Origin of the sequence: Aliiruegeria sabulilitoris (genome assembly GCF_001558155.1) — a bacterium.
GTDB classification, from domain to species: domain Bacteria; phylum Pseudomonadota; class Alphaproteobacteria; order Rhodobacterales; family Rhodobacteraceae; genus Tropicimonas; species Tropicimonas sabulilitoris.
In genome coordinates this window covers 112,199-168,709 of sequence record NZ_LOAS01000003.1, presented here as the reverse complement: position 1 = coordinate 168,709, position 56,511 = coordinate 112,199, and the positions used below count along the sequence as shown (strand labels likewise).

Genomic DNA, 56,511 nt, shown 5'->3' with positions numbered 1-56,511 from the left:
CAGGCATACCAATCGAGTTGAGCAAAATGACCACCCCATTCTCGCGCCGCGGCGTGATCGCTGGCCTGGCCGCCCTCCCCGTCCTTTCCGCCCCCGCCCTTTTGCGGGCGCAAGGGCTCGGCGCGCTGGACCGTCCCGTGACCGGAGCGCAGCGCAATATCTCCAGCTTCACCACCCGCAACTGGCAGGACCATTTCGACACGCTCGGCGTTGGCGCCATCGTCTGCGACGTGGACAGCCGCGCACTCTCCTATTGGGGACCAGATGGCACCTTCCGGGTCTACCCGACCTCCGTCCCCCTGACCGAAGAGCTGACGCGCCGCGGCTACACCGAGGTCGTGCGCAAGAAGGAAGGCCCCACCTGGACCCCCACCGCCTCGATGCGCGAGCGCGACCCGAGCCTGCCGGATTCGGTACCGCCGGGGCCGGAAAACCCGCTCGGCACCCATGCGATGTATCTCGACTGGCCCGCCTACCTGATCCACGGCACGCATGACACGCGCAAGATAGGCCGGCCCTCCTCCTCGGGCTGTTTCGGCCTCTATAACGAGCAGGTGGCGCAGCTTTACCCGCTGGTCGAGATCGGCACGCAGGTCCGCGTGCTCTGATCGGGCATAGCTGATCGCCGCTTGCGAGCCGGGCGGCGATTGGTTATCCGGGCGCCCTTCCCCGCCCGAGGAGTCCGATCATGTGCGCCCAAACGCTTGCCGTCGATTTCGGCACCTCCAACTCCGCCGCCGCCTATCTGGACAATGGCGAGGTCCGCCGCATCGCGGTCGAACCGGGCGAGGACACGTTGCCAACGGCGGTGTTCTTTCCCACCGAGGGCGGGCAAATGCTGGTCGGCAGCGCCGCCGGAAAGGCGCTGATCGCGGGCGAGGACGGGCGCTACATGCGCGCGCTCAAGAGCATTCTGGGCACTGCGCTCTTTCACGAGGAACGGCCCATCGGCGGCAAGCGCCGCAAGCTGGCCGATATCGTTGCCGCCTTTCTCATCGACATCCGGCAGAAGGCCGAGGCCGAGACCGGCTCGCGGTTCAACCACGTGCTTTCCGGCCGCCCGGTGCGCTTCCACTCGACCGATGACGCGCGCGATGCGCGTGCCGAAGCCGATTTGCGTGCCTGCTATCACGCGGCCGGGTTCGAACGGGTCGATTTCCTGTTCGAGCCCGAGGCGGCGGCGCGAGCCAGTTTCGGCCTGTCAGGCGCGGGTGAGACGGGGCTGATCGTCGATATCGGCGGCGGTACGTCGGATTTCACACTGTTCCGCAATGGCACCGACGGCATCGAGATCCTCGCCAGCCACGGCATCCGCTTGGGCGGCACCGATTTCGACACCGAGGTCTCCATGGCCCATGCGATGCCGCTTCTGGGCCATGGCGGCGAGTTGCGTCGCAGCTTCGGGGACGAACGGCTGCCGGTGCCGAATGCGATTTATCGCGACCTGGCAAGCTGGGCCAAGATCCCGTTTCTCTATGCGCGCAATACCGAGCGGCAGGTGGCGGACATGCTGGCCCACGCGGTCGAGCCGAAAAAGATCGGCCGGCTGGAACAGGTGATCACCGAACGGCTCGGCCATGACCTCGCCTTTGCCGTCGAAGCGGGCAAGATCGCCGCCAATGGCAGCACTGCCCCGGCCCAAATCGACATGAGCCCGATCGAGGCGGGGCTGGCGGCGCGCATCACGCAAGGTTCGCTCAATGCCTGCCTGTCGGGCTTTTCCGACCGGCTGCGCGAGGCGATCATGACCACGCTGATTGCGGCCAACACCCCGCCGAGCGGAGTTCAAACGGCGATTTTTGTCGGCGGTTCCAGCCTGATGTCCCTGGTCAGATCAGGCGTCGAGGCCACCTGCCCCTTTGCCGGAATCCGCCACTCCGACGCCTTCACTGCTATCGTCGACGGGTTGACGCTGGCCACGTCGGAAGAGGCTTTTGCCTGATCCTTCGCAAGGCTGAAACTGCAATTCAGCCTTGCGAAAAAAGGCGCGCGCTTCGCAGGCGAGAACGATCCTGCGGATCGTGCCTCCTGCAGACGTTTTCGGGAAAAATGAACCCGGACCGCAAATTCTATCATCTGTTCAAAAATATCCTGGGGGGAGCGCTCGCGAGAGCGCGGGGGGCAAAGCCCCCCTCAACGCCAAATAACCCCGCGAAACAAGAAACTGCGTAATCCGGAACGGCTTCTCCGCAAACCGGAATTCACACTCAGGCAGGCAAACTCCGCCATGCACCTCGCCGCGATTGCGCCTCGCCCGGACCACCGCTATAGGACGCCCATGTTGGACACCGCCACGAACCGCCCCACCCTGCCGCCTGAGATTGCCCGCCGCCGGACCTTCGCGATCATCTCGCACCCGGACGCCGGCAAGACGACGCTGACGGAAAAATTTCTCCTCTACGGGGGCGCCATCCAGATGGCTGGACAGGTGCGCGCCAAGGGCGAAGCGCGGCGGACGCGCTCGGACTTCATGCAGATGGAGAAGGATCGCGGCATCTCCGTCTCGGCTTCGGCCATGTCCTTCGACTTCCACGAGTTTCGCTTCAACCTGGTGGACACCCCGGGCCACAGCGACTTCTCGGAAGACACCTATCGCACGCTGACGGCGGTGGACGCGGCGGTGATGGTGATCGACGGTGCCAAGGGTGTCGAAAGCCAGACGCAGAAGCTGTTCGAGGTCTGCCGGTTGCGCGACCTGCCGATCCTGACCTTCTGTAACAAGATGGACCGCGAGAGCCGGGACACGTTCGATATCATCGACGAGATCCAGGAGAACCTGGCCATCGACGTGACGCCGGCAAGCTGGCCCATCGGCAAGGGGCAGGATTTCATCGGCTGCTACGACATCCTGCGCGACCGGCTTGAACTGATGGACCGCGCGGACCGAAACAAGGTGGCCGAGAGCGTCTCCATCGAGGGGCTGGACGATCCGAAACTCGCCGAACTGGTGCCCGCCCACCTGCTGGAAACCTTCCTCGAAGAGTTGGAAATGGCGAAGGAGCTGCTGCCGGAACTCGACCCGCAAAGCGTGCTCGAAGGCCATATGACGCCGATCTGGTTCGGTTCGGCGATCAATTCCTTCGGCGTGAAGGAACTGATGGACGGGATCGGCAAATACGGCCCCGAACCGCAGGTTCAAAAGGCCTCCCCGCGCGAAATCGCGCCGGAGGAAACCAAGGTCTCCGGTTTCGTCTTCAAGGTGCAGGCCAACATGGACCCCAAGCACCGCGACCGCGTGGCCTTTGTGCGCATGGCGTCGGGCCATTTCAAACGTGGCATGAAGCTCACCCATGTGCGCTCGAAGAAGCCCATGGCGATCTCCAACCCGGTCCTCTTCCTCGCCTCGGACCGGGAACTGGCCGAGGAGGCCTGGGCCGGCGACATCATCGGCATCCCCAACCACGGCCAGCTGCGCATTGGCGACACGCTGACCGAGGGCGAGGCGCTGAAAGTGACGGGCATTCCGAGCTTCGCGCCGGAACTGCTGCAGACCTGCCGCGCGGGCGACCCGATGAAGGCCAAGCACCTGGAAAAGGCGTTGATGCAATTCGCCGAGGAAGGCGCGGCGAAGGTGTTCAAGCCGATCATCAGTTCCGGCTTCATCGTCGGCGTCGTCGGCCAGCTCCAGTTCGAGGTTCTGGCGAGCCGGATCGAGCTGGAATACGGCTTGCCTGTGCGTTTCGAGCAGACGCAGTTCACCTCCGCCCGCTGGCTCACCGGGCCAAAGGACAAGGTCGACGCCTTCGCCGCCGCCAACAAGGGCCACATGGCGCATGACAATGACGGCGACCTCGTCTACCTGACGCGGCTGCAATGGGATATCGACCGGGTGGAGCGCGACTTCCCCGAGCTGAAGCTCAGCGCAACCAAGGAAATGATGGTCTGAAGCCCGGGCGCGGCCGCAACCGCGCGCCTACCAGCTTCCGATCATGGTCTTGCGCAGCAGGGTGAAACGCCGGGCGAACGGGCTTTCCTCCAGCGCGCCTTCGGCCACGCGGGACGGATCGGCAGCCGCCTTTTCAAGTGTCGCCCGCGCACGCCATCCAGCGCGCAGGGCTGGGATCGCCGGCTTCGGCACCCCGGACGTGCGCGCGTCCTTCAACCGCGCCAGACCCTCGCTCGCCAGCGCTGCAACAACCTCCGGCCGCCCATCGTGGAGCGGCCGCCGTCCGCGCGCTTCCAGTTCGGGAATGGCCCGCAGGAATGCCGCCAGCCCCGCCGCCCAACCGACATCGCGTACAGCTTTCTCCGCTTCCGGGGACGCGCCGAGCGCCAGCGCAGCAACCCACATCATCCCCGCCGCACTCGCCTCGATATAGGCCCGAAACGCGGCCTCATCCTCGAAAGCGTCGCGATATACGTCCCAGCGACGCGCCTCGACAAGCGCCTGCAACGGTTCGACGGGCACGGCCCGCGCCCGCAGCATTTCCGTCAGCGGCTCGGCGACCTCATGCGCCCGCACCGGTTCACCCGCTGCGATCTCTCCCAGCACGTCATGCCACCATTGCAGCCGCATCTCGCAGATCATCGGCTCCTGGCTCACCCAAGGAATGCGCGTGACCTCGACATTGAAGGCATAGAGAGGGAACAGCACCTCCCGCGCTGAAACCGGCGCCGCCATCGTGGCCATGAACCGGTCCGGATCGCCCTTCTCGACGATTGCCGCGCAGTCGGAAATACTCATGCTGGATCCACCACGCAGAGCAAGTAGGCGATGCGATCCGGCGCCGCCCGCCACTGGGCAATTTCCGCCGCGCCTTCGGCCAGCACCGCCTCAAGCGCCTCCGAGACCGGCCCGGCACGAAGCTCGGCAATCCGCGCCTCCATCGGCGCGTAATAGGCTTCCCACGGCGCGCCGATGATCAGCCGCCGATCCAGCATCCGGTATCCCGCCCGTTCGACCCGTTCGACAATGCCCGCCTCCCCGGTAATCGCAGGATACTCTGCCCAGAAATCCCGAACCGCCTGCGGCTCCGAACCGCCCAACAAGACCGGCTCCGAGAACGCGACCTTGCCGGCCCGCGTCAGCGCGCCACGCCATGCCGACAGCGCCTCGGTTACGCCGAGGAAATACATCGCGCCTGCGCACCAGATCAGGTCATATGGCCCGGCCAGATCCGCCATCGACCCGGACCAGGCCTTTACCCGCGGCCCGAACCGCGCACAGCGCGCCGCCGTCGCCTCGGCAAAGGGCGCATGCAGGTCGAGCGCGTCGATCCACGCGTCCGGCAGCAACTCGGCCAGCGTCTCGGTATCGGCGCCCGGCCCGCAGCCCGCATCGCAGATACGCGCCTCGCCATGCGTCCCGGCAAGCTCGACAGCCCATCGCACATCTTCCGGCAGCCCCGGCCCCTCTCGGGGCAGATCCTTGTGAAGCGTGAAAAATGCTGTCAAATCCATGCCTTCCCTATTTCCCTATGGCCGGCGCCCCATCGCGGACCAACTTCCACTGGATCGCGCCCAGCAGCGCCTCGAACGAGGCATCCACGATGTTCGGCGACACGCCAACGGTGGACCAACGCCGCCCGGCGGAATCCTCGCTGTCGATAATGACACGTGTCACGGCCTCGGTGCCACCATTGGTGATACGCACCTTGAAATCGACCAGTTTCATATCGGCGATATAGGGCTGCAAAGGCCCCAGATCCTTGGCCAGCGCGCGCGACAGCGCGTTGACGGGCCCGCGATCCGAGCCGTCCGGGTCCAGCGATTCCGACACGGAAAGCACCTTCTCGCCATTGATGAAGAGCACGACCACGGCCTCGGACAGCGTGATCGTTTCGCCCATCCGGTTCTTGCGCCGTTCCACGATCACCCGGTAGCGGTCGATGGTGAAGAATTGCGGCAGCAGGCCCAACTCGCGCCGCGCCAGCAGCTCGAAACTCGCCTGCGCGGTGTCATAGGTGTAGCCCGCCGATTCCCGCACTTTCACCAGGTCGAGGATCCGCGCCAGCGCCGGATCGCCCTTCTCCACCTTCAACCCGGCATCGCTGAGCCGCTTGCGCAGGTTGGACTGCCCGGCCTGGTTCGACATCGGGATGATCCGCTCGTTGCCCACCACCGACGGGTCGACATGCTCATAGGTCGAGGGATCCTTGAGCATCGCGCTCGCATGCAGCCCCGCCTTGTGGGCAAAGGCCGACGCGCCGACATAGGGGGCCGAGCGCAGGGGCACGCGATTCAGGATGTCGTCCATCATCCGGCTGGCGCGGGTCAGGCTGGCCAGCCCTTCCCGGCTCACACCGGTCTCCAGCGTGCTGGCATAGGGTTCCTTGAGCAGCAGCGTCGGGATCAGCGAGATCAGGTTGGCATTGCCGCAGCGCTCGCCCAGCCCGTTCAGCGTGCCCTGCACCTGCCGTGCCCCGGCATCGACAGCCGCCAGCGTGTTCGCCACCGCGTTCTCGGTGTCGTTATGGGTGTGAATCCCCAACTTGTCGCCGGGGATGCCGCTGGCGATCACCGCCTTGGTGATCTCGTGGACCTCCGCCGGCAGCGTGCCGCCATTGGTATCGCAGAGCACGACCCAACGCGCGCCCGCCTCCAGCGCGGCATGCAGCGAGGCCAGCGCGTAGTCCGGGTTGGCCTTGTAGCCGTCAAAGAAATGCTCGGCATCGAACATCGCCTCGCGCCCCAACCCGACAAGGTGCGAGATCGAATCCGCGATTGCCGCGATATTCTCTTCAAGTTCGACCCCCAACGCCTTGGTAACGTGGAAATCATAGCTCTTGCCGACAAGGCAGACCGCCGGTGTTTCCGCGTTCACCACGCCCGCCAGGACCTCGTCATTGGCCGCCGAACGACCGACCCGCTTGGTCATGCCAAAAGCGAGGAAGGTGGCGTTCTTCAGCTTCGGTGCGCTCTCGAAGAACTCGCTGTCGGTCGGGTTGGCGCCGGGCCAGCCGCCCTCGACATAATCGATGCCCAGCTCGTCCAGCATGAGCGCAATCTCGTGCTTGTCCTCCAGGCTGAACTGCACGCCCTGCGTCTGCTGTCCATCCCGCAGGGTGGTGTCGAACAGGTAAAGCCGTTCCTTGCTCATGCCACGCCCTCTCCCTTTTGCATTCTTTCAGTCCCCCATGTGCCGAACCGTACGGAGGGCAGTGCCCGAACCGCGGGGTGGGCGAGAAGCGCCCGCCCCGGGGGGGCGGTTCGGGCGCTGCCCGGGACGCAGGCGCCCCGGGCAATTCTGTGTTTGCAAAGTCATTCGCTAGAGCCAACGACCTGTTCGACCAGCAACAGGATTGCCGGAACTTCCCATTCGTTTGGCGACCCAAGGGCGATTACAGTCGAGTCTGTCACGCCGTTTTCACGGGCCCACTTCAGCAGTTTTCCGAGATCTCTCTCAACATCTACCCCGCCGGGTTTGTCCATAATGACCATCCCGGCCGCAAACATGGCATCTCTAATTCGGTCGGCTTCGCCATAGTTCTTCTCTGCCTTAGCCGTGGCTCGAGCAGCCAAAAGACGATCTACATAAGCCTCAAACTCAGCGGATGCGGCTCGCTCTTCCGCCCAATCCCCCATCTCGTCGAGCAAAAGCCCCATCAACTGCGCTGACGCCTTCAACTCGGCCAGATCGCCCTCGCCCGCCAGCTTGTGCAGCGCGGCAATCGCGCCCGACGTGTTCAGGTCGTCACTGAGCGCCGAGATCACCTCGGGCGCGGGGCTCGGAGAGGGCTCGATGCCCTCGACGAGCCCTCGCCACTTGCGCAAGGTCGCCTGCGCCTGCCGCGCCTTTTCAGCGGTCCAGTCCATCGGCTTGCCGTAATGGGTCTGCAGATAAACAAACCGGATCACTTCGCCCGGAATCCCCTGCTCCAGCACGTCATGCACGGTGAAGAAATTGCCCAGGGACTTGGACATCTTCTTGCCCTCGACCTGCAGCATCTCGTTATGCATCCAGATCTTCGCAAAATCGCTGCCCGGATGGGCGCAACGGCTCTGGGCGATCTCGTTCTCATGATGAGGGAACATCAGATCATTGCCGCCGCCGTGAATATCAAAGCTGTCGCCGAGCAAGGCCAGCGACATCGCCGAGCATTCGATATGCCAGCCCGGCCGTCCACGCCCCCAGGGGCTGTCCCAGCCCGGCAGGTCGTCGGAGGACGGCTTCCAGAGCACGAAATCCATCGGGTTGCGCTTGTAGGGCGCCACCTCGACTCGGGCGCCGGCGATCATGTCATCGACGGACCGGCCCGACAGCGCGCCGTATTCGGCGTATTTCTCGACCGCGAAGAGCACATGCCCCTCGGCCTCGTAGGCAAAGCCCTTCTCGATCAGCCCCTCGATCATCGCGATCATCTCGCCGATATAGGCCGTCGCGCGTGGCTCAAAGTTCGGCACCATCACGCCCAGCTTGCCCATATCCTCGTGATACCAGCGGATCGTCTCCTCGGTGATGTCGGAAATCGGCCGCCCGCTCTCCTGCGCGCGCTTGTTGATCTTGTCATCAACGTCGGTGAAATTGCGCACATAGGTCACGTGATCGGGCCCGTAGACATGGCGCAGCAGCCGGTAGAGCACGTCGAAGACGATCACCGGGCGCGCGTTGCCCATATGCGCGCGGTCATAGACGGTCGGCCCGCAGACATACATCCGCACGTTGTCAGGGTCGATCGGCTGCAGCGTCTCCTTGCTGCGGGTCCTTGTATTCCAGAGCCTTATCTCGGCCATGATGCCTCCTCGCGTTGCGCGCGCGGCGGGTCTAGCAACTTCGATCTGGAAAGGGAATGAAGGAACCGGCCCGCCTGACGATGTCAGCAGGTAATGCAGATGCAGATAATGATGCTGCGACGGTTCATGGCCCGCTCATACCCTGCCCGCCCGGCCCCGCCAAGCCCTTTCCTGCTCCCTCTTGCCGCGACCGCTCGGCGCAGGCAGAGTGCGGGCATGGATCGCGATAGCATCAACGCCTTCTGCGCGACGCTTCCCGGTGCCGAGGTGAGCGCACCTTTCGGGCCGGGCCATGACATATGGAAAGTCGGCGGCAAGATTTTTGCGGCGCTTGGCGCCGAGAACCGGGGTGTCTCGGTGAAATGCGCCGATGTGGAGACAGCGGAGATGCTGCGCGAGGCCGGCGCTTTCGAGAAAGCACCTTATTTCCATCGCTCCTGGGTTCTTGTGCCTTTCGGTGCCGTGGACACGGACGAAGCGGAACATCGCATCCGGGCCTCCTATAGCCTTATCCGCGCAGCATTGCCGAAAAAGGTTCAAGCCGCTCTTGCACCGCTATGAGTGTCCCCGGAGAGGGGCGTATCTCATGGATCTGAAGGCGCAGCTTCGGGATCTCCTGGACTGTTATGTCGCGGCCTATCGCTCCGGCGATGCCAGTGGAAAGGACGTTGTCGTTCTCTAAGCCGGCATTTCAGGCGATCTGGCCAGGTGCCTGGCCGAATTCCGCGAAGGTGCCGCGACCGATGAGGCACCTCCCTGAACCTGCTCGATCGGCTGAAGGACGGAAACTAGTTGATCCGCCTGTGCAGCCGCAACGAGGCTTTTGCATCGGAAGGTTGAAGCTCCCGCGCTTCAGCCCAGAACAATCCGGGGCGACTCGGTCGTCTCCAGCACCTCTCCCACCACGGAAGCCTGCGCGAAACCGTGGCGCACGAAGACGGCCAGCACCTCGTCCAGCGCCGAGGGCGCGCAGGAGACCAGCAACCCTCCGCTGGTCTGCGGATCGGTCAGCAGCGCCCGGTCGATATCGGAAAACCCTTCCGGCAGAACAACTTCCGCGCCATAGCTCGCCCAGTTGCGCCCCGAGGCCCCGGTGATGTGGCCGCTCTCTGCCATGGCTCGCACCTCCGGCAGAAAGGGCACGCAGGCCCAGTCGAGCCTCGCGATGCAGCCCGACCCGCGCATCATCTCCAGCATGTGTCCGGCAAGGCCGAACCCCGTCACGTCAGTCATCGCGTGCACGCCCGCCAGCGCGGCCAGTTCGGGGCCGGGCGTGTTGAGCTGCGTCGTGACTTCGATCATCCGGGCGTAACCCTCGGCGCTGAGTTGCTCTTTCTTGAGCGCGGCGGAGAACACCCCGGCGCCAATCGGTTTGCCCTGCACCAGAATGTCCCCCGGCCGGGCCGAGGCGTTCTTCTTGACCAGGTCGGGATGCACGATTCCGAGCGCGACAAGGCCATAGATCGCCTCCACCGAGTCGATGGAATGCCCGCCCACGACCGGAATGCCGGCCGCGCGCGCCGCCGCCTGCCCGCCATCGAGGATCCGTCCGATGGTCTTCTGCGACAGCTTGTCGATCGGCATGCCGACCAGCGCCAGCGCCATGATCGGCCGCGCGCCCATCGCGTAGACATCGCTGATCGCATTGGTCGCGGCGATACGGCCGAAATCGAACGGGTCATCGACGATGGGCATGAAGAAATCGGTGGTCGCCACCAGCGCCTGCTCGTCGTTCAGCCGGTACACCGCGGCGTCATCGGCATTCTCGGTGCCGACCAGCAATTCCTCGGGCAATTGCATCGGCGTCGTCTCGCGCAGGATCTCCGACAGCACCGCCGGCGCGATCTTGCAGCCGCAGCCACCACCGTGGGAAAGCGAGGTCAAACGCGGTTCGCGGGTGGCTTGCACATCATGCATCAGAGATCTCCGGGCGATGGGCAGACAGCACGCCGCCTGCACTGGAAAAGGAACACGGGGGGGCCACTATTCCCCGCCCCACGCCAAGTCAATCTTTCCCCTATGGCCGCGAACGCAACCCGGCCTTGCAGGGCCGCGCATGCGCGCCGAAGGCGCGCCACCGCCCAATGCCCGGAGATGCCGCAGGCATCGAGGAGCGCGGGCAAGCCCCCCGCCCGCTGGAGCGAACGGTTGGGGATGGTCCCTTTCGCGACAAGGCTCCAGAACGCGTCGGACCGGGCGAGCCGGGCAGCTGCACCCCGGGTCAAAGCGCGTCGTTCAGGACGGAATGTCGACCGGCTGGCCCGTGCGCGACGATGTCTCGATTGCCTCGATCAGCCGGTGCGACACCAGCGCCTCGCGCCCGGTGACAATCGGTGCACGCCCGTCACGAAGGGCGTCGATGAAATCCTCGATCACGGCTTGATGCCACTCGTGCCGACCGGTCAGGTGTTCACCTTCCGCGGCAGGTTCGGGTTTTGCCTCGACCTGCTTGCGCCCGTCGCGCCAGTTCACTTCAAGCGTATCCTTGTCCATCTGCAACGATCCCTGCTCGAAGTGCAGCGTGATCGTTTCTGTCCGGTGCGGGAACATCGCCGTGCTGGCGACAAAGGATCCCACCGCGCCGCAGGCAAACCGCAAGCCCGCAATGGCGAAATCCTCTGCTTCCATCCGGTGCAAGGGCGTTGTCGCGGTCATCGCCTGAACGCTTGCCACAGGCCCGGTGAGGCTGAGCGCGAGATCGATGGAGTGGATCGCGTTGGTGATCATCACGCCGCCGCCATCGCGGGCATAGGTGCCGCGACCCAATTCGTCGTAATAGGACTGATCGCGCCACAGCGGCACCGCGATTTCGACGAGACCCAGCTTGCCAAGTTCCCCGCTTGCGATCAGTTGCGCTGCCGCGATCGCCGGCGCGCGCAGCCTGTGCTGAAAGAGCACCCCGAGGGTGACCCCCGCACGCTCACAGATTTCGACAACCTCCAGTGCTTCAGCGGTGGTGCGTCCGACAGGCTTTTCAAGAAGGATATGCTTGCCTGCACGGGCCAGCACGTCGATGACCTCGCTGCGCACACTCGGCGGTGTCACAACGATTGCCATCTGGATTGCCGGATCCGCGGCGACGGCAGACAGATCAGAGGTGAATTGCGGTGTCTGGCCGGCATAATACTCCGCGAGATACTGCGCGCGCTCAGGATGACGCGACATGATCGTTTCGAGCTTCGCCACGTCGTGCGCAGCCGACAGCGCAGCCACATGGGTCTTCGCGATCATGCCGGCTCCGATGAGAGCTACCCCAACACGCTGCTGTCCAACCGATTTTGTCATATCTCGTACCCTCGAAATCCTCGTTCGCAACATCTATCCTGCAATTTCGACCGGAAGGCCAGTCAGCCCCCGCAGGCCTCTAGCTGCCACGGACCACAGACACGACACCGAACGCAACGCTCCTGATCGACACGATCAAACCACCGGCGTCCGCCCGTCCAGCACCGTCCGGAAAATACCCGTGTCCACATTGCCCCCCGACAGGATCACGCCCACCTTGCGCCCCGCCATCGCCTCCCGCTCCTGGCAAAGCGCGGCCAGCGCCGCCGCTCCGGCCCCCTCGGTCACGTTATGGGTGGTTTCAAAATAGAGCCGCATCGCGGCGGCCACCTCGTCGTCGCTTACCGCCACGATCCGATCCGCGCCGTGCGCATATATTTCGAAGGCCTCGGCCACCGGCACCCGCACTGCCATCCCGTCGGCAAAGGTTGCCGCCGAGTTGGTCTCGACCAGCTTGCCAGCGGCCACCGAGAGCTGCGCACAGGCGGCCTCGGAAGAGACCACGCCGACAACCCTGGTCGCGAGCCCAAGCGCATCGCGCGCCAGGATCGTGCCGCAGATCCCCGAGCCACAGCCGATGGGCACATAAACCGTATCGAGGTCGCAAAGCGCGTTGAACAACTCCCAGCCATAGGTGCCCACGCCGCGTACAAGCTCCGGGTGGAAAGGCGGCACGAAGGCCAGCCCCTCGGCCTCGGCCACGCGCATCGCTTCTTCCCTGGCGGTGTCGAAATCGCTGCCATGTACGACCAGTTCGGCCCCAAATGCCTCCATCGCGGCGTTTTTCTCGACCGAATTGCCCTCCGGCACATAGACCAGCGCCCGCATCCCCGCCGCACGCGCCGCCAGCGCCTGGCTCTGGCCGTGGTTGCCGCGCGTCGCGGTGCAGATGCCCGGACAGTCCGGCTGGCTCCGCTTGAGCCAGTCGATGAAGGTTATGCCCCCGCGCACCTTGAAGGCTCCGGTGGGCGCATGGTTCTCATGCTTCACCCAGACCTCCGCCCCGACGCGGTTCGACATAAGCGGCCAATGCCTCTGCGGCGTGGGCGGCACAAGGCGGTGAACCAGCCCGGAGGCGGCCTCGAATTCGTCAGCAGTGAAACGCACCATCCTGGTCTCCCGATTTCGCCCGACAAAAGAGCATTCCGGGGCGGCGCCGACAATCCATCGGGCTGCGACCTTTCGTGTCGGCCGGGCACCGATCCTGCGGTTTGACAAACACCCAACTCCCATGCCCGATGCGGCCATGAAAGCCTCCAAACGCCTCTCAACGCTCCTGCCCTACGGCGATGACGGCTGGGACCTCTACCGCAAGGCGCTGGCCCGGCAGAATGCCGGCCTGCCCGTCACGATGCTCACCATCGGCGAGCATGATATCGGAACCGCACCGGCCATTCTCGACGCCATGGACGCCGCCGCCCGAAAAGGCCTGACCGGCTACGCCCCCGTGCCCGGACAAGACGCCCTGCGCGCCTGTGTGGCCAAACGCATCGAACGGCAGACCGGGGCTGCGACATCCGCCGAGAACGTGCTCATCGTGCCGGGCGGACAGGCGGGCCTGTTCGCATCCCATATCGCCACGCTCGATCCGGGAGATATCGCGCTCTTCATCGATCCCTATTACGCCACCTATCCGGGCACGATCCGCGGCGCGGGCGGGCTGCCGCGCGTCATTGTCACCGGGCCGGAGACCCGCTTTCTCCCCAGCCGGGATGCACTGGCCGAAGCCGCGCCCGGCGCGCGGACGCTGCTGATCAACACGCCCAACAACCCGACCGGGCAGATCTATGACCGCGCCACGTTGGAGGGCATCGCCGAGACCTGCATGACCCACGACCTCTGGCTGATCTGTGACGAAGTCTATGACACGCAGGTCTGGAGCGGCACTCATCTCAGCCCGCGCGCGTTGCCCGGCATGGCCGAGCGGACGCTGGTTGTCGGCTCCATGTCCAAGAGCCACGCCATGACCGGCAGCCGCATCGGCTGGGTCGTCGGCCCGGCGGAGATCATCGCCCATATGGCGGACCTCGCCACGCACACCACTTACGGCGTGCCCGGTTTCGTACAGGCCGCGGCCCTTTGGGCGCTGGAACAGGGCCCGGGGCTGGAAGAGGACGTCTCCGCCCCCTTCCGCCGCCGCCGCGCGCTGGCCGAAATCGCACTGGCCGGTAACAACCGGATACGCGCCCTGCCCTCGGATGCCACCATGTATCTCCTGCTCGACATCCGCCCGACCGGCATGAGCGGCACCGCATTCGCCGAAGCGCTTCTGGATGCCGAGGGCATTGCCGTCATGCCGGGCGAAAGCTTCGGGCGCGCGGCGGCGGGCCATGTCCGCGTCGCCATGACCATCGACGATGACGCCTTTGCCGAGGCGCTCGCCAGGCTGGCCCGATTTGCCGAGACCTGCCCAAGCGGCGCCCGGTCCGGTTTCGAAATGGTTTGAGATGTGCCGCGATCCCCGCCCCGGTTTTCGCGCCGGGCGCTGCCCCGGCGCGCCCTCCATTCTCTCCTGAGCCCGCGTTGCCGCCACGCTGCGAAGCGTGAGTGATCTCGAGATCGGGTGCGGCGCTCCCTGAGACAGCGGCCGTCAGTCACTGTACACGGGACCGGTCGGGACCAGCACGACGACCCTTCCCACCGAACCGCTCGCCCTTGCCATGCATCGGTTTCATGCCACCCATGCCGAGCACGCGCGGTGCGGCGGTTGTGCCCGGTTCCTCTCCGGAGAAATTCCAATAAACGCGCGCCAACAGGAAAAACGCGCCCTTCCAATACCGGAGTACACGTCATGTCCCATAACGGCGCCGTCGCCGCCAACCCCGCAGTCGTCGGCCTGGGTGGTTTCGGACTTACCACCTTCCTTTTGCAGTTGCACAATCTCGAACTCATGAGTGCCGGCCCGGTGCTGTGGGTTGGCCTGATCTATGGCGGGCTCGCGCAGATGATCGCCGGCTTTCAGGAACAGAAAACCGGCAATCACTTCGGCTACAGCGCCTTCGTCTCCTATGGGGCCTTCTGGATCGCACTCTGCCTCCTGCTGATCGCCAACCATTTCGGTGTCTTCACCTCCAGCACTACCGATATCGGTTGGTTCATGGCCGCTTGGACCATCTACACCGCGATGATGTGCATCGCCGCCTTCCGCGTTCATGGTGCGATGGCTTTCACCTTCCTGACGCTGCTGATCGGCTTCGTCGGCCTCGTGATCGGTCATTTCGGCGCCCCCGTCTTCAACACCCTCGCCGCGATCGACCTGCTCTTCTGCGCCTTCGGTGCCTGGTACATGATGATCGGCGTCATCCTGAAAGACGTCTACGACCACGAAGTCCTGCCGATGGGCAAGCCCTGGATCAGCGACCTGCGCGCAGGGAAGAACCTCGGCGCGCCCGTGACGTCCTGAGCGCAGCGAAAACGGAAAAAGGGCTGACCTTCGCCTGCAAAGGCAAGGGCCAGCCCGTCTCCTGTAGCCAGGCGCACGCATGGCGCCGCATGGCCGGTTAGGACTCAGAAGCGATAATTCACGCCCACGGTTGCGGTGGTGGCATTGACCGTTCCGAAATCGCGGTAGTCGTCGAAGCGGTGCGTGGCGATCTCTCCCGTCAGGCTGATCGTGTCGGTGATCATCGTCTCGACACCGACCGCGCCGAAATACCCCCAGCTATCCTTCAGATCCTCCGAGGCGGCATAGCTCGCGCCGGTGCTCGCATAGAGAAGCGTTCCGCCTAAGTCATATCCGCCGCGCAACTTCAGGCTCGACAGCGACTCCAGCTTGCCAACATCGGTGTCGATCTCTCCGAAACTGGCATCGGCACCAACACCGACAACCCAGTCTCCAAGATCCCAGTCATAGCCGGCCGAGACGCCGCCAATCATGTCATCGCCCTCCAGGCCGTCGGTCAACTCCCCGTAGCCAAGTTGCAGGCCCACATGCCCGCCCGTCCAATCGGAACTTGTTTGCACGGGGATCGGCGTCGGGGCCGGTTCGATCGCGACCGGGTCCAGCGAACCGGCAAAGGCGGGGGCGGCTAGTGTCAGGGCGAGGGTGGCGCCGATGGCGCGGGAGGAGAAATTCTTCATCGGTTTCCCTTTTGGGGTTGGGCTGCTCATGTAGCCATTCTGCCTCCCTTGAAGCGGAGGCATGGCAGATCTAGGCACCCTGAACCGCGTTCCAACCATCCGTGCCACGATTGGAGAACCACGCATTTACCATGAGCAAAACCGTGCGCATGCCTTTAGGGAATAGGCGTAAATGCGCCGCGATGGCAAACCGCCATCATTGAAACACGCACTCTCTCGCCCTACTGCGCGGCCTTCTCTTCCAGCTCCAGCCACTCTTCCTCGGCCGCCCCAAGGGCTTGCTGGCGTTGGACAAGAGCCTCCGAGGCTTTCTGGAATTTCGCCGGCTGATCGGTGAACAGGTTCGGATCAGCGAGGAAATCCTCCAGCTTCGCAATCTCGGCCTCAAGGCGTTCGATCTCGGCCGGCAAGGCCTCCAGCCGGTGCTTCTCGGTAAAGGTCAGTCCATTCGGCGCCGGAGCGGGCGCAACCGGCTTGCCCGTTTCCCGAGACGCCTGTTTCGCAGAGCCGCTGCCGCCGGATTTTGCCTTGGCAGGCTCGGCACCCAGCTTTTCGGCGCGCTGCGCCTGGTAATCGCTCCAACCGCCGGCATAGATCACCGCCCGGCCATCGCCCTCCATCGCCACCGTGGTTGTGGCAATCCGGTCGAGGAAATCCCGGTCGTGACTGACCAGCAGCACCGTGCCATCGTAATCCGAGATCAGTTCCTGCAGCAGGTCGAGCGTCTCGATATCCAAGTCGTTGGTCGGTTCGTCCAGCACCAGCAAGTTCGCGGGCTGGGCCAGGATCTTGGCCAGCAGCAGCCGCGCCTTCTCTCCGCCCGAAAGCGAGCGAACTGGCGCGCGGGCCTGCTGCTCGTTGAACAGGAAATCCTTGAGATAGCCCACGACATGTTTCGGCGTGCCGCGCACCATCACCTGATCGCCGCCCCGCCCCTGCACGCGCAACGCCTTGTCGCCGGTCAGGCTCTCCCAGAGCGTCGCGTCCGGGTCGAGCTGGGCGCGGCTCTGGTCGAACACGGCCAGATCGAGATTGGTGCCGAGCCGGATCGTGCCGCTATCGGCCGGCTCCTGTCCGATCAGCATTTTCAACAGCGTCGTCTTGCCCGCGCCATTGGGCCCGACCAGTGCCACGCGCTCGCCACGCTGGATACGCATGGAGAACGGCTTCAGGATAAGGTTGTCGCCATAGGCCTTTGTTATATCTTTAACTTCCGAGACCAACTTTCCCGAGGCCTTGCCGGTGTCGATCGCCAGATCGGCCGTCCCCTGACGCCGGATCTGTGCTGAACGCTCCTCGCGCAAGGCTTTCAACGCGCGTACGCGGCCCTGGTTCCGGGTGCGCCGCGCGGAAATGCCCTCGACGGCCCATTTCGCCTCCGCCTTGATCTTGCGGTCGAGCTTGTGGCGCGCGTCGTCTTCCTCGGCCCAGACCTTGTCGCGCCACGCCTCGAAGGAGGTGAAACCATGCTCCTGCCGCCGCACCTCGCCGCGATCGAGCCAGAGGGTCGCGCGCGTAAGTCGGTTAAGGAAGGCCCGGTCGTGCGAGATCAGCACGAAGGCCGTGCGGGTCTCGACGAGCTGCTCTTCGAGCCACTGGATCGCTTGGATGTCGAGATGGTTGCTGGGCTCGTCGAGCAACATCAGTTCCGGCGCTTCGGCCAGCAGCTTGGCCAGCGCCGCGCGCCGCCGTTCGCCCCCGGAGGCCGTCTCGACGGGCCGCGACAGGTCGAGCTTGAGCCCCTCGCCCGCCATTTCCACCCGGTAGCTCTCTCCCTCCGGAAGGCCCGAGGTGGCGAAATCGCCGAGCGTCGCATGTCCCGCCATCGTGGGATCCTGTTCCATGTAGCCGACATGCACACCCGGCGGCACGATCCGCTCGCCGGTATCCGGCTCCACCAGCCCGGCCATGACCTTCATGAGCGTGGATTTGCCCGAGCCGTTGCGGCCCACGAGCGCGACCCGGTCGCCCTGTTGGATGACAAGGCCAAGATCGGAAAACACAGGGTCGCCGCCAAAGGTCAGCGCGATATCGGAAAGCTGGAGAAGGGGTGCACGTGCCATGGGCGCGAGCTATGCCAGCGCGGGTCCAAGATCAAGCGTCCTTCGTGCCGACAGCCTGCTGACCATCCGTGGACACTCTTTCGGCGCGTTCCTTCGGGAGGGGCAACGCCCCCCTGCCTACCCGGCCACCCCGCGAAGGAGCCGCTTGCGGGCGGGGGGAATGGCGCGGATTTCCAGCCCGGTGAAGACATGCAGCGTTCCGAGGTCGCGGTCCACCACCGCGTGGTCGGACACCCAGCCCCCCATGAGCAGATAGGTCCGCAGCAGCGGCGGCATGCCCAGCATGGCGCGTTTGAGATCTGGTTTTCGCCGCAAACGCTGGGCAAAACGGAAGACATTTGGCGCCTTGACCAACGGCAGCCAGCGTTTGGGCGCCAGGTGGCGTTCCTTGAGCAGCGCAAAGGCATCCTTGTATTGCTCGGCTTCTGTGCCCTTGAACGAAGAGCAGCCAAAGAGCATCTCCACGCCCTGCGCGTCGACGTGAGCGGTCATCGCCCCCCAGGCGACGCGGAGGATATCGGCATCCTTGCAATCGGGATGGATGCAGAACCGGCCCATCTCGATCATCGGCCCTTCGAAATCGCGCAGCGCCGAGAGTTCGTAATATTGCGCGGAGTAGCTCTGGCCGATATCGGCCCCCGCGCTCAACCGCAGCAGGCGGAAGGTGCAGACCAGCGCCCCGCTGCGGCTCTCCTCGACCAGCATGTGCTGGCAGGCGGCGTCGAAGTCATCTTCGTCGGGAAGCCCACCGCGGAAACAGAGCGCGCGCAGATCCAGCGCCCGTTCGAGATCGGCGCGGCTTTCTGCCAAGCGGGCCTGATAGCGGCCTCGACGCAGGTTCAACATGATCGGCTCCTTGCCTCGGCCTGCGGGTTCGAGCGGCTCCCGGAGCGAATCTTTGTCCCGGCCGGCGACCATGCGAGGCGTCGCGGAAATCTGACATGTCTGCCCGCGCGCGCATAGCCCCGCACGAACGTGGCCGATCCGCACGCATGGCTTTGTCGAAACTGTTGAAAATGTGATCCGTCACAGGCTTCCCTGGCGCGAAAAGCGCTTTAGCTTTGGGAAACATCACCGCAGGAGGACGCGCCCATGCCCGACAAGATTACCAAGACAGAAGAAGAGTGGCGCGCGGAACTCGGCCCACTGGGATTCGAGGTCATGCGCAATCATGGCACCGAACGCCCCTTCAGCCATGACGACTTTCCGCAGAGCGCGGGAACCTTTCGCTGCGCGGGCTGTGGCGAGCCGCTTTTCGTGCAGGAGGACAAGTTCGACGCCGGCTGCGGCTGGCCGAGCTTCACCAGGCCGCTGGCAGACGAGACCATTGGAGAAAGCCGCGACAGCCGCCATGGAATGGTGCGCACCGAGGTCCATTGCAACCGCTGCAATGGCCATCTGGGGCACGTTTTTCCCGATGGGCCCGCACCGACGGGCCTGCGCTACTGCATCAACGGGGTCGCGCTGCGCTTCGAGCCGGAAGAGGGCTGAAGCGCTCCGCGCGCCTCGTCCCCCTCTAGATGTCGCTGCCGATATCGAGGCTGCCGATATTGCCGAAGAGCTGCTGCAGGAAGGTCAGGCCCTCGATGTTGCTGGCGGTCACGCGACGCGAGAGCGCGACGACATTGCCATCCTGCAAGCCGAAGCGCTCGACATTGGTGACCACGCCCTTGTCATTGAAGCTGATCGCCACGACCTCGCGCTCGATCACTTCGGGCGCCTGGTAGAGATAGGACTTCTTGCGCATCGACATGTAATAGAAGCCCGAGTCCTTGAGCACGCCGGTGGACGATGGCGAACCGATCAGCTGGGTCACGGTTTCACGGGTATCCTTGCCCACGATAATCTCGGCGAGCTGGTCATCCGAAGGCGCGTAGCCGTGATAGTCGTAGATCGGCTCGCAAGCCGAGATCGCCAACAATCCGATCCCCATGCACAGGGCACGCGTCAAGCGTCCGAAATTTCCTTGGCCTTGCCTGCCCATGACTGCCCTCACGCCTCTTGCTCGTCGAACTGCTTTCCGGCTTATAACAAGGGCATCCTTTTCTTCAAGAAAGGAAGAGTTGAATGAATGCGACCGATAATCCGACCCGTTTCGTGCTGGCGCGACTACAGACGGGCGAGCCGACGCCCTTCAAGCTGGTCCCCGACGCGGCCGGACTTGATCGGCTGAAGCAGGATCTGGACCTGCTGAGCCTGCGCAAGGTGCGCCTGGAGGGGCGCCTCGTGCCTGTTGGCGGACGCGACTGGCGGCTCGACGCGATGCTTGGCGCGACGGCGGTACAGCCCTGTTCAGTGACGCTTGCGCCGGTGACCACGCGGATCGACACGCCCGTTTTACGCCATTACATGGCCGAATTCTCCAATCCGACCGATTCCGAAGTGGAAATGCCGGAGGATGACAGTATCGAGCCCCTGCCCGAGTCGGTCGATCTGTGGGATGTGCTGAGCGAAGCGCTGGCCATCGCCCTGCCCGATTTCCCGCGTGCCGAAGGGGTCGAACTGGAAGAGTCGGTCTTTACCGAACCCGGCGCGGAGCCGCTCACGGAAGAAGCCGCAAAACCCTTTGCCGGCCTTGCCGCGTTGAAAAAAACGCTCGAAGAGTGACATCCAAGGAAGCCATCGCGCGAGCCGGGCCATTCTGCCGCATGCAGACTTGCAATCGGCTCCGAATTGCGTATGTTCTCGCATCTTCCACACACCCTTGCACGGGATGCGAAGCCGGCGTATTAGGCGCCGACGAATGAAACACTTGCCGTCGGGCTCTCCTTTGGGATGCCTATCCGGCCAAAACCGAGGTTGAGACATGGCTGTCCCTCAGAACAAGATCACCCGCTCGCGCCGCGGTCAGCGTCGTTCCCACGATTCGCTTTCCGGCGCCAACCCCAATGAATGCCCCAACTGTGGCGAGCTGAAGCGTCCGCATCACGTCTGTGGCGCCTGCGGCCATTACGATGACCGTGAAGTCGTCGCGCTGGTCGAGGACGTCGATCTCGACGAAGACGCGGCCTGAACCACTCCCTACCGGCAGTCACAGGCGCTTTGATCATGAGAACAGACGCGCAGGATGAACTGCCGGAAGCGACTCCCCCGGAGCTCGTGGGAAAAATCGTGATTTCGGTCGACGCCATGGGCGGCGACCATGGGCCGGCTGCCGTGGTAGCCGGCTGTGCCATGTCTGCAAAGAAGAACCCGGAGATCGGCTTCATCCTGCATGGCAATCGCGAGATCCTCGAACCGCTGGTCACGAAACGGCATCTGAAGAATTGCTGCGTGATCCGGGACGCGCCCGATGTGGTCACGATGGAGACAAAACCATCGGTCGTGATGCGTCGAGGCCAGGGGACGTCCATGTGGTCGGCCATCGATTCGGTGCGTCATCACGAGGCGACCGTTGCGGTGTCCTGTGGCAATACCGGCGCGTTGATGGCGCTCTCCATGGTGCGCCTGCGCAAGTTGCCCGGCGTGAACCGTCCCGCGATTGCCTGTCTGTGGCCGTCGCGAAGCGACTCCGGATATGCGGTGATGCTCGATGTCGGCGCCGATATCCGCGCCGATGAAAGCGACCTGCTGCAATATGCGTTGATGGGGTCATCCTATGCCCGCAACGGGCTCAAGATCGCGCGCCCGCGTGTCGGCCTGCTCAATGTCGGCACCGAGGAGCACAAGGGGCGCCCGGAACTGAAAGCTGCCCATAGCCTGATCGCCAATGCCGCGCCTGACTCCAAATTCGAGTTCATCGGATTCGTAGAGGGCGGCGACATTCCGCGCGGGCAAGCCGACGTGATCGTGACCGACGGCTTCACCGGCAATGTCGCGCTCAAGACGGCCGAGGGCACGGCGTCGCTGATCCGCGAGTTCCTCGGCGAGGCATTCCGACACACGATCCTGAGCCGAATCGCCGCGCTTCTGGCCCTGACCTCGCTTCGCCGCCTCGCCAAGCGAACCGATCCACGGCGCGTGAATGGCGGTGTTTTCCTCGGTCTGAACGGAACTGTGGTCAAATCGCACGGCTCGGCGGACGCAACCGGCGTGTCTGCGGCAATCAAACTCGCCTTTCAACTGGCGCAAGCCGGCTTTTCTGACCGTCTTGCGGCGCGGGTGGCCTCGACCTCGGCGCCACGACAGGATATGTCGTGACGCAGCGTTTCTGTTGACGTTAACAGAATCAAGAAAAATCAACCTAGGCAGGCAGGAATGCATCTCAGAGCTGTCGTGCGTGGCGTCGGCCACTACCTTCCCCAGCGAATCGTCGAGAACAGCGAATTCGAAGAGAGCATCGACACCTCGGACGATTGGATCCGTTCCCGCTCCGGTATCGAACGTCGGCATTTCGCAGCCTCCGATGAAACCACCTCTGACCTGGCGACACATGCGGCCCGCAATGCGCTCGCGGATGCCGGGCTGGAGCCGAATGATATCGACGCGATCGTGCTGGCCACGTCGACCGCCGACCTTACCTTTCCCTCCGCCGCCACTATGGTTCAGAACAAGCTGGGCATGACCCGCGGCTTCGCCTTTGACGTGCAGGCCGTTTGCGCGGGGTTCGTTTTCGCGCTCAGCAATGCCAATGCGCTGATCCTGTCGGGACAGGCGAAACGGGTACTGGTGATCGGCGCCGAAACCTTCAGCCGCATCCTGGACATGAAGGATCGTGGCACCTGCGTCCTGTTTGGCGATGGCGCGGGCGCGCTGCTGCTGGAAGCGCAGGAAGGGACCGGCAGCAACGATGATCGCGGGATCCTGTCCACGGATCTCAATTCCGACGGCCGGTATAAGGACATCCTCTATGTCGATGGCGGCGTCTCGACCAACACGACCGGCGTGCTGAAGATGCAGGGCAAGGAAGTGTTCCGCCACGCTGTCGAGAAGCTGGCCACCACCGCCCATACCGCGCTGGAAAAGGTCGGCATGACCGGCGCCGATGTCGACTGGATCGTGCCGCATCAGGCGAATATCCGCATCATCAAGGGCACCGCGAACCGGATGAAAGTGCCGATGGAGCGCGTGATCGTGACCGTGCAGGATCATGGCAACACCTCTGCCGCATCGATTCCCCTCGCCCTCTCGGTGGGCAAGGCCGAAGGACGCATCAAACCCGGCCAACTGGTCGTGACCGAGGCCATCGGCGGTGGTCTTGCCTGGGGCGCGGTCGTGTTGCGCTGGTAAAACGCGGTTGCTGCTGAAATCTTCGGCACCCCAAACGCCCTGCGGACGACGGAGCGAGCCTCGAACCCACTCTTTTTTCCCATGTTTTTCAACATGTTGAAGGTTTTCCTCCGCTTGACGCTTCAGCCGGCGCCGCGTCTCGGCGATGAGCCGCCTATTGCGGCCGAAGATTCATTCTGTCACACAAGTCGTTGATATTGACTGAAATACATAGCTCCCCTACGCTCTTGCCTCAAAACAGGGATGGACAAGTAATGAGCGAAAAGACCTTGACCCGTATGGATCTCAGCGAGTCCGTGTTCCGCGAAGTGGGCTTGTCCCGCAATGAATCGGCACAGCTCGTGGAAAGTGTGCTCCAGCATGTCTCCGACGCCCTGGTGAAGGGAGAGCAGGTAAAAATCTCGTCCTTCGGCACCTTCTCGGTGCGCGACAAGGCCGCGCGTGTCGGCCGCAATCCCAAGACCGGCGAAGAGGTTCCGATTTCGCCGCGCCGTGTGCTGACCTTCCGCCCCTCGCATCTGATGAAGGAGCGGGTCGCCGCAGGCAACCGCAAGTAAGGCCCCTTTCATGAACGGAAAATCCCCAGACGCATTCCGCACCATCAGCGAGGTCGCGGACTGGCTCGGTGTGAACACCCACGTGCTGCGCTTCTGGGAGAGCAAGTTTTCCCAGGTAAAACCAGTAAAACGCGCCGGCGGGCGCCGCTATTACCGCCCCGCCGACATGGAGCTTCTGGGCGGCATCCAGAAGCTGCTGCACGAGGACGGAATGACGATAAAGGGCGTGCAGAAAGTGTTGCGCGACCAGGGCGTCAAGGCGGTCTGCGCGATGTCGAAACCGGTCGATGCGGAGGACGAGGACGCCCCCGCCATTTCCGCTCTTGCGACCACTGCGCCGCAACAGGAACCCCACCCGGAGATGGAGCCGCCCGCAACGGCCGAGGAACCGCCCGCGCCGGAGGTTGTGGCGGCCGCCGACGCGGCGCCGTTGGAACCCGAATCCGGGTCCGAACCAGTGCCCGAGCCGGAACCGCCCCGGGCAAAGGAACCGGCAATGCCGCTCTTCTCGCATCGCACGCCGCCGCCTGCACCCGAGGCCCTCTCCACACGCCCAGAAACTTCCATAAAGAGTGCTCCGACGCCGGAGCCAGCCGAACCGCCGGAACCGGCCGCAACCACACCTTCGGAGGCGGAGACCGTCCCCGAGCGCCCGGCACCGGCAGCCCCGGTCATTGCCCCGCTACCTACCCGCGACATTCCCCTTGCACAGGCCCTCGCCCTGCTCCGCCCGCGCCAGATCGCGGCGGAAAAACTGGTCCCGATTCACGCAGGCATGGTCGCGCTACGGGAACGGATGGAAAGCGCCGGGTGAGCGGGTATTTCGTGGCCAATTGCCTCTTGCCCTCACCGCAGAATACGGTATCAAGCCCGAACGTCGGGCTATGGCGCAGCCTGGTAGCGCGTCCGTCTGGGGGACGGAAGGTCGCAGGTTCGAGTCCTGCTAGCCCGACCATTCACAAAATCGCCCGCGACCCTCGGGGAGCGGGCGTTTTGCTGTCCAGCGGTTGCCATGCGGACACAGGGAGGTGCAGATGAACGGCGTTCTGCCAAGCCAGTCCATCACGCGGATGATCCGGGAGGGCACCATTGCCGCCGATCAACCCTTCGCCAAGGGGCAGGTACAACCGGCAAGCCTCGACCTGCGGCTGGGCAATGCCGCCTACCGGGTGCGCGCGTCCTTCCTTGCCGGAGACGGCCGGTCGGTACGCGACAAGCTCGGCGAGTTCGAGATGCACCGGATCGACCTCTCCGAGGGCGCGGTGCTGGAAAAGAACTGCGTTTATGTCGTGCCGCTGCAAGAACGGCTCGCGCTCCCCACGGGCGTCAACGCCGTGGCGAACGCCAAGTCCTCCACTGGCCGGCTGGACCTGCTAACCCGCGTTATCACCGATGGTGGAACCGAGTTCGACCGAATCGGCAGCGGCTATACTGGACCGCTCTACGCCGAGATCTGCCCGCGCTCCTTCTCGGTGCTGGTGCGTCCGGGCATGCGCCTGAACCAGGTCCGTTTCCGGCAAGGCAAGGTCGAGTTGGACGACGCGACGTTACGCGCTCTGCATGACAAGGTCGGGCTGGTCTCCGGCGAAGCGACAATCTCCGAGGGGCTCGCCTTCTCAGTCGATCTTCAACCGCAAGCTGGCCCCCTCGTCGGCTGGCGCGCCAAGCCCCATGCCGGGGTGATCGACCTCGACAAGATCGGCCATTACGCGCCGCGCGATTTCTGGGAACGGGTGGAGACCGAGGATGGCCGCATCATCCTCGATCCCGGCGCCTTCTACATCCTCGTTAGCCGCGAGGCCGTGCATATCCCGCCCGATTACGCCGCCGAGATGGCGCCATACCTCGCCATGGTCGGCGAGTTCCGCGTCCATTACGCCGGCTTCTTCGATCCGGGATTCGGCCACGCCCCGGCCGGTGGAAGCGGCGCCCGCGGCGTGCTTGAGGTCCGCTGCCACGAAGCCCCCTTCGCGCTGGAACACGGGCAGGTGGTTGGCCGGCTGGTCTATGAACGCATGGCCGAACGCCCCGAGGCACTCTATGGCGAGGGGATCGCCTCGAACTACCAGGGCCAGGGCCTAAAATTGTCGAAACACTTCAAGGCCCCCTAAGCAGTCCCTATCATCTGTTCGGCAAATATCCTGGGGGGAGCGCTCGCATGAGCGCGGGGGGCGACGCCCCCATGCACCACCAACCGACCTCGCAAGGCCCAAATGAAAACGCCCCGGTTTCCCGGGGCGCCCTCGCAATGTCCGATCCGCCTTACTCGGCCGGCTTGATCCGGTGCGGTTCATCCGCCTCCAGATAGGCCTCTTCCTCCGGCGACAGGACGATATCGTCATAGCCGGTGAACATCGGCCGGACATGTTTCCAGATCGAGTGCCCGGTCGTCATCAGGTAGAGATGCATGACGATGAAGGACAGGATCCCGAAAGCCGCCAGCACATGCAGGTTGCCCACGACCTCGATCCAGAAACCCGAACCAGCGGCCGGCTCCCACAGACGATAGGTCAGATAGGCGATACCGGTGATCCAGATCGTCGGGAAGATCGCCAGCTTCAGCGCCAGGTAGGCCATCGCCTGCAGCGGGTTGTGCTTGCGCCAATAGGCCTTCCGATAGGGGTGCTTTTCGCCCTTGAAGATGCCGTAGCTGTAGAAGCGCATGACCTGGAACAACCCGTTCGACGTGGGCACATAGTGTTTCCACGTGCCGGTCGTGAAGTGCCAGAAGATCGCGAAGATCCAGAGCAGCATCAGCAGCAACGCGGCATAGGTGTGCACCAGAACCGCCTGGTCATAGGGGATCCACTCGTGGATGCCGTAGAGACGGAAGCCGGTAAAGGTCATCACGATCACCAGCAGCACCTGTCCCCAGTGCCAGAAGCGTTCGAACGGCGGATAGATCTTGACGAGACGTTCAGCCATCTCACTGCTCCTTCATGTTCTTGCGGCCGAAGAAACGCATGATCGCGTGGATCACGATACCTCCCAGTGTCAGCAGCAGGATCAGCGCGCCCAGCTTGCCGCCCGGTCCCATCGGGTTGGCGCCCGGGATATGGATGCCGGCGATATTGGCCAGACGTCCGTTCTCCTTGTGGCATTCCTCACACTGAACGGCGTCCTTGGACGGAGCCACCATGTGGGTGATCGGCCAGTACATCTCGGTGGAGACGAAGTCGTAGCTGCCCGAATACTCGGTGCCCGACGCCGCCGCGCCCGCCTCGAAGGCCTTGTCCCAATCCCATTTGCCCCAATAGGCCGTGTCGGAACCCGGTCCGAACAGGTGCGGATAGAGCAGACGGTTGCGTTCGGTGTCATAGGGCTGCTTGCCGCGCATCACCTTGAACGGCCAGATACGGCTCTTGTCGTCTTCCTGGCTGCCCGAGATCATGTTCACCTCCACGACCTGGGTCGGGTCGATGTCCATGTCGGCATTGGCATATTCCACCTGACCGTCAAACCAGAAATACTCCGGTTGAAGGTCTTCGCCCCACTCGAAATCGCCCTTCATCGAGACATAGGTCGGCTTCTTCTTGCCGGACTTGGACTCGTATTTGGCGACCTTGAACGGCTTGCCTTCGTCGTTCTTCTTGCCGGCCGTCGACCAGTCCCAGAGGGTCTTGGTCGGCACGCCACCCTTGGCATATTCGGGAATATGGCAAGTCTGGCAGGCAATCTTGTCACGGTGCGAGTTCAGCTTGAAACCGATCAGCGTCAGGCTGTCATGCGGCTCGGTGTCGTGGCAGCTCTCGCAGGTGGCGACATCGTGGCGCTGACCCGGGGGCGGTGCGCCCTCGGTTGCCTTGGCGGTAACGTTGTAGCGCGATCCATGCCATTGGTGCTGGTCAGAGACGTGGCACTCGCTGCAGGTGAAGTTCAGCCCGTCCGAGGCCATGTGAACGTCGATATCCTCGGTCGGATTGTGCAGCACGGAAGACAGGTCGCCATGCTTCACGTTATCGCCGCCACCGCCATAGAAGTGGCAGTTGCCGCAATTGTCCCGATCGGGCTGACCGACGCTTTGGGCCACCAGTTTCAGGTCGACCGGCTTGGCCGGCTTGCCGGTATTGGTAACGGCGCCTTCCTTGACCTCGGTTCCAAAGGGGTTGCCGGCCCCCGCGGGGATCTTGAAATAGGTGTCGGACTTGTCATGGCAGACAAGGCAGTCAACCGCGCTCGCTTCCTGCGGAGGCGGCTCGTTCATGTCCTTCCAGCCGTAGCCGACATGGCAGGAGGTACAACGTGGCTCGTTGGCGGCAACGCCGACACAATAGGAGTTGATCACGTTGTTCTTGCCGAGATCCTGACCGGTATCGGGATGTTCATAATCCCAAGACCAGTGGATCGATTGCTTGACCTGTGTGGCTGCTTCCGTGTGGCAGCTCAGGCAGGCGGTGGTCACTTCGGGCCCTGTCGTGAATTCCTTTTGCAGGGCTTCGAGTTTCGAGTGATCCACCGTGCTGCCGGAGATGTCTCCGGGCGGTGCCGTGGTGTCTTGTGCTGTGGCGGCTCCGGCCCCTGCCAAGGCAAGGGTCAGGCCGACTGCGAACAGCGAGTGTTTGGAGATCATGCAGATATCCCTTCCATCTTCAGATGCTGCGACGGTCCTGATGGGCTTCATGCAACGCTTTTTCCGGGGGGAGATCCATGACCTATGACAGTTTTCGAATATGTCTATATGTTGACCATTTCAAAAATGTATTTTTTAAAAATATCTTTTATGTAAGCGGAAGCCTTTGCTCCACATACAAACAATGCGCAAGGCTGTTATGCAGTATCTGCAATACATCTAATTAGCCAGCGGTGCGCTGATCTACCGCAGCGCCATCTTCCGATTTTTCTATGACTCGAAACCACTTGCCCGGCTTTCGCGCCTTGCCCCGACTGCTGAAAATGGCTGCTACAAGGGTGTCGAAAAACAGCATCAACCTGTTACGGTCTCGGTTCGAAGCGACAATCGATCCCTTGAGGACTTCGCCAGCCTCGAAAAGACCCCGCGCGGCGTGCCGCTTCCAAGGGATCGCGCATCCACGCGCAGATGGCGCCGGAACAGCGCCACGCGGTCGTTGGACAGGATTGGATGGGCCTCAATTCCGCCGGATGCCAGGCACGAAACGGGGCCTACCACCAATGCTCAAGCTGCAGGCCGAAGGTCGTGCCGTTGGTCGCTGTGCCGAAAGCATCCTGATCGGAGATGACGCCCTCATCGCTCCACTCGGCCCAGGTCACGAAGGCCCGGAGCTGCGGTCGGGAGAAATAGCCCTTCTTGCCGAAGCTGTAGAACGGCGCCAGTGTCAGCTTGCTCAACGAGCCCGGATCGCCAGTGTCGCTCTCCACCCAGTCATAGCCCAACTCGAGCGCGACCCCGAAATCCTTGGTAATGTTATATTGCGGACGCACCCCCGCCGAGACCCAGGTTTCGGTGTCATCGCCCAAATCGGTGCGTTGCCAGACCGCCGTTGCCTGTGTCTCCAGATCCTCGCTCGACTTGATCAGCGCCTGGGTCACGAAGCGAACACGGCTGTCATCGCTGCCGGCGGCGGTATTGCCCTTGGAGTCGAAATCGATCCCGGCGCCTCGGCCATACATCAACGCGTTTTTCCACTCGCCCCAGGGCAGTTCGCCATTTTCGGCGTGGAGGCGAACCGAATAGCCATCCTCGCCCGTCTGGTCATCGCCGTCGCCATCGATCCAGGCCAAGCCAACCTCGCCCTTCCAGCCTTGCCAGAGCGGAATATCATGCAGCCGAAGGTCCAGCGTTGTGGAGGTATATTCGAGGTCGTCATCGTCCCGGTCGTAATGGAACAGCGCCGCCGACACGTTCACGCCGCCAAGTGCCACGTTTTCGAGCCCGATCCCGTCGCCCGAAAGGTTCTCGTAGTAGAAATCGGTCATATGCACGTCGCGGCGGCGGTAATAGCGGCGCCCGGCCCACAAGAACGCGTCCGCCATGGCGCCGGAACCGAGCCGTTCGATCCCGAGATAGGCCTGCGCCACATCGCCATCGGCATTGAGATCGCTGCCATAATCGAGTGCATTGGAATCGCCCCAACCATTGAGCATGATCTCGGCCACAAAATCGGACCCGTTGCCCAATGCGCCGCGATACCCAATCGACGCCTCGCCATAAAGGTCGCTCTCATTGCCCAGCCGGTATTTCGAGGCGGCCCCGTTCAGCTTGAACGCGGTGAAGGCCTCGCCGTCGGTCGAGCCGATACCGAAGCGCAGGTAGCCATGGCTGAAAAACCCGTAATCCTCGCCGGAGAGGCTCAAGGGGCCAGCGGTATCGCCCGCACCGAGATCATAATCGAGCGTGTTTTCCTGCGCTTGCGACATGCCTGCAACAAGGGTGATGCTGCACAGGCCAAATCCGAGAAGCCGTTTCATGGGACAACCTCATTGATGCGTGACAATCGCATGGGTCGCCGGATTGAGGCGACCCTTCGGATCGAAGCCTAGGCCCGGTCTCCCGGCTGCACCAACAGGTCCGATACGGATTTTTCCGGATTGAGACTTTGCGGACGCAGGCTCAGGCTTCGCCGTCCTCATCCTCGAACATGTCGGGTTGATCGTCCTCTCCGCCCTCGCCCTCTTCCAGGCCAAAACTGGGCGGCGGGCGGTTGTCCAGCAGGCCGGCGGCGCGCAGGTCCCGCAAGCCGGGCAGGTCGCGGGCGCTCTCGAGGCCGAAATGGTCCAGAAAAGCGGGGGTGACTACGAAGGTCACCGGCCGGCCCGGCGTCATCCGACGGCGGCCGAAGCGAATCCATTCCATCTCCAGCAGCTGGTCAATGGTGCCCCGCGAAACGGAGACACCGCGGATCTCCTCGATCTCGGCCCGCGTGACCGGTTGGTGATAGGCGATGATCGCCAGCGTCTCGATGGCCGCGCGCGAGAGCTTGCGAGTTTCCACCGTTTCCTTCTGCATCAGGAAGCCGAGATCGGGCGCGGTCCGGATCGCCCAACGGTCGGCGATACGCACCACGTTGACGCCCCTGCCCTCGTAGCGCTTGCGCAACCGCTCCAGCGCCGTGATCGCATCCGCGCCATGCGGCATCCGCGCGTTCAGCTCGCCCACAGTGATCGGCTCGGCGGTGGCAAAGAGGATCGCCTCGACCATGCGCTCCTGTTCGCCCTCGGGCGGTGCCTCGAACAGGCTTTCCTCGGGTTGGGCGAGGCTCTCGTCATGTTCAGCCATCACGCCGCTCCTGCGCCGCCCGGATCTGGATCGGGGAAAAGGTCTCGGTCTGGCGGATCGCAATCTTGCCCGCTTTCACCAGCTCCAGCGAGGCGGCAAAGGTGGCCGCCGTGGCCGTGCGCCGGCGCACCGGGTCCAGTTCCCATCCCTCGGGCAGGTAGGACATCAGGTCCGTCCATTCCCCGGCATAGCCCACCAGCGGTTTCAGTCGCTCCAGCGCCTCCTCCATCGTGAAGAGGTTCTTGCGGTCCATCACGAAGGGGCGGAAATCGTCCTTGGTGCGGATGCGGGCATAGGCCTGCATCAGGTCCAGAAGCGAGGCGCTGTAGGTGACCGTGCGCTTGCGCTCCACCGTCTCGATCTCGCCGCGCCCGAAGAAATCCTTGCCCTTCTGGTCGCGCGCCATGAGCTTGGCCGCCGCGTCGCGCATCGCCTGCAGGCGTTCGAGCTGATAGGCGAGGTGCGCGGCCAACTCGTCGCCGGTCGGCCCGTCCTCGCCCGGCTCGGGCGGCAGCAGCAGGCGCGACTTGAGAAAGGCGAGCCACGCGGCCATGACCAGATAGTCCGCCGCCAGTTCGATGCGCAGCGTCTTGGCCTTCTCGACGAAGGTCAGGTATTGCTCGGCCAGCTTCAGCACCGAGATCTTCAGCAGGTCCACCTTCTGCGTGCGCGCGAGCGTCAGCAGCAGGTCCAGCGGGCCTTCGTAGCCATCGACATCGACAATGAGCGCCTCGGCGGCGAGCCTTTCGGCCACCGCTTCGTTCTTCACCGCCTGCACCATGTCCTCAGCCATAGACCTCTCCGCCCAGAAGGCTGCGAAGTTCCTCTTCCACTGCGGGAATGTCAATCGGCTGCGCGGCAAGGCGGCAATCCAGCGCCGAGTCCGCCCGCTCCAGCGCCCGCTCCATCAGCGTACCAGCCGCGCCGATCACCGCTTCCATCTCGCCCATCTCGCCGTTGCAATGCAGGACCAGATCGCATCCGGCGGCGATAGAGGCAGCGCTGCGCTCGGCCACGCCACCATCAAGCGCTTCCATGGAAATGTCGTCGCTCATCAACAGCCCTTTGAAACCGATCTCCTGCCGGATCAGCGACACCATCGCCGGCGATTGCGTCGCGGGGAACTCGGCGTCGAAGGCCAGGTATTTCAGATGTGCAGTCATCGCCAATGGCAAGTCCGCCAGCGCCTTGAAAGGCGCGAAATCCTCCGCCCGCAGCGCCGCCGCTTCGGCCTCCACAACCGGCAGGGCGAGGTGGCTGTCCAGCCGCGCCCGCCCATGGCCGGGAATATGCTTGATCACCGGCAGAACCCCACCCGCCATCAGCCCTTCGGCCGCCGCCCGCGCGCCGGTCACGACACTGGCGACATCCTCGCCGAAACAGCGGTTGCGCAGGAAGGGGTGCGTCTCGGGGCGAGCCAGATCGACGGTAGGGGCGCAGTTGACGTCGATGCCGACGGCGCGCAACTCCTCGGCGATCAACCGGTGGCGCAGGAACATCGCGCGTGCGGCGTTTTTCAGCCCTGCGGCGGTTTGCATCTGCTCCAGTGGCGGGCGCCACTGGCGCCAATGGGGTGGGCGCATCCGCTGCACGCGCCCGCCTTCCTGATCTATCAGGATCGGCGCGTCACGGCCCACGGCCGCGCGCAACTCCGACGTCAGCGCGGCAAGCTGCTCCGGCGTCTCGATATTGCGGGCGAACAGGATGAAGCCCCAAGGCTGCGCCTCGGCGAAGAACTCCCTCTCCTGCGGCAGCAGGCGCGGGCCGGAACAGCCCAGGATCGCCGCCGCAAACGCGCTCACTTGGCGACCACGGGGATGCAGTCGGTCCGCTCGGCCACCAGCGCGGCACAGAAACGGCGCGCATCGGACAGGTCGGCAAAGCCCATCGCGCGCAGCCGCCAGAAGGTCCGCCCACCGGCCTTGGCCTCGACCACGACCTGCGTCTTATCCACCATCAGCCCGTCGAACTTGCCCGAGATCTTGCCCCATGCGGTGCGGGCATCCTCGGCGGTGTCAAAGGCACCGAGCTGGACCAGCCGCGTGCCCTTGGGCACTTCCGCCGCGTCCATGACGGCCGGTGTCGAAGCCACCGAGGCCAGCTTGACCGGCGCACGCGATGTCGGGCGCGCCAACGGCCGCGGCGACATGGCCACGCCGGGGCCGGTCACGGTCGGGGATGCCTGGACATCCGAAAGCGCGGCCTCTTCGACGGCACCCTCGACGGGGTCTGCCACCGGGTCCGCGTCGCTCAGCGGCGTTGCGCCGGCGATGCTGGCATTGGCCAAGGCAATTGCCCGCGCAATCGGGTCATCGGCCGGGACTTCCTGGCTCAGGCTGGCCAATTGCGCGCTTTCATCCGGCGGCAGCAATTCCGCATCATCAGCTTCGGCCGAACTGGCCAGTTCGATATCACTGTCCTTGGAGTCGTCCTTGGACGATGCCGTCAATTGGCCAACGGGCTGATCTTCCTCGGCCAGATCAACCGGTGCGGGCGCCAGTGTCAGCCGCTCCTCGGGCGGAGAGGCGGAACCGGAGGCCTGCACGCCATTGACGGAGAGCCCCGAATGCGACGCGATCTGTCCGCCCGGATTTTCGGGCGCGACCCGCATCGGCCCTTCGAGCGCCCGCACGACCGGCACGCCATGCACATCACGCATGATCTGCTTGTAGCCCCAATAGCCGCCCATCCCGATCACCGCCAGCGACAGAAGCGTGCCGGTTACATGCGCGAAAAGGCGCAGCCTTCCCGGCCCGGCCGCGCGATACGTCTCGGACTGCACCTGCATTCCGTCATCGAAATCATTGTAATGATAGTGTTCCTGAGCCGACTCATAAGCTCCGGACCCGTGGGCCTGTCCCCGGTTCATGTCACTGCGCCTCGTTTCTCGCCCGCGAAAGGTCGAAAAACGAACCGTAACGCGGGGCTATTGCTTGCCTGCCTTTGCCCCGCGACGCTGTTCGTCAGCGCATTTCTTCAACCGGGGTCACGCCCAAGATACCAAGACCGGTGGAAATCACAACGGAGACGGCACGCGCGAGCGCAATTTTCGCCTGCGACGTGGCAGGATCGTCCTCCTGCAGGAATCGCAGCTCCGTCTCGTCGTTTCCACGATTCCAGAGCGCGTGAAGATCGCCCGCCAACTCATAGAGATAGAAGGCAATTCTGTGCGGTTCGTGCGTACGGGCCGCGATCTCGAGCAGGCGTGGCCATTCGGCCACTTTTGCCGCCAGCGAAAGCTCGGCGTCATGGGTCATGCCCGAAAGGTCGGCTCCGGCAAGCGTCGTGTCATCCACGGCGATGCCTGCGGCTGCCGCCTTGCGCAGCACCGATTTCACCCGCGCATGGGCATATTGGACATAGAAGACCGGGTTGTCCTTGCTCTGCTCCAGCACCTTGTCGAAGTCGAAATCGAGCGGCGCGTCGTTCTTGCGGGTGAGCATGACGAAGCGCGTCACGTCGGAACCGACCTGGTCCACCACGTCGCGCAAGGTCACGAACGTGCCCGCGCGCTTGGACATCTTGAAGGGTTCGCCATTCTTGTAGAGCTTCACCAGCTGCGTGAGCTTGATATCGAGCGGCACCTTGCCATCGGAGAGCGCCGAGACCGCCGCCTTCATCCGCTTGACGTATCCGCCATGGTCCGCCCCGAAAATGTCGATCAGCGCATCGTAACCGCGTTCCACCTTGTCGAAATGATAGGCGATGTCGGGGGCGAAATAGGTCCAGGAGCCATCGGATTTCTTCACCGGGCGGTCCACGTCATCGCCATGTTCGGTGGATTTGAACAGCGTCTGCTCGCGCGGCTCCCAATCTTCCGGCTTCTTGCCCTTGGGCGGCTCCAGCACGCCCTCGTAGATCAGGCCCTTGCTCTCCAGCGAGGCCAGCGCCGCCTCGATCAGGCCGGTGCCATAGAGGGACTTCTCGGAGAAGAACCTGTCCATCTTCACACCGAGCGCGGCCAGGTCCTCGCGGATCAGCGCCATCATCGCGTCGGTCGAAAAGTTGCGGACATCCTCCAGCCAGACCTCTTCGGGCTGGTCGACATAGGCATCGCCCACCTTCTGCTTGAGCGCCTCGCCCGTCTCGATCAGGTAATCGCCGGGATAGGTGCCATCGGGGAAGGCCACCTCCTGCCCATGCGCCTCCAGGTAGCGCAGGTAGACCGAGCGGGCGAGCGTATCGACCTGCCCGCCGCCATCGTTGATGTAGTATTCCCGCGTCACCTCGTGGCCGGCGAAATCCAAAAGCGAGGCCAGCGCGTCACCGAAGACCGCGCCACGGGTATGGCCCACATGCAGCGGTCCGGTCGGGTTGGCGGAAACGTATTCGACATTGACCCGCTTGCCCTGCCCCATGTCGGAGCGGCCATAATCGGCGCCCTGCTCCAGAACCGCACGTACCACGCCCGCCCAGACCGGCCCTGCCAGCCGCAGGTTCAGGAACCCGGGACCGGCCACATCCACGGTGGCAACGCGTTCGTCATCGGCCAGCCTGGCGGCCAGCGCCTCGGCAATATCGCGCGGCTTGCGCTTCGCAGGCTTGGCCAGAACCATCGCGGCGTTGGTGGCCATGTCGCCATGCAGCGGATCGCGCGGTGGTTCGACGGCGACATTGGAGAAGTCCAGCCCCTCGGGCAGAACGCCCTCGGCCACCAGCGCATCGAGCGCATCGGTCACGAGGGTACGGATATCGGCATAAATGTTCATGGATCAGGCTCCGCTGGCGTTGCCGGGCGGTGTACCACGGAGACGGGCGGGGTCAATGGTGGCGCTGTTGGCGGGCCAAAGTCACAGGGCTTCGGAATCCCGCCCAAAAGCGCCGCCTACCCGCACAACCGCGCATGTTCCTGCAACGCGAAGCGGTCCGTCATTCCGGCCACGTAATCGGCCACCACCCGCGCCAGCGCTGTCGGACCCTCGGCGCAGGCCACGTCTTCCTGCCACGCCGCCGGCATCAGCGACGGATCGCTCATGAAGAGCGGGAAGAGGTCTTCAACCACCCGGCTCACCCGCGCGCGCTCCGCCATCACTGCCGGTGCACGATACATGCGCGAGAACAGGAACGCCCGGATCGCCTCGATCTGCTGCCAGACCGGCCGGGAGAATTGCACCACGGGCTTTCCGTAGTCGCGCACGTCCTGCGCGCATGTCGGCGCCGCCTCGGCCAGAAGCCGCCGGGAGGTGTCGATCACATCGGTCACCATCACGCCGAAGACCCGCCGCAGCGCCTCGTGGCGCCGCCGCTTCACGTCCAGATCCGGCCAGAGCGCGTCCACTTCCGCATAGGCCGGCCCGACGATCGGCAGGGTCGAGACCTCGGCATCGGTAAAGAGCCCCGCCCGCAGACCGTCCAGAAGGTCATGGTTGTTATAGGCAATATCGTCCGAAATCGCGGCCACCTGCGCTTCGGCGCTGGCATGGGTGTGCAGTTCCAGATCGTGCAGCGCGTTGTATTCCTTCAGCCGGTAAGGCAGCGGCCCGGTCACCGGTCCGTTATGCTTGGCGATCCCTTCCAGCGTCTCCCAGGTCAGGTTCAGCCCGTCGAACCCGGCATAATGCCGCTCCAGCGCGGTCACAATGCGAATGGCCTGGGCGTTATGATCGAACCCGCCATGCGGCGCCATCAGCGCATGCAACGCGTCCTCTCCGGTATGGCCAAAGGGCGTGTGGCCGAGGTCATGCGCCAGCGCCACCGCCTCCGTCAACTCCTGGTTCAGCCCCAGCGTGCCGGCTATGGTGCGCGCGACCTGCGCCACCTCGATGGAATGGGTGAGCCGGGTGCGGAAATAATCCCCCTCATGCTCGACAAACACTTGCGTCTTGTGCTTGAGCCGGCGAAAGGCTGAGGAGTGGATGATGCGGTCCCTGTCGCGTTGGAACGGCGAGCGAAAGGTGCTCATTTCTTCGTTGTACAGCCGTCCTCGGCTGTCGGCGGGGTCGCAAGCATAACGGGCGAGGTTCATGGGAATCCTTGTTGAGCCGTTCCACGCGCCATATATCCAATATATTGACGGAATGCGACGGGACATTGGAGCCATTACATGCAGTTGACCCTGCCCCCCAAGGTGACGGAACGCGCTTTCGAGCGTCTGGCCGAGATTGATGCCGCCCCGCAGGCCCTCCGCGTGGCGGTCGAAGGCGGCGGCTGTTCCGGCTTTCAATACGAAATCATGCTCGACGAGCCCAAGCCGGACGACCTCGTGATCGAGGGCAACGGCCAGAAGGTCGTGGTGGATTCCGTCTCCCTGCCCTTCCTCGAAAACGCCACCATCGACTTCTCCGACGAGTTGATCGGTGCGCGGTTTACCGTGGAAAACCCCAACGCGACCTCCTCATGCGGCTGCGGCACCAGTTTCTCCATGTAAAAGCCCGCTCCAAAGCGAAATTTACGCTCGTCCTGCCCGGCGGGCTCTCGTAACCTGCAGCGAAAAGCGGGACGCTTGAGGGAGCCGAGCAATGGAGACAGACGATGAGAGAGCCGAGATTCACTGGGGCGTGATGTTGGTCCTGCTCGTTTCAGCATTCCTGCTGGAGCCACTTTTCGGCTCCTCCAAGGTGATCGAAGTGACAAGCCTTGTCCTGTTCGAGCTGACGATCGTGGGATCGATCATCATGAGTGCAAAGGCTCGATGGCTCCGCGCCGCTGGCGGGGCGCTTGCGTTGATCTGGTTTTCCTATTCCTTGCTGGCCGTCTTCGGCATTCGGATGAGCGGTAACCTCGCCTATCTCACGGTGATCCTCGTGCTCGGTGCGCTCGCCGTTACCTTCCGGATCCTGCTCCGTGAAGGGCGTGGCAATGTCGAAACCCTGCTGGGTGCGATCTTCGGCTACCTGCTGCTCGGCATGGCCTGGGCAATGCTCTACGTCCAGATCGAGCGCAACTTCCCCGGCTCCTTCGCCATGCCCGAGGGGGCCGATATCTGGTCCACAATGCTGTATTTCAGCCTCGTAACCCTGACGACGCTCGGCTATGGCGACATCCTTCCCAATAGCTCGCTTGCGATGATGTCCGCGGGCTTCGAAGCGGTGGTGGGCGTGCTGTATATCGCCGTCATGGTCGGCAGTATCGTGGGCAACCTCAAGGCGGAGCGCCGGCGCTGAGTTCTTCTGGCAAACGGTTTGCATCACCCGATCTGCCGCTTTAGGGTGCTGGGCACGCTCAACAGGGCACCGGCCAGACAAGCTGCCCCTGCAAATTCATCCCCCATTACAGATTGAGAGGCTCCCATGAGCACCGCCAAAGCGGGCGATACCGTCCGGATTCATTACACGGGCACACTGACCGACGGCTCCACTTTCGACTCGTCGCAAGGGCGCGATCCGCTCGAGTTCGTCATCGGCAGCGGACAGATCATCCCGGGCCTCGACGCCGCCATGCCCGGCATGGCCGTCGGCGAGAACAAGACCGTCTCCATTCCCTGCGCCGAAGCCTATGGCGAGGCCGACCCTTCGCGCCTGCAACAGGTGCCGCGCGGCGAGATCCCCGACCACATCCCGCTCGAAGCCGGCCTGGTGCTGCAGGCACAGGGCCCGGACGGAAACGTGATTCAGTTCACGGTACGCGAATTCAACGACGAGGCTGTCACGCTCGACGCCAATCACCCGCTGGCCGGCAAGGACCTGATCTTCGAGGTCGAGCTGGTTTCCATCGGCTGACAGCGGTTGACCCCGCCCCCATTCCCGGGCTTTCTGTGAGCCCGGGCATTCGGCCCGGCGAGGCGACGACCGGGGAGCGGGCATGAAGATCGCATCTTTCAACATCAACGGCATCAAGGCACGCCATCCGGCCCTTTGCGACTGGCTGGACGAGGCGCAGCCCGACGTGGCGTTGTTGCAGGAGATCAAGTCCGTCGACGAGAATTTCCCGCGCGAGATCTTCGAGGAGCGCGGCTACAACGTCGAAACCCACGGCCAGAAGGGCTTCAACGGCGTGGCGATCCTGTCCAAACTGCCGCTGGAGGATGTGACCCGGGGCCTTCCCGGCGATGACACGGACGAACAAGCCCGCTGGATCGAGGCGACGGTGACGGGTGCGAAGAGCGCCATTCGTCTTTGCGGCCTCTACCTTCCCAATGGCAACCCCTGCCCCGGCCCCAAATACGACTACAAGCTGGGCTGGATGAAGCGCCTCAAGGCGCGCGCGGCCGAGCTTATGGCCGCCGAGGAACCCGCGCTGATGGCGGGCGACTACAACATCATTCCGCTCGACGAGGACGCCGCCCGCCCCGAGGTGTGGCATGAGGATGCGCTCGCGCGGCCCGAAAGCCGCCGCGCTTTCCGCGAAATCGTCAATCTCGGTTTTACCGAAGCCTTCCGTGCCCGCACCCGCGGCCCGGGCCATTACACGTTCTGGGACTACCAGGCCGGTGCCTGGGACCGCAATGACGGCATCCGGATCGACCATTTCCTGCTGACACCCCAGGCCGCCGACCATCTGGTCGATTGCCGGGTCGACAAGGAGATCCGCAACCGCCCGAAACCGTCGGACCATGTGCCGATCTGGGTGGAACTGGATATCTGAGCGCGTCGCTCAGAGCGGCCAGACCACCAGGATCACCGGCAAGGCGACGGCGAGCACCAGCAGCTCGAGCGGCAGGCCCATCCGCCAGTAATCCCCGAAACGATACCCGCCCGGCCCTAGGATGATCGTGTTGTTCTTGTGCCCGATGGGCGTGAGGAAGGCGCAGGAAGCGGCAACGGCAACGCCCATCAGGAAGGCGTCCGGGTTGGTGCCGGTCGCCTGCGCCAGCCCGACCCCGATCGGCGCGGCGATCAGCGTGGTGGCGACATTGTTGAGGAAGTCCGACAGCGTCATCGTCACCACCATCAGCACCAGCAGCGTGCTCCATGCCGGCCAGCCGCCGGTGACGCCGACGATGCTCCCCGCGATCAGCTCCGCCCCGCCCGACCTCTCGAACGCGTCGGCCAGCGGAATCAAGCTTGCCAGCAGGACGATCACTTTCCACTCCACCGCCTCGTAGACCTCCCGCCCGCCGACCAGTCCGAGCGCGGCATAAGCCACGACGCATCCGGCCAGCGCCAGAAGCAGCGGCGCGATGCCGGCCACCGCAAGGAGAATGGCAAGGCCGAAGATGCCTAGGGCAAGCCCGGCCTTCGAGCGTTGCATGACCGCCGTCCTGCGGCCTTCAAGCGGCAACACCCCCAGCCAGTTGGTGGCGGCCGCGATGCGCTCGGGCGTTCCCAACAGCAGCAGCACGTCGCCCGGGCGGATCGTCAACAGTCTCACCCGGTCATGGAACCGTTGGCCATTGCGGGCCACGCCGAGCAGCGTCACCGAATGACCGTGGAGCAACCGCAGGCTCCGCGCGGTCCGGCCGGCAATCCGCGCGCCTTCCGGCACAATCGCCTCGGCCAGCGTGAGGCTTTCAGAGGCAACGCCGCCCTTGTGGTTCTCGGAGCCGACGAAATCCAGCGCCGCCTGCCCCATGAAGGTCTCGATCGCCTTGGGATCGCCCTCGACGACGATGAAATCACCCGGGCGGATCGGCTCGCGCGCGGCAAAACCGGGCCTGCGACGCCCCGAGCGCACAAGACCGAGGATGTTCAGGTCGAGCTCTTCGGCCAGCGGATAGAGCTCGCCCACCATCGTGTCACCATCGGCCGCCTTCTCGCCGACCCGAAGTTCGGCGACATACCGGCCCTGCGCCGCCTCGGAAACGAACGCGCCCGCGCCTTCGCGCCGCGGCAGGAGCCGCCAGCCGACGAGCGCCACGAAGGCCACGCCCGCCACGGAGACCGCAAGCCCGACCGGGGCAAAATCCAGCATCCCGAACGGCTCGCCGAGCGCATCCTGCCGGTAACCGGCGATGACGATATTGGGCGGCGTCCCGATCAGCGTGACCATGCCGCCAAGGATGGTGGCGAAGGAGAGCGGCATGAGCGTCCGTCCCGCCGCGCGTTTCGCCTTGCGCGCGGCCTCCATGTCCAGCGGCATCAACAGCGACAGCGCGGCGACATTGTTGATCACCGCCGAGAGCGCGGCGCCGACCGTCGCCATCGCGGCGATATGCAAAGGGACCGGGCGCTCATTGTCGATCAGGTGCGCGGACAGAAGCTCCACCGCGCCGGAGCTCATCAGCCCGCGGGACACGATCAGCACCAGCGCGATGATCGCAACCGCCGGATGCGCGAAGCCAGAGAACATGCCGTCAACCGGCACCAGCCCGAGCGCTGTGGCCACCACAAGCGCCGCGAACGCCACGAGATCATACCGGACACGCCCGTGAATGAGCAGGACGAAGACTGCGGCGAAGATCAGGAAAATGAGAGTCTGGTCGCTTGGCATGGCTGAGTCCTTTGTGCTGCCATGCTGGACTGCGACAAGGAAGAAATACACCCCGGAGCCCAACGTATTTGCCGCAACGCTCTGGAAAGAAGGAAAGACGGGCGCTCAAAGGGTGCCCGACAACAGTTTCCGGCGAGATGCAAAGCCACCATTATCCGTGCGAACGGAGCATGCCAGCTCGCGCCGACCAACCCCGAACAGGGTGTTCGCTCTGCAGGCTTAGATCCGGGCCGAACGGATCAGGCGCCGGAGAACTCGATCTTGACGGAGCGCGTGCCCGGGAACCTCTGCTCCAACAGCACATCGGGAACATGGATCTCTCCCGCGCCGCCCTTGCGGGAGCGGAATTTCAGGATCGTCGGCCTGCTGCGCAGATGCGGCTGGAGCACGCTTGTCGGCAAGGCCACCCGGTTCACACCATCGACCAGCGGCGCCGAGACACGAAAGACCAGCGACCGCCCGGACTGGACGATATCGACGGGGACATGGTCGGCATCCGTGCGCTCCGGATTGTTTTCCAGGATCTCGACACAGTTCAGGTAGTCTTCCGGGTCCATCATCATCTCGCGGCGGGCCAGGGTCGGCCGGCGAAGCGTCGCTCGCTTGATCCGGTTCTCCGAGCGGATGTCCTCTGCGTCGTCCTGATCGCCGGCAAGGCATTCAAAGGCCGCCCGAGCTTTGACAAAGCGGTTTCCATCGCCGCCGGAACGGTCGGGATGAAGGCTGCGGGCCGCCCGCTGCCAGGCGGTGCGGATCTCTCCGGTATCCGCGTGCTGGCTCACACCGAGGACCTCGGCGGCGGCAAATCGGGCGCGAACTCTCTCAATGGGGGTCATTAGCTTGGGTCCGTAATGCGGCAGAATATAGTCCTGACTTTGCTCGCCCGACACATTTCTGTCAAACCTTTGAATCTATTGGATCAATATCCTGAACAAACCGCCAAAACCGGCTGTATTGGTGTCGAGACCCGCAGGCAAAAGGCAAACGGATGTCACAGTTCACAACGTGAATGTGTCGAAACCCGGCCAGGTGTCGAATCGCCGCGCGTAGAAATCCCGAAGGCGAAAAACGTCCTGTTAGGAAACCGCCCTGTCCTGCCCAGCCCGGACAGGGGGGAGGGCCACGCAGACGGCATTCTTGTCCCTGCTGGCGGATAACACAGAAATAAAAAGGGGCGCCCGGAGGCACCCCAGTTTGGCTTATCAGGCTCAGTTTGTTGTACCGCCCGGTTTTTCTGCCTGCGGCCTGATCCGCCGTCGGGACGAGCGCACCCGCCCCGGAACCCGCATCACCTCCGGGGAAGCGGAGATGACGTGGTATTTGTTCAACTGCAGCCCGAAGTTGCGCCGCAGGTGTTGCACTTCATGCAGGTGCCGTTGCGCACCAGCGTGTAGTTGCCGCAATCGCCGCAGGCCTCGCCTTCGAAGCCCTGTATGCGGGCCATGGCGCGGTTATCCATCGTCGTGATGGCACCAACGGAGGTTTCGGTGCTGGCACCCGTTTCCGGCACCAGCGTCCTGAGTGTTGCGAGCGGGTCGGCGGCACCGTCCAGTGCGATGCCGCCGGCCATGCCCTCGACACCGCCCTGCAGCACAACCAGCTCTTGGGGAAGCCGTTTGCGCAGGTAACCGGTCGAGGAGATCTGCCTGAGAACCTGGAGGGACTTGCTCGCAGCAGATTCGGAGAGTTCCGCGACATTCGCCAGGCCCTCGTTGTAATCCCCCTTGCCGAGATCATCGAACGTATGACCGGAGGGTTTCACATGGGCGAGGTCGGTACGGTCGAGATAGGAGACCGCAAGTTCACGGAAGATGTAGTCGAGGATCGAGGTGGCGTTCTTGATCGAGTCGTTGCCCTGAACGATGCCCGCCGGCTCGAACTTGGTGAAGGTGAAGGCGTCCACGAACTCCTCCAGCGGCACGCCGTATTGCAGGCCGACGGAAACCGCGATGGCGAAGTTGTTCATCATCGCCCGGAAGCCTGCGCCTTCCTTGTGCATGTCGATGAAGATCTCGCCAAGCGAGCCATCCTGGTATTCGCCCGTGCGAAGATAGACCTTGTGGCCGCCGACATTCGCCTTCTGGGTGTAGCCCTTGCGGCGCTCCGGCATCTTCTCGCGATGCGAACGGACGATTTCCTTGACGATGACCTTCTCGATGATCTTCTCGGCCAGCACCTGCGCCTTTTCCTGCGGCGTGCCGGTCTCCAGCACGTCCTGCGCGTCCTCGTCATCCTCGACGAGTGCCGCGGCGAGCGGCTGGCTCAGCTTGGAGCCGTCGCGGTAGAGCGCGTTGGCCTTGGTGCCGAGGGACCAGGACAGCTCATAGGCGCGCTGGCAGTCGGCGATCGTCGCGTCATTGGGCATGTTGATCGTCTTGGAGATCGCGCCCGAGATGAAGCTCTGCGCCGCGGCCATCATCTTGATGTGGCTGTCGACCGACAGGAAACGCTTGCCCTTCTTGCCGCAGGGATTGGCGCAATCGAAGATGCTGTAATGCTCTTCCTTCAGATGCGGCGCCCCTTCCAGCGTCATCGTCCCGCAGACATGGTCATTGGCGGCGTCGATCTGTGCCTTGGTGAAGCCCAGTTCCGTCAGCATGTCATAGGTCGGGTCGTTCAGCTTTTCGGCCGGGATGCCCAGCACATCGGTGCAGAACTCCGCGCCCAGCGTCCACTGGTTGAAGACGAAGCGGATATCGAAGGCCGTGGGCAGCGCCGCCTCGATCTTGTCGATCTCGGTCTTGCCGAAGCCGTTGCCGGCCAGCGAGGTGTGGTTGATGCCGGGCGCATTGCCAAGGCTGCCGTGGCCTACCGCGTAGGAGATGATCTCCTCGATCTGGCTGGACGTGTAGCCCTGCTTTTCGAGCGCGGCCGGGACCGAGCGGTTGATGATCTTGAAGTAACCGCCACCGGCGAGCTTCTTGAACTTCACCAGCGCGAAATCGGGCTCGATGCCGGTGGTGTCGCAATCCATGACAAGGCCGATCGTGCCGGTGGGCGCGATGACGCTGACCTGTGCGTTGCGGAAACCGTTGATCTCGCCGAGGCGCAGCGCTTCGTCCCAGGCATGTCTGGCCAGCTCGTTGAGGCTCTTGTCCGGGTTGGAGCGGTGATCCAGCGGCACCGGCTTCACGGCGAGCTTCTCGTAGCCTTCGCTGTTGCCATGCGCCGCGTTGCGGTGGTTGCGGATGACGCGCAGCATGTGCTTGGCGTTGCGCTCATAGCCGGCAAACGGCCCAAGCTCGCCGGCCATCTCGGCCGAGGTCGCATAGGCGACACCGGTCATGATCGCGGAGAGTGCGCCACCGAGCGCCCGGCCCTCGTCAGAGTCGTAGCTGTAGCCCATGTTCATCAACAGCCCGCCGATATTGGCATAGCCAAGCCCGAGGGTGCGGAAATCATAGGAAAGTTGGGCGATCTCCTTGGACGGGAACTGCGCCATGGTCACCGAGATTTCCAGCGTCAGCGTCCACAGACGCGTGGCGTGCATGTAGTCCTCGGCCTGGAACACACCGTCCTTCAGGAAGGTCAGCAGGTTCATCGAGGCCAGGTTGCAAGCCGTGTCGTCGAGGAACATGTACTCGGAGCACGGGTTGGAGCCGCGGATGGCGCCATCTTCCGGGCAGGTATGCCAGGCATTGACGGTGTCGTGGAACTGGATGCCCGGATCGGCACAGGACCATGCAGCGTGGCCGATCTGTTCCCACAGGTCGCGCGCCTTGATGGTCTTGGCGACCTGGCCGTCGGTACGGCGGATCAGTTCCCAATCGGCGTCGTCCTTCACCGCCTGCAGGAAGGCATCGGTGACACGGACGGAGTTGTTGGAGTTCTGGCCGGAGACGGAGCTGTAGGCTTCGCTGTCCCAATCGGTGTCATAGGTCGGGAACTCGATGCTCGAATAGCCCTGCTTGGCATAGTCCAGCACGCGCTTGACGTAAGTCTCCGGGATCGAAACCTTCTTGGCCTCGCGGATCGCCTTTTTCAGCGAGGGGTTCTTCTTGGGATCGACCGCGTCGGCGGCGTCGCCGTCCCAGGTGCCTATGGCGTCGAAGATCAGGTTGAGCTTCTGCTCATGCATCTTGGAGCCGGCGACGATGGAGGCAACCTTCTGCTCCTCCTTCACCTTCCAGTTGATGAATTCCTCGATATCGGGGTGATCGGCGTCGCAGATCACCATCTTGGCCGCGCGGCGCGTGGTGCCGCCGGACTTGATCGCGCCCGCTGCCCGGTCGCCGATCTTGAGGAAGCCCATCAGTCCGGAGGACTTGCCGCCGCCCGAGAGCGACTCGCCTTCGGCGCGCAGCGAGGAGAAGTTGGTGCCGGTGCCGGAGCCGTATTTGAACAGCCGCGCCTCGCGGACCCACAGGTCCATGATACCACCCTCGTTCACCAGGTCGTCGGAGACGGACTGGATGAAGCAGGCATGGGGCTGCGGATGCTCGTAGGCGGAGTTGGACTTGGTCAGCTTGCCGGTCTTGTAGTCCACGTAATGGTGGCCCTGGGACGGGCCGTCGATGCCATAGGCCCAGTGCAGGCCGGTGTTGAACCATTGCGGGCTGTTCGGCGCGGCGCGCTGCGTGGCCAGCATGTGGCGCATCTCGTCGTAATAGGCGCTCGCATCCTCCTCGGAGGTGAAATAGCCGCCCTTCCAGCCCCAATAGGCCCAGGCGCCGGCCAGACGATCGAACACCTGACGGGCGGAGGTTTCGCCGGTGAACCACGCTTCTGCCGGCAGATCGGACATCGCCTTCTCGTCGGGCACCGAGCGCCACAGGAACTCGGGCACGCCCTTTTCCTTCACGCGGCGCAGCTTGGCGGCAACGCCCGCCTTGCGGAAGTATTTCTGTGCGATCACATCGGAGGCAACCTGGCTCCACGCGGCAGGAACATCGATATCCTTGAGGCAGAAGACCACGGTCCCGTCCGGATTGCGGATCTCGGAGGTCGTCGTCGTGAAGGCCAGCCCGGCGTAGGCATCTTCTCCTGCGGTGGTGAATTTTCTTTCGATCTTCATTAGGTCGCCCCGTGCCCTTTGGTTGCCCGCCTTTAAAACGGCGGCTTTTTGGATCTTGCCGACAGGGTCTTCCCACCACCGTCGACACTGCGATCAGATAAACGCGCAAAGAACAGACACACGCCCCTCGCCGGGCATGGAAATGGGCCTTGGGCCCGATTCATTGGTGTGTGGTCGTCCCTTGCGAGCGTCGCCACTATATCTTGTGGTCTTGTCCTCTCGCTCGCACAATCTGGCGTAGGTGGGCACTATTGGTCAACGGGAAAATTTGACCGAATTCGCAAAACTTTCGCTTGACCGGGAAACGATCCAGAGGGCCACAACATCTGGGGCCGACTCACTTCGTTAACGGCATTTGTTAACAACATCTTGCGCCGCGTCGCAGCAAGTCAGGCAAAATACGGGGTTAGGCTGTGGATATCAACGAATGCTTGAACTTGCCCGCGTTAACCAACAGCACCAAAACCGTGAAAACTCACGGGTGCGCGCTGCGCAAGCCGCACCACTAGATGTTGTGTCCGAATAGCTGCTCTGCAACGGCCGCGATCACGTGCGCGGAGCGTCTTGACAGCTCCGCGCCTTCGTGATCCGCCTGCGGCGCTGCGCTCAGCGCTGCGCGGTCTGCCAGTCGGGATGCCACCAAGGGGCGTTGTTTTCAGGCGCCAGCGGCGTGCGTCCAAGGATATGATCGGCCGCTTTCTCGCCCACCATGATCGCCGGAGCGTTGAGGTTGCCATTGGTGATTCTGGGAAAGATCGAACTGTCGACCAGCCGGAGCCCGTCCACCCCGATCACCCGACATTCCGAATCGACCACGGCCCCCGGATCATCCTTCCGCCCCATGCGGCAGCTGCCGCAGGGATGATAGGCGCTCTCGGCGTGTTCGCGGATGAAGCCGTCGATCTCGTCATCGCTCGTGAGCGCCTCGCCCGGCTGGATCTCGTGCTTGACAAAGGGCTTGAACGCGTCTTGGGCAAAGATTTCCCGCGTGAGCCGGATACATCTGCGGAAATCCACCCAGTCCTGCTCGGTCGACATGTAGTTGAAGAAGATCCGCGGCGCTTCCTTCGGATCGGCCGAGCGCAGCGTGATCTCCCCGCGCGAGGGCGAGCGCATCGGGCCAGTATGGGCCTGGAAACCATGCCCTTCGGCAGCGACCTTGCCGTCATAGCGCACGGCGATCGGCAGGAAGTGATACTGGATGTCGGGATAATCCACCCCGGCTTGCGAGCGGATGAAGGCCGCGCTCTCGAACTGATTCGAGGCGCCCAGCCCCTTGCCGGTCAGCAGCCACTGCGCGCCAATCAGTGCCTTGCTCGGGAGGTTCCAGTACTTGTAGAGCGTGACCGGCTCGCGCGCGGCCATCTGGACATAGACCTCCAGATGGTCCTGCAGGTTCTGGCCAACGCCGGCCCGGTCGGCCACCAGGTCGATCCCGTGTTCGGCCAGATGCGCCGCGGGGCCAATGCCAGAGAGCATCAGGAGCTTGGGCGAATTGATCGAGCTGGCGGCGAGGATGACCTCGCGCTCGGCCCGGATCACCTGCACCTTGCCGCCGCGTTCGACCTCGACGCCCACCGCGCGGCCCTCTTCGATCACGATGCGCCGGGCGAAGGCGCGCACCAACGTGCAGTTCTCCCGTTTCAACGCCGGTTTCAGGTAGGCATTGGCCGTGGACCAGCGCCGCCCCTTCCAGACGTTCTGCTCCATCACGCCGAAGCCTTCCTGCTTCTCGCCGTTGTAATCGTCCGTCACCTCGTAGCCCGCCTGCTGGCCGGCCTCGACAAAGGCGGCGTGCAGCGGGTTGGTGCGCGGGCCGCGCGTCACGTGCAGCGGGCCATCCGTGCCACGCCAGTCCGGGTCGCCGCCGTGCCCGCCGTCGTGCCAATGTTCCATCCGCTTGAAATACGGCAGCACATCGGCAAAGGACCAGCCATCCGCTCCGGCTTCGGCCCAATGGTCGAAATCGCCGGCATGGCCGCGCACATAGACCATGCCATTGACCGAGGAGGAGCCACCCACGACCTTGCCGCGCGGCGTGGCAAGCCGCCGGCCGCCCAGATGCGGTTCCGGCTCGGTCTGGAAGCCCCAGTCATAAAGCCCCATGTTCATCGGATAGGAGAGCGCCGCCGGCATCTGGATGAAGGGCCCCCAGTCGGAGACGCCATGCTCGATGACCAGAACCTTGCGGCCCGCTTCGGCCAGCCGATAGGCGGTGGCGCAACCGGCAGATCCGGCACCAATGACAACATATTCCGCCTGCATCAGAAGGGCGCCTCCACATCGTTCATCGAGACATAGACAGATTTGACCTGGCTATAATGTTCGATGGCTGTTTTTGAATTCTCTCGACCGACGCCGGACGCTTTCATGCCGCCAAAGGGCGCCTCGACGGGGGCGAGGTTGTAGGTGTTGATGTAGCAAGAACCGGCCTTGATCGCGGCGATGACGCGGTGGGCGCGGGTGAGATCCTGCGTGAACACGCCGCCAGCAAGGCCGAACTCGGTGTCATTGGCCCGGGCGATGACCTCTTCCTCGGTCTCGAAATCGAGCACGGACAGAACGGGGCCGAAGATCTCCTCGCGGGCGATGGTCATGTCGTCGGTGACATCGGTGAACACCGTCGGCTGGATGTAATTGCCGGGACGGATGATGATCTTGCCGCCATAGGCGAGCGTGGCGCCCTCTGCCTTGCCCTTCTCGATATAGCCGAGCGTGATTTCACGCTGCGCGCTGGTGACCATCGGGCCGAAATTCGTCGTTTCGTCCATCGGGTCGCCGATCACCGCCGCGTCCAGCCGCTCGCAGAGCCTATTCACGAAGGCCTCCCGGATCTCTTTCTGCACGAAGACGCGGGTGCCGTTGGAGCAGACCTGCCCTGTGGAATAGAAATTGGCGAGGATCGCGCCGCTGACGGCGTTTTCCAGATTCGCATCGTCGAAGATGACCAGAGGCGACTTGCCGCCAAGCTCCATCGTCACGTGCTTCATTTGCGCGGCGGCGGCGGCATAGACCTTGCGGCCCGTGGGCGCGGAACCGGTGAGCGAGACCTTGGCCACACGCGGGTCGGTCGTCAGCGCCGCGCCGACATCGCCCAGCCCCTGGATCACGTTATAGACACCCGGAGGCGCACCGGCCTCGGTCAGGATCTCGGCCACCTTGAGCGCGCAGAGCGGCGTGGTCTCCGAGGGTTTGAACACCATCGTGTTGCCACAGGCCAGCGCCGGGGCGCCCTTCCAGCAGGCGATCTGCGTCGGGTAGTTCCAGGCGCCGAGCCCCACGCAGACGCCGAGCGCCTCGCGGCTGGTATAGACAAAATCGCCGCCCGGCTGCGGGATGTACTCGCCTGTCAGGGAGCCCGCGAGGCCACCGAAATATTCCAGCGCATCGGCGCCGGACGTGGCGTCGGCGACAAGCGTTTCCTGTAGCGGCTTGCCGGTGTCAAAGGTTTCCAGCTCGGACAATTCACGGTTGCGCTCGCGCATAATGTCGGCCGCACGCCGCAGAATGCGGCCGCGCTCGGTTCCGGTCAGCGCCGCCCAGGCGGCCTGTGCTTCGCTGGCCGCCGCCAGCGCGCGTTCGACGATCGTACGCGTGGCGGAATGGACCTGCGCGATTTTCTCGCCGGTATGGGCAGAGATCACGTCAATGGGCGTGCCGGCGATATCTTCGACATATTCGCCGCCGATATAGTGGCTTGCCGTGGGTTTGGGATCGATGGGCATGGGAGATGTCCCTTTCGCGTTGGGATCTGGCTGTATTGGAAGCTTGGGCGACGGGAGGTCAGCCGCTGCCGGCTGCCTTCGACAATTCATTCTCGAGTGCGGCACAGACCTGAGCGGCTGCCTGTGGGCCTGTGGTTCCGTCATTGCGCAGGGCGTGACGGAGATAGAGCCCGTCGATCAGCCCGGCGAGCCTGCGGGCGATATCGACCGCGCGCGGCCCGACCAGCGGGCGCAGGTCATGGACGAGGTTGGAGTGCAGCCGCCTGTGATAGACGCTCAAAAGTCGCAGCGCCTCGTCCGAACGCTGGGCGAGCACGTAGAAGTTGAGCCAGGTTGCGATGATGTCCCGGCGGAAATGGCCTTCGGAAAACCCTGCGCAGACGATGGCGCGCAAGCGATCTCGGTGGCCATTGGCGGCCGAGAGGGCCAGGCGGACCTCGACGCCATAATCCGTCAGAACCTGACGCATGGCGGCGAGGATCAGCGTTTCCTTGCCACCGAAATAGTGATGCGCCAGCGCGGAAGAGACCCCTGCCCGTTTCGCGATCTGGCTTACCGTGATGTCGAGCGAACCGGCACGGCCGATCTCGGCCATGGTCGCCTCGACAAGCGCCGCGCGGCGCACAGGTTCCATTCCAACCCTTGGCATCTTGTGCGGCTTTCCTCAAACTCGGCCTTGCAAAAGGGAGACTAGGCTGTTTTTAATTGACTCGTCAATCAACAAAAAAACGCCACCAACAGGGAAAACGCAAACATGAAGAATTTCTTTCTGACCACCGCCATCGTGCTCGGCACCACGAGTACCGCAATCGCTGCCTGCGACGAGGTCACCTTCTCCGATGTCGGCTGGACTGACATCACTGCCACCACTGCGGCCACGACATTCGTGCTCGACGCGCTCGGCTACGAGACCGACATCAAGGTGCTCTCGGTGCCGGTGACCTATACCTCGATGGCCGAAGGCGACATCGACATCTTCCTCGGCAACTGGATGCCGACGATGGAAGCCGATATTGCCCCCTATCGCGAGGCCGGCACCGTTGAGACGGTGCGCGAGAACCTGACGGGCGCGAAATACACGCTGGCGGTCAACAAGGTGGCGATGGATCTCGGGATTGCCGATTTCGCCGATATCGCCAAGTTCGAAAAGGAACTGGATGGCGAGATTTACGGCATCGAGCCGGGCAATGACGGCAACCGGCTGATCCAGTCGATGATCGATGGCGACGCGTTCGGGCTGAAGGGTTTCAAGGTCAAGGAAAGCTCCGAACAGGGCATGCTGGCGCAAGTGGCGCGGGCGACGAAGAAGGACGATCCGATCGTCTTCCTTGGCTGGGAGCCGCATCCGATGAACGCCAATTTCGAAATGGGCTACCTGACGGGGGGCGATGATTTCTTTGGCCCCGACCTTGGCGGCGCGACCGTTCATACCAACACGCGGACGGGCTATGTGGCCGAATGCCCGAATGTCGGTGCGCTGCTGGGCAATCTTGTTTTCTCGCTGGAAATGGAGAACGAGATCATGGGCGCGATTCTGGATGACGGCCAGGAGCCGGTGAAGGCGGCGGCGGCGTGGCTGAGCGCGAATCCGGATACCTGGATGGGCTGGCTTGACGGTGTGACCACCAAGGATGGTGGCGACGCAGCGGCGGCCGTGAAAGCAGCGCTCGGCATGTAATATTTCCAGTGGGTCCGGGTGGCGCTGCCCACCCGGCTTCCCCCCGGGATATTTCTGGAAAGACGACAATCAGGCGAGCGCCCATGGGCCGCCCGTCATGGAGGCTCGATGGATTGGTTGACGGAGAACAAGATCCCCGTGGGATCGGCGGCGGAAGCCGTGTTCGATTGGTTGCAGGATCACGGCGAGTGGTTTTTTGACGGGCTTGCGAACCTGATGGAGGGGTTGATCGATGCCATCCTCTTCGTGCTGCAGGCGCCGCATCCCCTGTTGGTGGTGCTGGCATTTGTCGGGTTGAGCTGGCTGTTGCAGCGCAACTGGAAAATATGCCTCTTCGTGGCGGTGGGCTTCCTGTTCATCATAAACCAGGGCTATTGGGAGGAGACGACGGAGAGCCTGACGCTGGTGCTGTCGGCCTGTGTCGTCTGCATGGCGATCGGGGTGCCGATCGGGATCGCGGCGGCACATCGCCCGAAACTCTATGCGGGCATGCGACCGGTTCTGGACCTGATGCAGACGCTGCCGACCTTCGTCTATCTCATTCCCGCGATTGTTTTCTTTGGCATCGGCATGGTGCCGGGTCTGATCGCGACGGTGGTGTTCGTCGTCCCAGCGCCGATCCGGCTGACCTACCTTGGGGTGTCGACCACCCCCAAGGCATTGCTGGAGGCGGCCCGCGCCTTTGGCGCGACGCCCTCGCAGGTATTGACCAAGGTGGAGTTGCCCTTCGCCTTTCCGCAGATCATGGCCGGGCTGAACCAGACCATCATGCTGTCGTTGTCGATGGTGGTCATCGCGGCGCTCGTGGGCGCGGATGGGTTGGGCGTTCCGGTGGTACGGGCCCTCAACCAGGTGAACACGGCGCTTGGATTTGAATCGGGCTTCGTGATCGTCGTAGTGGCGGTCATGCTGGACCGTATTCTGAATGTGGGAGCGAAGAAATGAGCACAGCGGTTCGCTTCGACAATGTGTCCATCGTGTTCGGCAACCATCCCGAGCGCGCGCTGCCGCTGATGGATGCGGGGCAGTCCCGCTCCGAGATACAGGAGGCGACCCAGCAGGTGCTCGGCGTGCATGATTGCTCGCTGGAGGTGGAGCGCGGCGAGATCCTCGTGCTGATGGGGCTCTCGGGCTCTGGCAAGTCGACGCTCCTGCGGGCCGTGAACGGGCTGAACCCGGTGGTTCGCGGATCGGTGCAAGTGAACGACGGCGGCGACATGGTGGATATCACCCATGCCGACAAGGCGACGCTTCGGCAGATGCGGCTGAGCAAGATCGCCATGGTGTTCCAGCAATTCGCGCTGCTGCCGTGGCGGACAGTGCGCGAGAATGTGGGCCTCGGTCTGGAGCTTGGCGGCATGGCCGTCGCGCAACGCACGGCCAAGGTGGATGAACAACTCGCACTGGTCGGGCTTGCCGATTGGGCCGACCGCAAGGTGGGGGAGCTGTCGGGCGGGATGCAGCAGCGTGTGGGCCTTGCCCGCGCCTTTGTCACTGACGCGCCTATCCTTCTGATGGACGAGCCATTCTCCGCGCTTGATCCGCTCATTCGCACGCGGCTTCAGGACGAGTTGCTGGAATTGCAGGAACGGCTGCAACGCACGATCATCTTCGTCAGCCACGATCTCGACGAGGCGTTCAAGATCGGCAACCGGATCGCGATCCTCAAGGGCGGGCGGATCGTGCAATGCGGTACGCCGCAGGAGATCTTTTCCAACCCGGCCGACGAATATGTCGCCGATTTCGTCGCTCACATGAACCCGTTGGGCGTGCTGCGGGCCTCGGACGTGATGGAGACCGTATCGGGCGAGTTTCCCGCACATATAATCGGGGCCGATACGCCGGTGGAAGATGTGATGCAGCTGTTGCTCGACCAAGGGATCACGCTTGGTGTGCAGCGGGAGGGTCGGCTTGTCGGGCAGGTTACCAAGGCGACGGTGATGCACCGCCTGCTGGACCCGCGCGCCGACATCTGAGCCGACCATTCGGTCGCGAAGCCACCCTGCCCTGTCGCTTTCGGCGGGCTGCATTGTCCGTGCGGTCTGCCAACTAGGGTGAAATTGCGCATGCGGCCGGTTCAACTATTGCGTTTTCGTTCATAGCTTGCTCGGCTGTCGTCTCAGGGGATCCCGTTTGCGCGGGGTGGAGAGAATGAAGGGGGAGCGGATGACCGACCAGGCCGGAATCTGGAAATCCGGGCGCGGGCGTGGGCGCCGGACACCGAAGGGGCGACAGCTCGAGGATCGGGCGCTGGAAGAGGTCCGGACGCTTCTGGGCACGCGCCCTCGCCGGCGCGACCTGCTGATCGAATTCCTGCACCTGATTCAGGATGCCCATGGGCACCTCTCCGCCGCCCATATCCGCGCGCTGGCCGAGGAAATGCGTATCTCCCAGGCCGAGGTATATGAAGTCGCCACTTTCTATGCCCATTTCGACGTTGTGCAGGAGGGCGAGACGCCGCCACCTGCGTTGACGATCCGTGTCTGCGACTCGCTGACCTGCGAGATGGCGGGCTCCAAGGCGCTGCGGCGGGCGCTGGAAAAAGGGCTGGACCCGAGCGAGGTCCGCGTGCTCCGCGCGCCCTGCATGGGGCGCTGCGATTCCGCGCCGACGGTGGAGCTGGGCCATAACCACGTTGAACGCGCCACGCCGGGCAAGGTGATGGCGGCAATAGAGGCAGGCGAGTTCGAACCCCACCTGCCCGACCGCCAGAGCTTTCTGGAATACCAGGCGCAGGGCGGCTACCGGACATTGCGCCTGCTGCGGGCGGCCGGCGACTGGGAAGACGTGCAGGACCAGATCGTGCAGGCGGGCCTGCGCGGGCTGGGCGGCGCGGGTTTCTCGGCGGGGCGGAAATGGGGCTTCGTGCGCTCCAACCCGGGCCCGCGCTTTGTTGCCGTGAATGGCGACGAGGGCGAGCCCGGCACCTTCAAGGACCGCCACCACCTCGAACGCGAACCGCATATGTTCCTCGAAGGCATGCTGATCTCGGCCTGGGCCATCGAGGCGGAGCGCTGTTACCTCTACATGCGCGACGAGTACCCCGCGGTACGCGAGATCCTGCGCCAGGAGATCGCGGCGCTTGAAGCCGCCGGGCTGGTGAAGAAGGGCTATATCGAGATGCGCCGCGGCGCGGGCGCCTATATCTGCGGCGAAGAGAGCGCGATGATCGAGTCGATCGAGGGAAAGCGCGGCATCCCGCGCCACCGCCCGCCCTATGTCGCGCAAGTGGGACTGTTCGGCCAGCCGACGCTGGTGAACAATATCGAAACGCTCTACTGGGTCGCGCGCATTGCCCGTTTCGGCCCCGAGGTGCTCAACGGTGTGGAACATAACGGGCGCACCGGGCTCCGCAGCTATTCAGTCTCTGGCCGGGTTGCGCGGCCGGGCGTCTACCTGCTGCCGGCCGGCTCCAACATTACCGACATCATCACCGCTGCCGGCGGCATGGCCGAGGGGCACGTTTTCACGGCCTTCCAGCCGGGCGGCCCCTCCTCCGGCATCCTGCCGGCGACGCTCTCGGATGTACCGCTGGATTTCGACACATTGCAGGAGCACGGCACTTTCATCGGCTCGGCCGCCGTCGTCGTGCTCTCGGACAAGGACAGCATCCGCGACGCGGCGCTCAACATGCTGCGCTTCTTCGAGGATGAGAGCTGCGGGCAATGCACGCCCTGCCGAGTTGGCTGCGAGAAGGCCGTGAAGCTGATGCAGGCGGAGAAATGGGATCGCGAACTGCTTGAGGAACTCTCCGAGGTCATGGTCGACGCCTCGATCTGCGGGCTTGGACAGGCGGCCCCGAACCCGATCCGGCTGGTGATGAAACATTTTCCCGAGGAGGTATGAACGTTGGCACGCGTGATGTTTATAGAAAAGGACGATCACGAACTTCGAGGTCTCCACAAGACAGAAGTCTCGTGCAAATACATCGTCAGTGAATACGATGGGCACAAAGTCCTGCAGCTCAATTCATACGGATCGATGGACAGGCAAATACCGGGTAAATTAAGTCAAACCTTCCAGTTCGATGAAACTGTGGCGCGCCAGTTGTGGGATCTTTTGGAACGCGAATTCGCTTTCTCAGCAAAGCCGGGAAACGAATAGACCAATGAAGGTTCTGTATTTCCTTTCCTTTATTGCTCTGAGCGCTCCCGCCCTTGCGCAGGATGCGCCCTATGCTGGGCAGCAGGACCGCGCGATCTCGTCCTTCTCGGAGGCTGATATCGCCGCCATCGAGGCTGGCGAAGGCTGGGGGCTTGCCCTGCCGGCGGAACTCAATGGCTGGCCGGGGCCGGCGCATGTGTTGGAAATGGCCGACGCATTGTCGCTGGATACCGAACAAAGAAGCCAGATCGAGACGATCTTTGACGAAATGAAAATGGCAGCCAAATCAGAAGGGCGCCGGATGCTCGACGCGGAAGCGGCGCTGGACGCGGCATTCGCGAACGGCGAGATCGATCCCGGGCGCCTCGTCAAGCTGCTGGCCGAAGCCGAGGCCGCGCGGGCGGCACTTCGGAAAGTCCATCTTGGGGCTCATCTGCGTACCGCGCCTTTCCTGACCCGCCATCAGAAAATGCTCTATTCGCAGGCGCGAGGCTATGAAGGCAGCGCGCATGGCGATCATTCCGCGCATGGAGGCAGCCACTGATGTCCGACAGCGTCACCTTCCGCCTCGACGGCGAAGACCTCACCGTCGCCAAGGGCACCACGATCTGGGAGGCCGCCAATGGGCGCGGCCTGAAGATCCCGCACCTGTGCCACAAG

General features: G+C 63.7%; 51 protein-coding genes and 1 tRNA gene (1 of these 52 running past the window's edge). 26 read left to right on the top strand and 26 right to left on the bottom strand.

What is annotated here, in order from left to right:
- Positions 1–26: 26 nt before the first annotated feature.
- From AX756_RS05225 to AX756_RS05215, 3 genes are all read left to right on the top strand, one after another.
- Positions 27–608: a L,D-transpeptidase gene (locus AX756_RS05225; RefSeq protein ID WP_156461397.1), complete on the top strand. Its 582-nt coding sequence runs from the start codon at positions 27–29 to the stop codon at positions 606–608.
- An 80-nt stretch (positions 609–688) separates the two neighbouring features.
- Positions 689–1,942, top strand: a complete 1,254-nt coding sequence (locus tag AX756_RS05220) for an Hsp70 family protein (RefSeq protein ID WP_068309367.1) — start codon at positions 689–691, stop codon at positions 1,940–1,942.
- A gap of 336 nt (positions 1,943–2,278) precedes the next feature.
- Positions 2,279–3,886: a peptide chain release factor 3 gene (locus AX756_RS05215; RefSeq protein ID WP_068309563.1), complete on the top strand. Its 1,608-nt coding sequence runs from the start codon at positions 2,279–2,281 to the stop codon at positions 3,884–3,886.
- 27 nt (positions 3,887–3,913) lie between these two features.
- Here the strand turns inward: AX756_RS05215 and AX756_RS05210 are convergent, their stop codons facing one another.
- The 4 genes from AX756_RS05210 to cysS form a co-directional block, all read right to left on the bottom strand.
- On the bottom strand, positions 3,914–4,684 hold the full coding sequence (locus AX756_RS05210; protein ID WP_068309365.1) for a phytoene/squalene synthase family protein: 771 nt from the start codon (positions 4,682–4,684) through the stop codon (positions 3,914–3,916).
- Complete coding sequence (locus AX756_RS05205; RefSeq protein ID WP_068309364.1) at positions 4,681–5,400, bottom strand: class I SAM-dependent methyltransferase; 720 nt, start codon at positions 5,398–5,400, stop codon at positions 4,681–4,683. The genes AX756_RS05210 and AX756_RS05205 overlap by 4 nt, the downstream gene beginning before the upstream one ends.
- 7 nt (positions 5,401–5,407) lie before the next feature.
- Positions 5,408–7,039 (bottom strand): citramalate synthase, encoded by a 1,632-nt coding sequence (gene cimA, locus AX756_RS05200; protein ID WP_068309361.1) that lies wholly within the window; start codon positions 7,037–7,039, stop codon positions 5,408–5,410.
- Positions 7,040–7,200: 161 nt separating this feature from the next.
- Positions 7,201–8,673, bottom strand: coding sequence for a cysteine--tRNA ligase (cysS, locus tag AX756_RS05195; protein ID WP_082738945.1), 1,473 nt, complete (start codon positions 8,671–8,673; stop codon positions 7,201–7,203).
- A gap of 216 nt (positions 8,674–8,889) precedes the next feature.
- Between cysS and AX756_RS05190 the strand changes: the two genes are divergently transcribed.
- Complete coding sequence (locus tag AX756_RS05190) at positions 8,890–9,234, top strand: MmcQ/YjbR family DNA-binding protein (protein WP_068309360.1); 345 nt, start codon at positions 8,890–8,892, stop codon at positions 9,232–9,234.
- A gap of 291 nt (positions 9,235–9,525) precedes the next feature.
- Here the strand turns inward: AX756_RS05190 and selD are convergent, their stop codons facing one another.
- The 3 genes from selD to AX756_RS05175 all read right to left on the bottom strand — a co-directional run bounded on the left by selD (position 9,526) and on the right by AX756_RS05175 (position 13,068).
- Complete coding sequence (selD, locus tag AX756_RS05185; RefSeq protein ID WP_068309359.1) at positions 9,526–10,590, bottom strand: selenide, water dikinase SelD; 1,065 nt, start codon at positions 10,588–10,590, stop codon at positions 9,526–9,528.
- A gap of 318 nt (positions 10,591–10,908) precedes the next feature.
- Positions 10,909–11,958: a Gfo/Idh/MocA family protein gene (locus tag AX756_RS05180; protein ID WP_068309358.1), complete on the bottom strand. Its 1,050-nt coding sequence runs from the start codon at positions 11,956–11,958 to the stop codon at positions 10,909–10,911.
- Between the two features lie 135 nt (positions 11,959–12,093).
- Positions 12,094–13,068: a threonine dehydratase gene (locus tag AX756_RS05175; protein ID WP_068309356.1), complete on the bottom strand. Its 975-nt coding sequence runs from the start codon at positions 13,066–13,068 to the stop codon at positions 12,094–12,096.
- 136 nt (positions 13,069–13,204) lie between these two features.
- Here AX756_RS05175 and AX756_RS05170 point away from each other — a divergent pair, with 136 nt between their 5' ends.
- Positions 13,205–14,404 carry a pyridoxal phosphate-dependent aminotransferase gene (locus AX756_RS05170; RefSeq protein WP_068309562.1) on the top strand — a complete coding sequence of 400 codons (1,200 nt, stop codon included), beginning with the start codon at positions 13,205–13,207 and terminating at the stop codon, positions 14,402–14,404.
- Between the two features lie 345 nt (positions 14,405–14,749).
- Positions 14,750–15,361 carry an acetate uptake transporter gene (locus AX756_RS05165; protein WP_068309354.1) on the top strand — a complete coding sequence of 204 codons (612 nt, stop codon included), beginning with the start codon at positions 14,750–14,752 and terminating at the stop codon, positions 15,359–15,361.
- Between the two features lie 104 nt (positions 15,362–15,465).
- On the opposite strand, the gene AX756_RS05160 is transcribed toward AX756_RS05165, so the two are convergent.
- The 3 genes from AX756_RS05160 to AX756_RS05150 form a co-directional block, all read right to left on the bottom strand.
- Positions 15,466–16,068, bottom strand: coding sequence for an outer membrane protein (locus AX756_RS05160; protein ID WP_163886648.1), 603 nt, complete (start codon positions 16,066–16,068; stop codon positions 15,466–15,468).
- A gap of 191 nt (positions 16,069–16,259) precedes the next feature.
- Complete coding sequence (locus AX756_RS05155) at positions 16,260–18,101, bottom strand: ABC-F family ATP-binding cassette domain-containing protein (protein WP_068309350.1); 1,842 nt, start codon at positions 18,099–18,101, stop codon at positions 16,260–16,262.
- A 117-nt stretch (positions 18,102–18,218) separates the two neighbouring features.
- Positions 18,219–18,947, bottom strand: coding sequence for a GNAT family N-acetyltransferase (locus AX756_RS05150; protein ID WP_068309561.1), 729 nt, complete (start codon positions 18,945–18,947; stop codon positions 18,219–18,221).
- Between the two features lie 246 nt (positions 18,948–19,193).
- Here AX756_RS05150 and msrB point away from each other — a divergent pair, with 246 nt between their 5' ends.
- Complete coding sequence (gene msrB, locus AX756_RS05145; RefSeq protein WP_068309349.1) at positions 19,194–19,592, top strand: peptide-methionine (R)-S-oxide reductase MsrB; 399 nt, start codon at positions 19,194–19,196, stop codon at positions 19,590–19,592.
- A 25-nt stretch (positions 19,593–19,617) separates the two neighbouring features.
- Here the strand turns inward: msrB and AX756_RS05140 are convergent, their stop codons facing one another.
- A complete protein-coding gene (locus AX756_RS05140) occupies positions 19,618–20,052 on the bottom strand; it encodes an outer membrane protein assembly factor BamE (protein ID WP_231700983.1) in 435 nt (144 codons plus the stop codon).
- A 116-nt stretch (positions 20,053–20,168) separates the two neighbouring features.
- Between AX756_RS05140 and AX756_RS05135 the strand changes: the two genes are divergently transcribed.
- From AX756_RS05135 to AX756_RS05100, 8 genes are all read left to right on the top strand, one after another.
- Positions 20,169–20,708, top strand: a complete 540-nt coding sequence (locus AX756_RS05135) for a YceD family protein (protein ID WP_068309346.1) — start codon at positions 20,169–20,171, stop codon at positions 20,706–20,708.
- Positions 20,709–20,907: 199 nt separating this feature from the next.
- A complete protein-coding gene (gene rpmF / locus AX756_RS05130) occupies positions 20,908–21,114 on the top strand; it encodes a 50S ribosomal protein L32 (protein WP_068309344.1) in 207 nt (68 codons plus the stop codon).
- A 35-nt stretch (positions 21,115–21,149) separates the two neighbouring features.
- A complete protein-coding gene (gene plsX, locus AX756_RS05125) occupies positions 21,150–22,241 on the top strand; it encodes a phosphate acyltransferase PlsX (protein WP_068309343.1) in 1,092 nt (363 codons plus the stop codon).
- Between the two features lie 57 nt (positions 22,242–22,298).
- Complete coding sequence (locus tag AX756_RS05120) at positions 22,299–23,270, top strand: beta-ketoacyl-ACP synthase III (protein WP_068309342.1); 972 nt, start codon at positions 22,299–22,301, stop codon at positions 23,268–23,270.
- 254 nt (positions 23,271–23,524) lie between these two features.
- On the top strand, positions 23,525–23,827 hold the full coding sequence (ihfA, locus tag AX756_RS05115) for an integration host factor subunit alpha (RefSeq protein ID WP_068309341.1): 303 nt from the start codon (positions 23,525–23,527) through the stop codon (positions 23,825–23,827).
- A 10-nt stretch (positions 23,828–23,837) separates the two neighbouring features.
- Positions 23,838–24,641 (top strand): MerR family transcriptional regulator, encoded by an 804-nt coding sequence (locus tag AX756_RS25005; protein ID WP_082738943.1) that lies wholly within the window; start codon positions 23,838–23,840, stop codon positions 24,639–24,641.
- 64 nt (positions 24,642–24,705) lie between these two features.
- Positions 24,706–24,782 (top strand) — tRNA-Pro (locus AX756_RS05105).
- A gap of 79 nt (positions 24,783–24,861) precedes the next feature.
- Positions 24,862–25,938 (top strand): 2'-deoxycytidine 5'-triphosphate deaminase, encoded by a 1,077-nt coding sequence (locus AX756_RS05100; protein WP_068309340.1) that lies wholly within the window; start codon positions 24,862–24,864, stop codon positions 25,936–25,938.
- A 151-nt stretch (positions 25,939–26,089) separates the two neighbouring features.
- Here AX756_RS05100 and AX756_RS05095 read toward each other — a convergent pair whose 3' ends face one another.
- The 9 genes from AX756_RS05095 to AX756_RS05055 all read right to left on the bottom strand — a co-directional run bounded on the left by AX756_RS05095 (position 26,090) and on the right by AX756_RS05055 (position 36,987).
- Complete coding sequence (locus AX756_RS05095; protein WP_068309338.1) at positions 26,090–26,752, bottom strand: cytochrome b/b6 domain-containing protein; 663 nt, start codon at positions 26,750–26,752, stop codon at positions 26,090–26,092.
- Between the two features lies 1 nt (position 26,753).
- Positions 26,754–28,397, bottom strand: a complete 1,644-nt coding sequence (locus tag AX756_RS05090; protein ID WP_068309560.1) for a tetrathionate reductase family octaheme c-type cytochrome — start codon at positions 28,395–28,397, stop codon at positions 26,754–26,756.
- Between the two features lie 551 nt (positions 28,398–28,948).
- Entirely contained in the window at positions 28,949–30,214 is a 1,266-nt protein-coding gene (locus AX756_RS05085; RefSeq protein WP_068309336.1) for a maltoporin, read from the bottom strand.
- Positions 30,215–30,356: 142 nt separating this feature from the next.
- The gene (gene scpB / locus AX756_RS05080) at positions 30,357–31,022 is read right to left on the bottom strand and encodes an SMC-Scp complex subunit ScpB (RefSeq protein ID WP_068309333.1); all 666 of its coding nucleotides are present in this window, start codon (positions 31,020–31,022) and stop codon (positions 30,357–30,359) included.
- Complete coding sequence (locus AX756_RS05075) at positions 31,015–31,815, bottom strand: segregation and condensation protein A (RefSeq protein ID WP_068309332.1); 801 nt, start codon at positions 31,813–31,815, stop codon at positions 31,015–31,017. Before AX756_RS05075 ends, scpB begins: the two co-directional genes overlap by 8 nt.
- The gene (gene nagZ, locus AX756_RS05070; RefSeq protein ID WP_068309328.1) at positions 31,808–32,824 is read right to left on the bottom strand and encodes a beta-N-acetylhexosaminidase; all 1,017 of its coding nucleotides are present in this window, start codon (positions 32,822–32,824) and stop codon (positions 31,808–31,810) included. The genes AX756_RS05075 and nagZ overlap by 8 nt, the downstream gene beginning before the upstream one ends.
- Entirely contained in the window at positions 32,821–33,891 is a 1,071-nt protein-coding gene (locus AX756_RS05065) for an SPOR domain-containing protein (protein ID WP_068309327.1), read from the bottom strand. The genes nagZ and AX756_RS05065 overlap by 4 nt, the downstream gene beginning before the upstream one ends.
- 94 nt (positions 33,892–33,985) lie before the next feature.
- The gene (gene argS, locus AX756_RS05060; protein ID WP_068309326.1) at positions 33,986–35,731 is read right to left on the bottom strand and encodes an arginine--tRNA ligase; all 1,746 of its coding nucleotides are present in this window, start codon (positions 35,729–35,731) and stop codon (positions 33,986–33,988) included.
- 116 nt (positions 35,732–35,847) lie between these two features.
- On the bottom strand, positions 35,848–36,987 hold the full coding sequence (locus AX756_RS05055; protein WP_068309324.1) for a deoxyguanosinetriphosphate triphosphohydrolase: 1,140 nt from the start codon (positions 36,985–36,987) through the stop codon (positions 35,848–35,850).
- Positions 36,988–37,071: 84 nt separating this feature from the next.
- On the opposite strand from AX756_RS05055, the gene AX756_RS05050 reads away from it, so the two are divergent.
- The 4 genes from AX756_RS05050 to xth all read left to right on the top strand — a co-directional run bounded on the left by AX756_RS05050 (position 37,072) and on the right by xth (position 39,545).
- Positions 37,072–37,389, top strand: a complete 318-nt coding sequence (locus tag AX756_RS05050; protein WP_068309559.1) for a HesB/IscA family protein — start codon at positions 37,072–37,074, stop codon at positions 37,387–37,389.
- 91 nt (positions 37,390–37,480) lie between these two features.
- Positions 37,481–38,125 carry a potassium channel family protein gene (locus AX756_RS05045; protein WP_068309320.1) on the top strand — a complete coding sequence of 215 codons (645 nt, stop codon included), beginning with the start codon at positions 37,481–37,483 and terminating at the stop codon, positions 38,123–38,125.
- Positions 38,126–38,251: 126 nt separating this feature from the next.
- The gene (locus AX756_RS05040) at positions 38,252–38,680 is read left to right on the top strand and encodes an FKBP-type peptidyl-prolyl cis-trans isomerase (protein WP_068309317.1); all 429 of its coding nucleotides are present in this window, start codon (positions 38,252–38,254) and stop codon (positions 38,678–38,680) included.
- An 82-nt stretch (positions 38,681–38,762) separates the two neighbouring features.
- The gene (gene xth, locus AX756_RS05035) at positions 38,763–39,545 is read left to right on the top strand and encodes an exodeoxyribonuclease III (protein ID WP_068309315.1); all 783 of its coding nucleotides are present in this window, start codon (positions 38,763–38,765) and stop codon (positions 39,543–39,545) included.
- 9 nt (positions 39,546–39,554) lie between these two features.
- On the opposite strand, the gene AX756_RS05030 is transcribed toward xth, so the two are convergent.
- The 6 genes from AX756_RS05030 to betI all read right to left on the bottom strand — a co-directional run bounded on the left by AX756_RS05030 (position 39,555) and on the right by betI (position 50,718).
- Positions 39,555–41,330 carry an SLC13 family permease gene (locus AX756_RS05030; protein WP_068309558.1) on the bottom strand — a complete coding sequence of 592 codons (1,776 nt, stop codon included), beginning with the start codon at positions 41,328–41,330 and terminating at the stop codon, positions 39,555–39,557.
- 239 nt (positions 41,331–41,569) lie between these two features.
- A complete protein-coding gene (locus tag AX756_RS05025; RefSeq protein WP_068309313.1) occupies positions 41,570–42,166 on the bottom strand; it encodes a DnaJ domain-containing protein in 597 nt (198 codons plus the stop codon).
- A gap of 488 nt (positions 42,167–42,654) precedes the next feature.
- Positions 42,655–46,344 carry a vitamin B12-dependent ribonucleotide reductase gene (locus AX756_RS05020; RefSeq protein WP_068309311.1) on the bottom strand — a complete coding sequence of 1,230 codons (3,690 nt, stop codon included), beginning with the start codon at positions 46,342–46,344 and terminating at the stop codon, positions 42,655–42,657.
- A gap of 606 nt (positions 46,345–46,950) precedes the next feature.
- Positions 46,951–48,609: a choline dehydrogenase gene (gene betA, locus AX756_RS05015; protein ID WP_068309309.1), complete on the bottom strand. Its 1,659-nt coding sequence runs from the start codon at positions 48,607–48,609 to the stop codon at positions 46,951–46,953.
- Positions 48,609–50,069, bottom strand: coding sequence for a betaine-aldehyde dehydrogenase (gene betB, locus AX756_RS05010; RefSeq protein ID WP_068309307.1), 1,461 nt, complete (start codon positions 50,067–50,069; stop codon positions 48,609–48,611). Before betB ends, betA begins: the two co-directional genes overlap by 1 nt.
- Positions 50,070–50,127: 58 nt before the next feature.
- Complete coding sequence (gene betI, locus AX756_RS05005; RefSeq protein ID WP_068309306.1) at positions 50,128–50,718, bottom strand: choline-binding transcriptional repressor BetI; 591 nt, start codon at positions 50,716–50,718, stop codon at positions 50,128–50,130.
- A 105-nt stretch (positions 50,719–50,823) separates the two neighbouring features.
- Between betI and choX the strand changes: the two genes are divergently transcribed.
- The 7 genes from choX to fdhF form a co-directional block, all read left to right on the top strand.
- Positions 50,824–51,747, top strand: coding sequence for a choline ABC transporter substrate-binding protein (gene choX / locus AX756_RS05000; protein WP_068309305.1), 924 nt, complete (start codon positions 50,824–50,826; stop codon positions 51,745–51,747).
- 108 nt (positions 51,748–51,855) lie between these two features.
- A complete protein-coding gene (gene choW, locus AX756_RS04995; RefSeq protein WP_068309304.1) occupies positions 51,856–52,692 on the top strand; it encodes a choline ABC transporter permease subunit in 837 nt (278 codons plus the stop codon).
- The gene (gene choV / locus AX756_RS04990; RefSeq protein WP_068309301.1) at positions 52,689–53,723 is read left to right on the top strand and encodes a choline ABC transporter ATP-binding protein; all 1,035 of its coding nucleotides are present in this window, start codon (positions 52,689–52,691) and stop codon (positions 53,721–53,723) included. Before choW ends, choV begins: the two co-directional genes overlap by 4 nt.
- A gap of 190 nt (positions 53,724–53,913) precedes the next feature.
- Complete coding sequence (locus tag AX756_RS04985; protein ID WP_082738959.1) at positions 53,914–55,593, top strand: NAD(P)H-dependent oxidoreductase subunit E; 1,680 nt, start codon at positions 53,914–53,916, stop codon at positions 55,591–55,593.
- 3 nt (positions 55,594–55,596) lie between these two features.
- A complete protein-coding gene (locus tag AX756_RS26000) occupies positions 55,597–55,851 on the top strand; it encodes a hypothetical protein (protein ID WP_163886650.1) in 255 nt (84 codons plus the stop codon).
- Positions 55,852–55,855: 4 nt separating this feature from the next.
- Positions 55,856–56,395 carry a periplasmic heavy metal sensor gene (locus tag AX756_RS04975; RefSeq protein ID WP_068309294.1) on the top strand — a complete coding sequence of 180 codons (540 nt, stop codon included), beginning with the start codon at positions 55,856–55,858 and terminating at the stop codon, positions 56,393–56,395.
- Positions 56,395–56,511, top strand: the beginning of a protein-coding gene (gene fdhF, locus AX756_RS04970; protein WP_068309292.1) for a formate dehydrogenase subunit alpha. 2,640 nt of this gene lie beyond the right edge of the window; 117 of the gene's 2,757 nt are visible here — the first part of the coding sequence; its start codon is at positions 56,395–56,397; the stop codon falls past the right edge of the window. Before AX756_RS04975 ends, fdhF begins: the two co-directional genes overlap by 1 nt.

Excerpts from the sequence above, each read along its gene's own strand:
- AX756_RS05100 (WP_068309340.1), top strand. The coding sequence starts at position 24,862 with ATGAACGGCGTTCTGCCAAGCCAGTCCATCACGCGGATGATCCGGGAG.
- AX756_RS05095 (WP_068309338.1), bottom strand. The coding sequence starts at position 26,752 with ATGGCTGAACGTCTCGTCAAGATCTATCCGCCGTTCGAACGCTTCTGG.
- AX756_RS05160 (WP_163886648.1), bottom strand. The coding sequence starts at position 16,068 with ATGAGCAGCCCAACCCCAAAAGGGAAACCGATGAAGAATTTCTCCTCC.
- choX (WP_068309305.1), top strand. The coding sequence starts at position 50,824 with ATGAAGAATTTCTTTCTGACCACCGCCATCGTGCTCGGCACCACGAGT.
- AX756_RS04985 (WP_082738959.1), top strand. The coding sequence starts at position 53,914 with ATGACCGACCAGGCCGGAATCTGGAAATCCGGGCGCGGGCGTGGGCGC.
- AX756_RS05155 (WP_068309350.1), bottom strand. The coding sequence starts at position 18,101 with ATGGCACGTGCACCCCTTCTCCAGCTTTCCGATATCGCGCTGACCTTT.
- AX756_RS05090 (WP_068309560.1), bottom strand. The coding sequence starts at position 28,397 with ATGATCTCCAAACACTCGCTGTTCGCAGTCGGCCTGACCCTTGCCTTG.
- AX756_RS05025 (WP_068309313.1), bottom strand. The coding sequence starts at position 42,166 with ATGACCCCCATTGAGAGAGTTCGCGCCCGATTTGCCGCCGCCGAGGTC.
- AX756_RS05085 (WP_068309336.1), bottom strand. The coding sequence starts at position 30,214 with ATGAAACGGCTTCTCGGATTTGGCCTGTGCAGCATCACCCTTGTTGCA.
- xth (WP_068309315.1), top strand. The coding sequence starts at position 38,763 with ATGAAGATCGCATCTTTCAACATCAACGGCATCAAGGCACGCCATCCG.
- AX756_RS05210 (WP_068309365.1), bottom strand. The coding sequence starts at position 4,684 with ATGAGTATTTCCGACTGCGCGGCAATCGTCGAGAAGGGCGATCCGGAC.
- ihfA (WP_068309341.1), top strand. The coding sequence starts at position 23,525 with ATGAGCGAAAAGACCTTGACCCGTATGGATCTCAGCGAGTCCGTGTTC.
- AX756_RS05205 (WP_068309364.1), bottom strand. The coding sequence starts at position 5,400 with ATGGATTTGACAGCATTTTTCACGCTTCACAAGGATCTGCCCCGAGAG.
- plsX (WP_068309343.1), top strand. The coding sequence starts at position 21,150 with ATGAGAACAGACGCGCAGGATGAACTGCCGGAAGCGACTCCCCCGGAG.
- AX756_RS25005 (WP_082738943.1), top strand. The coding sequence starts at position 23,838 with ATGAACGGAAAATCCCCAGACGCATTCCGCACCATCAGCGAGGTCGCG.
- AX756_RS05170 (WP_068309562.1), top strand. The coding sequence starts at position 13,205 with ATGAAAGCCTCCAAACGCCTCTCAACGCTCCTGCCCTACGGCGATGAC.
- cimA (WP_068309361.1), bottom strand. The coding sequence starts at position 7,039 with ATGAGCAAGGAACGGCTTTACCTGTTCGACACCACCCTGCGGGATGGA.
- selD (WP_068309359.1), bottom strand. The coding sequence starts at position 10,590 with ATGCATGATGTGCAAGCCACCCGCGAACCGCGTTTGACCTCGCTTTCC.
- msrB (WP_068309349.1), top strand. The coding sequence starts at position 19,194 with ATGCCCGACAAGATTACCAAGACAGAAGAAGAGTGGCGCGCGGAACTC.
- AX756_RS05045 (WP_068309320.1), top strand. The coding sequence starts at position 37,481 with ATGGAGACAGACGATGAGAGAGCCGAGATTCACTGGGGCGTGATGTTG.
- betI (WP_068309306.1), bottom strand. The coding sequence starts at position 50,718 with ATGCCAAGGGTTGGAATGGAACCTGTGCGCCGCGCGGCGCTTGTCGAG.
- AX756_RS05215 (WP_068309563.1), top strand. The coding sequence starts at position 2,279 with ATGTTGGACACCGCCACGAACCGCCCCACCCTGCCGCCTGAGATTGCC.
- betB (WP_068309307.1), bottom strand. The coding sequence starts at position 50,069 with ATGCCCATCGATCCCAAACCCACGGCAAGCCACTATATCGGCGGCGAA.
- AX756_RS05030 (WP_068309558.1), bottom strand. The coding sequence starts at position 41,330 with ATGCCAAGCGACCAGACTCTCATTTTCCTGATCTTCGCCGCAGTCTTC.
- argS (WP_068309326.1), bottom strand. The coding sequence starts at position 35,731 with ATGAACATTTATGCCGATATCCGTACCCTCGTGACCGATGCGCTCGAT.
- AX756_RS04975 (WP_068309294.1), top strand. The coding sequence starts at position 55,856 with ATGAAGGTTCTGTATTTCCTTTCCTTTATTGCTCTGAGCGCTCCCGCC.
- choW (WP_068309304.1), top strand. The coding sequence starts at position 51,856 with ATGGATTGGTTGACGGAGAACAAGATCCCCGTGGGATCGGCGGCGGAA.
- AX756_RS05165 (WP_068309354.1), top strand. The coding sequence starts at position 14,750 with ATGTCCCATAACGGCGCCGTCGCCGCCAACCCCGCAGTCGTCGGCCTG.
- scpB (WP_068309333.1), bottom strand. The coding sequence starts at position 31,022 with ATGGCTGAACATGACGAGAGCCTCGCCCAACCCGAGGAAAGCCTGTTC.
- AX756_RS05175 (WP_068309356.1), bottom strand. The coding sequence starts at position 13,068 with ATGGTGCGTTTCACTGCTGACGAATTCGAGGCCGCCTCCGGGCTGGTT.
- AX756_RS05150 (WP_068309561.1), bottom strand. The coding sequence starts at position 18,947 with ATGTTGAACCTGCGTCGAGGCCGCTATCAGGCCCGCTTGGCAGAAAGC.
- AX756_RS05180 (WP_068309358.1), bottom strand. The coding sequence starts at position 11,958 with ATGACAAAATCGGTTGGACAGCAGCGTGTTGGGGTAGCTCTCATCGGA.
- AX756_RS05220 (WP_068309367.1), top strand. The coding sequence starts at position 689 with ATGTGCGCCCAAACGCTTGCCGTCGATTTCGGCACCTCCAACTCCGCC.
- AX756_RS05120 (WP_068309342.1), top strand. The coding sequence starts at position 22,299 with ATGCATCTCAGAGCTGTCGTGCGTGGCGTCGGCCACTACCTTCCCCAG.
- AX756_RS05020 (WP_068309311.1), bottom strand. The coding sequence starts at position 46,344 with ATGAAGATCGAAAGAAAATTCACCACCGCAGGAGAAGATGCCTACGCC.
- AX756_RS05040 (WP_068309317.1), top strand. The coding sequence starts at position 38,252 with ATGAGCACCGCCAAAGCGGGCGATACCGTCCGGATTCATTACACGGGC.
- AX756_RS05055 (WP_068309324.1), bottom strand. The coding sequence starts at position 36,987 with ATGAACCTCGCCCGTTATGCTTGCGACCCCGCCGACAGCCGAGGACGG.
- rpmF (WP_068309344.1), top strand. The coding sequence starts at position 20,908 with ATGGCTGTCCCTCAGAACAAGATCACCCGCTCGCGCCGCGGTCAGCGT.
- betA (WP_068309309.1), bottom strand. The coding sequence starts at position 48,609 with ATGCAGGCGGAATATGTTGTCATTGGTGCCGGATCTGCCGGTTGCGCC.
- AX756_RS05190 (WP_068309360.1), top strand. The coding sequence starts at position 8,890 with ATGGATCGCGATAGCATCAACGCCTTCTGCGCGACGCTTCCCGGTGCC.
- choV (WP_068309301.1), top strand. The coding sequence starts at position 52,689 with ATGAGCACAGCGGTTCGCTTCGACAATGTGTCCATCGTGTTCGGCAAC.
- AX756_RS05075 (WP_068309332.1), bottom strand. The coding sequence starts at position 31,815 with ATGGCTGAGGACATGGTGCAGGCGGTGAAGAACGAAGCGGTGGCCGAA.
- AX756_RS05065 (WP_068309327.1), bottom strand. The coding sequence starts at position 33,891 with ATGAACCGGGGACAGGCCCACGGGTCCGGAGCTTATGAGTCGGCTCAG.
- cysS (WP_082738945.1), bottom strand. The coding sequence starts at position 8,673 with ATGGCCGAGATAAGGCTCTGGAATACAAGGACCCGCAGCAAGGAGACG.
- AX756_RS05135 (WP_068309346.1), top strand. The coding sequence starts at position 20,169 with ATGAATGCGACCGATAATCCGACCCGTTTCGTGCTGGCGCGACTACAG.
- AX756_RS05225 (WP_156461397.1), top strand. The coding sequence starts at position 27 with ATGACCACCCCATTCTCGCGCCGCGGCGTGATCGCTGGCCTGGCCGCC.